Source organism: Formosimonas limnophila (assembly GCF_014652675.1).
GTDB lineage: Bacteria > Pseudomonadota > Gammaproteobacteria > Burkholderiales > Burkholderiaceae > Hydromonas > Hydromonas limnophila.
In genome coordinates this window covers 171,385-220,546 of record NZ_BMZG01000005.1, presented here as the reverse complement: position 1 = coordinate 220,546, position 49,162 = coordinate 171,385, and the positions used below count along the sequence as shown (strand labels likewise).

44 protein-coding genes, 1 tRNA gene and 1 pseudogene (1 of these 46 cut by a window edge) are annotated in these 49,162 nt (G+C 48.7%); 9 read left to right on the top strand and 37 right to left on the bottom strand.

Going from position 1 to position 49,162, the window contains the following annotated elements:
* On the bottom strand, positions 1-559 hold a 559-nt coding region (locus tag IE082_RS06255; RefSeq protein WP_308429012.1), incomplete at its 3' end, for a POTRA domain-containing protein.
* Between the two features lie 254 nt (positions 560-813).
* Here IE082_RS06255 and IE082_RS06250 point away from each other — a divergent pair.
* Positions 814-1,143, top strand: coding sequence for a helix-turn-helix domain-containing protein (locus IE082_RS06250; RefSeq protein ID WP_189493051.1), 330 nt, complete (start codon positions 814-816; stop codon positions 1,141-1,143).
* A gap of 11 nt (positions 1,144-1,154) precedes the next feature.
* Here the strand turns inward: IE082_RS06250 and IE082_RS06245 are convergent, their stop codons facing one another.
* The 10 genes from IE082_RS06245 to petA all read right to left on the bottom strand — a co-directional run bounded on the left by IE082_RS06245 (position 1,155) and on the right by petA (position 12,341).
* The gene (locus IE082_RS06245) at positions 1,155-2,123 is read right to left on the bottom strand and encodes a hypothetical protein (RefSeq protein ID WP_189493050.1); all 969 of its coding nucleotides are present in this window, start codon (positions 2,121-2,123) and stop codon (positions 1,155-1,157) included.
* Positions 2,124-2,656: 533 nt separating this feature from the next.
* Positions 2,657-2,878 carry a helix-turn-helix transcriptional regulator gene (locus tag IE082_RS06240; protein ID WP_189493049.1) on the bottom strand — a complete coding sequence of 74 codons (222 nt, stop codon included), beginning with the start codon at positions 2,876-2,878 and terminating at the stop codon, positions 2,657-2,659.
* Positions 2,879-3,902: 1,024 nt separating this feature from the next.
* Positions 3,903-5,954, bottom strand: coding sequence for a DUF927 domain-containing protein (locus IE082_RS06235; RefSeq protein ID WP_189493048.1), 2,052 nt, complete (start codon positions 5,952-5,954; stop codon positions 3,903-3,905).
* A gap of 335 nt (positions 5,955-6,289) precedes the next feature.
* Complete coding sequence (locus IE082_RS06230; protein WP_189493046.1) at positions 6,290-6,553, bottom strand: helix-turn-helix transcriptional regulator; 264 nt, start codon at positions 6,551-6,553, stop codon at positions 6,290-6,292.
* Positions 6,554-8,154: 1,601 nt separating this feature from the next.
* Positions 8,155-8,230 (bottom strand) — tRNA-Thr (locus IE082_RS06225).
* 87 nt (positions 8,231-8,317) lie between these two features.
* A complete protein-coding gene (locus IE082_RS06220; RefSeq protein ID WP_189493044.1) occupies positions 8,318-8,740 on the bottom strand; it encodes a ClpXP protease specificity-enhancing factor in 423 nt (140 codons plus the stop codon).
* 58 nt (positions 8,741-8,798) lie between these two features.
* Complete coding sequence (locus IE082_RS06215; protein WP_189493042.1) at positions 8,799-9,401, bottom strand: glutathione S-transferase N-terminal domain-containing protein; 603 nt, start codon at positions 9,399-9,401, stop codon at positions 8,799-8,801.
* A gap of 122 nt (positions 9,402-9,523) precedes the next feature.
* Complete coding sequence (locus IE082_RS06210; RefSeq protein WP_189493040.1) at positions 9,524-10,294, bottom strand: cytochrome c1; 771 nt, start codon at positions 10,292-10,294, stop codon at positions 9,524-9,526.
* A 20-nt stretch (positions 10,295-10,314) separates the two neighbouring features.
* Complete coding sequence (locus IE082_RS06205) at positions 10,315-11,724, bottom strand: cytochrome b (RefSeq protein ID WP_189493038.1); 1,410 nt, start codon at positions 11,722-11,724, stop codon at positions 10,315-10,317.
* A 2-nt stretch (positions 11,725-11,726) separates the two neighbouring features.
* Positions 11,727-12,341, bottom strand: a complete 615-nt coding sequence (gene petA, locus IE082_RS06200) for a ubiquinol-cytochrome c reductase iron-sulfur subunit (RefSeq protein WP_189493037.1) — start codon at positions 12,339-12,341, stop codon at positions 11,727-11,729.
* Between the two features lie 293 nt (positions 12,342-12,634).
* Between petA and mscL the strand changes: the two genes are divergently transcribed.
* On the top strand, positions 12,635-12,997 hold the full coding sequence (gene mscL, locus IE082_RS06195; protein ID WP_189493035.1) for a large conductance mechanosensitive channel protein MscL: 363 nt from the start codon (positions 12,635-12,637) through the stop codon (positions 12,995-12,997).
* Between the two features lie 135 nt (positions 12,998-13,132).
* On the opposite strand, the gene rpoH is transcribed toward mscL, so the two are convergent.
* Both rpoH and IE082_RS06185 read right to left on the bottom strand, forming a co-directional pair.
* Complete coding sequence (gene rpoH / locus IE082_RS06190; protein WP_189493033.1) at positions 13,133-14,032, bottom strand: RNA polymerase sigma factor RpoH; 900 nt, start codon at positions 14,030-14,032, stop codon at positions 13,133-13,135.
* Between the two features lie 216 nt (positions 14,033-14,248).
* Complete coding sequence (locus IE082_RS06185) at positions 14,249-14,644, bottom strand: hypothetical protein (RefSeq protein ID WP_189493030.1); 396 nt, start codon at positions 14,642-14,644, stop codon at positions 14,249-14,251.
* Between the two features lie 138 nt (positions 14,645-14,782).
* On the opposite strand from IE082_RS06185, the gene IE082_RS06180 reads away from it, so the two are divergent.
* Positions 14,783-15,487, top strand: a complete 705-nt coding sequence (locus IE082_RS06180) for a YiaD family glycine zipper/OmpA-like lipoprotein (protein WP_189493028.1) — start codon at positions 14,783-14,785, stop codon at positions 15,485-15,487.
* An 81-nt stretch (positions 15,488-15,568) separates the two neighbouring features.
* On the opposite strand, the gene IE082_RS06175 is transcribed toward IE082_RS06180, so the two are convergent.
* From IE082_RS06175 to IE082_RS06155, 5 genes are all read right to left on the bottom strand, one after another.
* Positions 15,569-16,357: a gamma-glutamyl-gamma-aminobutyrate hydrolase family protein gene (locus IE082_RS06175; protein WP_189493026.1), complete on the bottom strand. Its 789-nt coding sequence runs from the start codon at positions 16,355-16,357 to the stop codon at positions 15,569-15,571.
* 151 nt (positions 16,358-16,508) lie between these two features.
* A complete protein-coding gene (gene fghA / locus IE082_RS06170; RefSeq protein WP_189493024.1) occupies positions 16,509-17,354 on the bottom strand; it encodes an S-formylglutathione hydrolase in 846 nt (281 codons plus the stop codon).
* 11 nt (positions 17,355-17,365) lie between these two features.
* Positions 17,366-18,475: an S-(hydroxymethyl)glutathione dehydrogenase/class III alcohol dehydrogenase gene (locus IE082_RS06165; RefSeq protein ID WP_189493022.1), complete on the bottom strand. Its 1,110-nt coding sequence runs from the start codon at positions 18,473-18,475 to the stop codon at positions 17,366-17,368.
* Between the two features lie 15 nt (positions 18,476-18,490).
* The gene (locus IE082_RS06160; RefSeq protein ID WP_373295072.1) at positions 18,491-18,742 is read right to left on the bottom strand and encodes a metal-sensing transcriptional repressor; all 252 of its coding nucleotides are present in this window, start codon (positions 18,740-18,742) and stop codon (positions 18,491-18,493) included.
* Between the two features lie 176 nt (positions 18,743-18,918).
* The gene (locus tag IE082_RS06155; protein ID WP_189493017.1) at positions 18,919-19,107 is read right to left on the bottom strand and encodes a hypothetical protein; all 189 of its coding nucleotides are present in this window, start codon (positions 19,105-19,107) and stop codon (positions 18,919-18,921) included.
* 864 nt (positions 19,108-19,971) lie between these two features.
* On the opposite strand from IE082_RS06155, the gene IE082_RS06150 reads away from it, so the two are divergent.
* The 5 genes from IE082_RS06150 to msbA all read left to right on the top strand — a co-directional run bounded on the left by IE082_RS06150 (position 19,972) and on the right by msbA (position 25,467).
* Positions 19,972-20,505 (top strand): redoxin domain-containing protein, encoded by a 534-nt coding sequence (locus IE082_RS06150; RefSeq protein ID WP_189493015.1) that lies wholly within the window; start codon positions 19,972-19,974, stop codon positions 20,503-20,505.
* Positions 20,506-20,584: 79 nt separating this feature from the next.
* Entirely contained in the window at positions 20,585-21,304 is a 720-nt protein-coding gene (gene cmk / locus IE082_RS06145; RefSeq protein WP_189493013.1) for a (d)CMP kinase, read from the top strand.
* Between the two features lie 121 nt (positions 21,305-21,425).
* On the top strand, positions 21,426-23,120 hold the full coding sequence (gene rpsA / locus IE082_RS06140; RefSeq protein WP_189493011.1) for a 30S ribosomal protein S1: 1,695 nt from the start codon (positions 21,426-21,428) through the stop codon (positions 23,118-23,120).
* Between the two features lie 141 nt (positions 23,121-23,261).
* A complete protein-coding gene (locus tag IE082_RS06135; RefSeq protein WP_189493009.1) occupies positions 23,262-23,567 on the top strand; it encodes an integration host factor subunit beta in 306 nt (101 codons plus the stop codon).
* Between the two features lie 133 nt (positions 23,568-23,700).
* Positions 23,701-25,467 (top strand): lipid A export permease/ATP-binding protein MsbA, encoded by a 1,767-nt coding sequence (gene msbA / locus IE082_RS06130; protein WP_189493007.1) that lies wholly within the window; start codon positions 23,701-23,703, stop codon positions 25,465-25,467.
* A gap of 162 nt (positions 25,468-25,629) precedes the next feature.
* Here the strand turns inward: msbA and secA are convergent, their stop codons facing one another.
* A complete protein-coding gene (secA, locus tag IE082_RS06125) occupies positions 25,630-28,392 on the bottom strand; it encodes a preprotein translocase subunit SecA (protein ID WP_189493005.1) in 2,763 nt (920 codons plus the stop codon).
* Positions 28,393-28,508: 116 nt separating this feature from the next.
* Here secA and IE082_RS06120 point away from each other — a divergent pair, with 116 nt between their 5' ends.
* Positions 28,509-29,018 carry a hypothetical protein gene (locus IE082_RS06120; RefSeq protein WP_189493003.1) on the top strand — a complete coding sequence of 170 codons (510 nt, stop codon included), beginning with the start codon at positions 28,509-28,511 and terminating at the stop codon, positions 29,016-29,018.
* Between the two features lie 108 nt (positions 29,019-29,126).
* On the opposite strand, the gene lpxC is transcribed toward IE082_RS06120, so the two are convergent.
* From lpxC to IE082_RS11255, 18 genes and pseudogenes are all read right to left on the bottom strand, one after another.
* Entirely contained in the window at positions 29,127-30,062 is a 936-nt protein-coding gene (gene lpxC, locus IE082_RS06115) for a UDP-3-O-acyl-N-acetylglucosamine deacetylase (protein WP_189493001.1), read from the bottom strand.
* Positions 30,063-30,302: 240 nt separating this feature from the next.
* Positions 30,303-31,589, bottom strand: a complete 1,287-nt coding sequence (gene ftsZ, locus IE082_RS06110; protein ID WP_373295070.1) for a cell division protein FtsZ — start codon at positions 31,587-31,589, stop codon at positions 30,303-30,305.
* Positions 31,590-31,657: 68 nt separating this feature from the next.
* The gene (gene ftsA / locus IE082_RS06105; protein WP_189492999.1) at positions 31,658-32,965 is read right to left on the bottom strand and encodes a cell division protein FtsA; all 1,308 of its coding nucleotides are present in this window, start codon (positions 32,963-32,965) and stop codon (positions 31,658-31,660) included.
* A gap of 6 nt (positions 32,966-32,971) precedes the next feature.
* Entirely contained in the window at positions 32,972-33,901 is a 930-nt protein-coding gene (locus IE082_RS06100; RefSeq protein WP_189492997.1) for a cell division protein FtsQ/DivIB, read from the bottom strand.
* A 3-nt stretch (positions 33,902-33,904) separates the two neighbouring features.
* On the bottom strand, positions 33,905-34,879 hold the full coding sequence (locus tag IE082_RS06095) for a D-alanine--D-alanine ligase (protein ID WP_308429011.1): 975 nt from the start codon (positions 34,877-34,879) through the stop codon (positions 33,905-33,907).
* 4 nt (positions 34,880-34,883) lie between these two features.
* Positions 34,884-36,299, bottom strand: coding sequence for a UDP-N-acetylmuramate--L-alanine ligase (gene murC / locus IE082_RS06090; protein ID WP_189493061.1), 1,416 nt, complete (start codon positions 36,297-36,299; stop codon positions 34,884-34,886).
* Positions 36,300-36,346: 47 nt separating this feature from the next.
* Positions 36,347-37,420 carry an undecaprenyldiphospho-muramoylpentapeptide beta-N-acetylglucosaminyltransferase gene (murG, locus tag IE082_RS06085; protein WP_189492995.1) on the bottom strand — a complete coding sequence of 358 codons (1,074 nt, stop codon included), beginning with the start codon at positions 37,418-37,420 and terminating at the stop codon, positions 36,347-36,349.
* Positions 37,420-38,625 (bottom strand): putative lipid II flippase FtsW, encoded by a 1,206-nt coding sequence (gene ftsW / locus IE082_RS06080; protein ID WP_229809744.1) that lies wholly within the window; start codon positions 38,623-38,625, stop codon positions 37,420-37,422. Before ftsW ends, murG begins: the two co-directional genes overlap by 1 nt.
* A gap of 71 nt (positions 38,626-38,696) precedes the next feature.
* Positions 38,697-40,169, bottom strand: a complete 1,473-nt coding sequence (gene murD / locus IE082_RS06075) for a UDP-N-acetylmuramoyl-L-alanine--D-glutamate ligase (RefSeq protein WP_268244683.1) — start codon at positions 40,167-40,169, stop codon at positions 38,697-38,699.
* Positions 40,170-40,200: 31 nt separating this feature from the next.
* Complete coding sequence (gene mraY, locus IE082_RS06070) at positions 40,201-41,370, bottom strand: phospho-N-acetylmuramoyl-pentapeptide-transferase (RefSeq protein ID WP_189492990.1); 1,170 nt, start codon at positions 41,368-41,370, stop codon at positions 40,201-40,203.
* Between the two features lie 15 nt (positions 41,371-41,385).
* On the bottom strand, positions 41,386-42,786 hold the full coding sequence (locus IE082_RS06065) for a UDP-N-acetylmuramoyl-tripeptide--D-alanyl-D-alanine ligase (RefSeq protein WP_189492988.1): 1,401 nt from the start codon (positions 42,784-42,786) through the stop codon (positions 41,386-41,388).
* A 5-nt stretch (positions 42,787-42,791) separates the two neighbouring features.
* The gene (locus tag IE082_RS06060) at positions 42,792-44,372 is read right to left on the bottom strand and encodes a UDP-N-acetylmuramoyl-L-alanyl-D-glutamate--2,6-diaminopimelate ligase (RefSeq protein WP_189492986.1); all 1,581 of its coding nucleotides are present in this window, start codon (positions 44,370-44,372) and stop codon (positions 42,792-42,794) included.
* Entirely contained in the window at positions 44,372-46,117 is a 1,746-nt protein-coding gene (locus IE082_RS06055; RefSeq protein ID WP_189492984.1) for a peptidoglycan D,D-transpeptidase FtsI family protein, read from the bottom strand. The genes IE082_RS06060 and IE082_RS06055 overlap by 1 nt, the downstream gene beginning before the upstream one ends.
* A complete protein-coding gene (gene ftsL / locus IE082_RS06050) occupies positions 46,114-46,422 on the bottom strand; it encodes a cell division protein FtsL (protein WP_189492982.1) in 309 nt (102 codons plus the stop codon). The genes IE082_RS06055 and ftsL overlap by 4 nt, the downstream gene beginning before the upstream one ends.
* A 76-nt stretch (positions 46,423-46,498) precedes the next feature.
* Positions 46,499-47,437, bottom strand: a complete 939-nt coding sequence (rsmH, locus tag IE082_RS06045; protein ID WP_189492979.1) for a 16S rRNA (cytosine(1402)-N(4))-methyltransferase RsmH — start codon at positions 47,435-47,437, stop codon at positions 46,499-46,501.
* Complete coding sequence (gene mraZ, locus IE082_RS06040; protein WP_189492978.1) at positions 47,437-47,865, bottom strand: division/cell wall cluster transcriptional repressor MraZ; 429 nt, start codon at positions 47,863-47,865, stop codon at positions 47,437-47,439. The genes rsmH and mraZ overlap by 1 nt, the downstream gene beginning before the upstream one ends.
* A 409-nt stretch (positions 47,866-48,274) precedes the next feature.
* On the bottom strand, positions 48,275-49,153 hold the full coding sequence (locus IE082_RS06035; protein WP_189492976.1) for a UDP-2,3-diacylglucosamine diphosphatase: 879 nt from the start codon (positions 49,151-49,153) through the stop codon (positions 48,275-48,277).
* Positions 49,140-49,162: pseudogene (locus IE082_RS11255) on the bottom strand (MJ1255/VC2487 family glycosyltransferase); it runs 1,006 nt beyond the window's last position. The gene IE082_RS06035 and the pseudogene IE082_RS11255 overlap by 14 nt, the downstream one beginning before the upstream one ends.

Here is a 49,162-nt window from a genome sequence, read left to right as displayed (position 1 = left end):
CGCTGCCAATTGGCTTGCCGCCTGCAGTCTCGTAGCTCACTTTGCCAACCGTACCAGGATACCATTCAATCATGAGTGTGCCACTGGCAATGTTCTGCTCTGGGAAATCCACTTTACTGGTGATGTGTCCTTGCTCAATAAGGGCATTGGACAGACGTTTTTGTAACGCCACAATCTCGGCCTGACCCAAACAATTTGCAGCTCCTTTGTCAGAGATACCTTGAGGCAAAGATGAGCGGCCATCAGGCTCGCTAGGGTTGGTACGAATCACATTGTTGGCCAATCGTTTGAGATACCACGGTGGTTGCACCGTTCCCTGTGCATTGCGCCATTCAACTTGATGGATACGAAAGCAAACACCCAACGGAGCTGGTGCGGTCGGCTTTGGGTCAACAGGGACTGGTTGAACAGGCGTGCTCGTTCGCGCCCTTTCCTCTTGCTCCTGTAACTGCTGCGCACGTTGTTGCTCTTGTTGTTCGCGTTGGCGTTGCTCGATTTGCTGTGCCCTATCCGTTTGGGCATGTATCACCGTCGGCATGGCTAATAAGCCAGCTTTCATAAGATGGAAGCTGATACGCTTGAGCGAATGCTGGGACTTATTAAGGAGCATTTTTGTAGTTTTTTTGAAATATGTATAGAACCAAGCGGTGAGCCTGTCATGTTATAGATACCACATAGAAAATCAAGCCTTTTATGCGTGCAAACGGCTTTAATACAACAAATTACGTCAAGTTTATATATTTACTGAACTTAATTCGCTATGTTACAGAAATATGGATGAATCAATAATCAGGGTTTTAGGCACTCTTCGGTATGAGCAAGGCAAAAGCCACCGTCAATCTTGGTTCGCGAATTCGGTTTATTCGCAAGGCGCGACAGTTGACACAAGAAATGCTGGCCGAACGGCTGGGCATTGAACCGACGTCAATGAGCCGCATTGAAACCAACAAGCACAAACCCTCACTGGATACTTTAGAAGACTTGGCCGTTGCATTGGATGTACCCGTCTATGCATTCCTCACAGACGAAGTGGCCATGACGGATGAGCAAATCACGCCTGAAGCCATCCGATACAAACTGTACACGTACATCGCCACAGCGGATGATGCCACACTGCTGCGCTGGTATCGAGACACTCTTTAACCCCACCCATCTTAAGAATTCAGCGATGCTTTAACGGGCTTTGCGAGGCTACCCACCCTAGGGCAAGCGGCAATGCCCAGTTGTAATCGTTTGTGCCTGACCGTTTCCGCACTCTTTTTACCCAACAACCGCGCAATATGACCATCCGAGTATTTGCCCAACATCGCAATATACTGGTCTGTCCACGGAACAATGTTGTCGTCAACATAAGTAGGAATGCCCAAAGCCAATCGTTTGTTGCGCACCAAGTTGTGACCAACACCCCACTGCCTTGATAACGAGCCATCTGACTGCTTGCCCAATTGTGCCGTCATCTGAGGGGTGAACGATGGCGAGGGTTGCCATTTGGGTATCCCTAGCTCCTCGCGCTTATGGCGCACAATATCATCACGGTCTCCACCCAACAAACGGGCAATGTGCGCGTCCGAATATTTGCCCAGCATGGCAATGTGCTCTTCTCTCAGCTCAGGTCGATTTCTATATCTGGGAACCCCCAGTTTCTGCCGCTTGATGGTCACCAACATGGTTTTAATCCCCCAAAGCGCACCCAGCGTGACATCACTTTTTGTGCCCAATAAAGCCACCATGTGAGGCTTCCAGACAACAGGTGGACTAATGTTGCGGTGGGGTGGAATACCCAGTTTGTCTCGTTTGGTTTTAACTGAATGAATACTGATACCAAATCGCTCTTTAAGCTCACGATCAGGCACTTTCCCCAACAACAGAATCATCTCGTCAGTCCAAACGTGAGGCGGAATCACAGGCTTGAACGGGGCAATACCCCACCGATACCGTTGTTGACGCACAATCGAGTAACCAATTCCCATGCGTTTTGCTAAGGCAACATCTGGCATTGTGCCCAATAGTACCAACTCTGCATCCGTCCATTCATGCGGTGGCGGACGTTTGGGCTTTTTAACGATGCGCTTACTTTTTCGGACAATCGGAAATATAAGCGGTGACTGCTTGCGTGTTGCCATGAATTACCCTCTGGTTCATGCTTTGAATGGCCGTGATTCTATCATGGGTCTTCGGACACAACCCCTAAAAGCCACCACCAACTTGATTTGCTGATGAACGTGTTTTCAGACAAACTGGATGCCGCAAAGCCACACCCAGTAAGTCTCACACGCGTGTAGCGTGCACAGAAATCCACCATCGAGCAGTCAGACTGACAAAATCTGAGACTGACTCTTGGCTGGAAGCTCTGCCATTTTTGCTCAAGGATTGGTTATTCAGACTGCCAGTCTGGATTTCTCGCGCACACGCGTGTCGTGGGAAAAAAGTCTCGTATTGCGTTTGCACCACAACACTAGCCTAAGTTTCAACCTATGTTAATAGGGCACCGAGTGCCCCATTAGCCAAATCGCCCGATAGAGTCATTCGACTTTAAACAACCGAAATTTCCAAAACCGAATCATTCGCAACTTTTAACAATGCCACAGTGAGTTGCCATCAGCAACACAGGTTTGGACGGCAGGATGTCGGCCTCACAACCAAGCTAACGACTGACTCACTCACCCAAATCGGCTATTACTACATGATGTGGATTGAGCAACGCTAACACTTCACTGGCACGCCATGCCAACCGTCCATTGATGCGCAAGGGTGTGATGGGCGCATTGCCCAAACATGCCCACTTGCGCAATGTTTGGGGTTTGCGGTTGAGAGCGACAGCGGCCTCGTTGGTCGTCAAGATAGCAGGCAAAGTGTGTTGGGTAGATACAAGATTCATGTTGTGTTTCCTCGGTTAATCGCTATTGATTGATTTAGCCTGAGTATCATAACGCCAAAAAATCGGGTTTTATTTGGCCGTTTCCAATTTCATCAATACGCTACAGAATGCCCAATAGACAAGGGTTTGAGCGCGTCAGCTTGTTTTTTTTGGTTGTATGTCATTGACAATCGAGGGTGTTTGATAGGTTTTGAATGTGCTTTTTTAATAAGTGCTTGATTGATAAGGGATGTCACGCTTTATAAACCGCATTGTAAGCATAGTTAAACTCTGTATATTTGAGGTGCTTTATAGAGCGACTGTTGATACTGGAGCGTGAACGACAACAAACAGCCAATACAACTTAGATCTGCGTCGCTGCCTTGCTCATGATTTAGAGGATATTGACGATTGACAGTTTGACCAAGCCTAAATAAACACGTCACACAATGACGTGATTGGAGCCTGATTTCTTAGTACGTATAGGTGTCAGATAATTCGAGACAAAATCCCACCCCTTGCACAATCAACTGACAACATGGGAGCCTGATGTGGTGTTGACCTGCCGTTTGGTTATTAGAGCATACTGACAATCAACCAAAAACCAATACTCGCCACAAAAGTGTATGAAGCTGTTTTTTAAACCCTTGATTTGACGAGACCTCGCGCACGCGCATGACGGTGTAAAAAAAGTCTTCACCCAACAACCCATTTTATAAGGTCACTGGTGATATTGGAGAATCGGCGGTCACATCAACGGGCATTATTACTTGTCAGCTCACCGACCCACCACAAATGAATGAATCATCACGCGTACACGTACATTTTGATGACCTCACCACACTTTGGCAAGAATCCGTGACAGCGTTTGTTGTGCGGGCTTGATTCAAGTGTGAATTTATTTGCATTTAAAACATGCTTAAAAATAGTGGGGCGGGTGGGGCAAGTGGGACGACTACCACCAAAGCCTTGCTGTGCCTGATTTTCATCTGCCCCACCGCTTTTATAAACTGTCGCACTGGCATCGATTTGCCCCACCCAATCGTTATGCTGCGTTATCCAGTATGGTTGATGGGATGGTATAAAAGCGTGTCCGCATCGAACCAAAACTCTGTTTGACCGAATAACGCTTTTTACTGTCCTCAATCGTTGAGTAAATGAGTCCCTCCTCATCCAACGCCCGACACACCGCATTGACTTCAAACCCCGCACACACTTCTTGTCTGAATACATCAGGGATAATCAGATAATCCATCACTTTGCCACTGTGTCTGATCCACCCCGCTTGATTCAGAATCTTTTCATCCTTGGCAGAATCAGCCAATGAGAAACGGCTGGCACTGTGTCGAAGAATGAACGAGCGCACCGCTTCAAGCATGGACTCTTTCTCTTGGTTGTCGCCATGGCTGCTGCGGTTATCCAGCCAGTTTTTGAAACACACTTGTGCCGCTTGCGTGGCCTCTCCTTGCTGCCAACCTGTAATGCCCCACTGTGATGCGTATTCACCTGCTGCGGCAATCAAACCAAAACGTTGCGCAACACGCTGTACTTGCCCTTGGGCATCGGCAGGGATGTTTCTATCGACAAACCCATTAATGCGGTGTTGCAGCTCATCTTTCAGGCTGTGGTAGTGAACAATGCAATACCTGATAAACTCAATGCCCGCCGTGCCGTATTGTCGGGTGGTGGCTGCTTTGAAAGCATCCGACAGCGCAGCACCATCAGCGTACCCGTTCAATTGCTCAAAAATGCCCAAGCCCGCCCCCGCATTGGCTTCGATTTTCGCAAAACGGACTTCTTGCCCCTCATGCGGCCTCATACCCACCGTTGCCATGTGCGCTTCCAGTGTCAATTCGCCATTCGACAGATAAAGCAATTGCCAAGATTTGACGGGTTTGCTTGCGCCGTTGCGATTGGCACGGTTCTTGCCCTCACCGTTTGCCAGCATGTACACCGCTTCACCAACTGTTTTGGCTGGGGTTTGGCGCAATTCGTCAAGAATGAGTAGGCTGTGATTGTGCAGTGATGCGATGCCCTCTAAACCGTTGTCGGTTGCCCGCCAACTGTGCCAATATTTGTTTTCTGCCCCCTCGTGCGATTGACCATACACCGAGGCGGCGGCTTTAGTGGTGGTGCTTTTGCCTGTGGATGATGAACCGACAATATGCACCCCACCACCCTCAACGCCTGCTAATGGCAACAACACCCCTGCAAACGCCATGGACACGGCCAGCACACAACGGCTGTTACCAACACACAATGCGGCAACCTGTTTGCGCCACTCAGACAACGTGCCTTTGCTGCTGTAGGGATTGGCTGCGCCGTCTGCACTTTGGTAAATCGCCCTGTCGTCACTGTCACCCAAGGTTTGCTGTGGCAATACGTACACGTCACGACACCACCCCGTTTTACTGACACAACGTGCACGGGCGGCAGGCTTGCAGCCCACCACATAATCTGCAAGTTTTTGTAGGGCTTTGCGGGCAGGTGAGATTTCAAGCCCCTGCATGGATAGTGACTTGGCTAATTCCACACCAATGCCATACGACAACTCAATCGGCATCGCCCAATGATGGGGGTGTTTGTCGCCATCTTGCCAACGCAACAAACGCCCCCACGATTCTGATTTGTCGTCTCGCGTCCATGCCAATACATCCAAACGACTGCATACACGTAGTGCTTCATCATCAGCATTGAACCAAACCCCTATGTCGTTGACCACAAAGCCATGTGCCACCCCATCAACCTGCTGATAGGGTTCGGGTATATAAGGGCGTTTTTCTGTTTTGCGCCATGCTTTTAGTTTGGCATTGACGGCCTTAACACTGATGCCCCATTGTGCAGCGGCACTGGCTTTAGCGGCGGCGTACTGGGCACTGTCGGATTTAAGTGCATCAATGGCGGCGAGTGTTTCGGTTTCACTGGCATTGACAGACTCTGTCTCTTGCTGGGTGGCCAATTCAACCTGCTGCGTTGGCTCAATGTGTGTGTATGGCTCTGAATGCGCCAACTCGTCACCCACCATAGCGTTCGTGTCGTTATTCTCATAGGCACATAGGGGGGGTACATCCCTGTCGGGTTGATGGTGATGGCTCATGCGCACACCTCCGTGGGAATGATGATGGGGTAGGGTGTGTGTTGTTCTATTATAATTTGGCTGTGATTCACAACACGCAGTAATAGGAAGCAGCCAATCTTTGACGGGAGGGCTGCTTTTTTTATGGGCATTATTTTTGCGGCGTTAAATCGCAATACCCCTGTGCGCCTTTTTTGGCATGGACTTCGGCGCATTCTTTCTGTCGCATCGCCCTTTTTATAGACGGGAATCATCCCGTATCGCTCTTTGTTCATGAATTTTCTCGTTTCAAACAGGTAAAGTAGCCCACAGGCTGCATTGGCAGACCTGTGGTAAGGCTTTGATGGATGGGGCGATCAAACGGTGACTTGTGTGCGCTCGATGGACAGACGCTGTACCAGTGCTTTGATTTCATCATCAGACTGTCCAGCGACGCGGGCGGCTTGAATGGCTAAGACCTCAGAGGTGAGCCAGCCACTCATTTTTTCACCAAGTTTGATGGGTTTTGGGTATAAGCCCTTAGAGACGTGGTAATACAGGGTAGACGAACCGACGCCAGTCAATTGTTTAACGGCTTTGATACGAATGATGGGGTTGTTGATGCTGATTAAGCTGCTCATTGTGTTTCTTTCATGTTTGAAAGAGTGAGCCGCTTGTTAAAGATGCCACCCGCTTTGTGGAAAACTGACAACGCTTTAGCTATCAGCTAAATAATTTTGCTTGCCACTGGACGGGGGTTGCTTTACACTTGACGTGTGTTGATTATCATTGATTTAATGGTATTCAACTCTATATGCGATGTTTCTGTGTCAAAGCAGGACATACAATAACAGGCGGCTTCCCTTTCCGTTTGTTAAAGCCCAGCGCGGTTATTTTGACGAATAACTTTGCTGTGCGACCCAAGCCATTTAATCCGCGCCCTCAGAAAGTTTGGATTAAGTGGCTTTTCTATTGGTGTTGACTGCTCAATAAGTGCATTTTGCAAGCCATTTAACTGTAAAGCACCAATGAATGCCATTGTACCGAAAAAGCCATGCTGCTCCACATGCCATCAAAAATAAATTTATGACCATGGTCATGATCGTTCTACAAAGTGGGCTAAAAATGGCACTTTCAGGGGTATTTCAGGTATTTTTATTAGACGATTTGTGGCCCGTTAGGGTCATATCCCGTTCAACAGCGTTTAACCATGTTGATGAGTGTTGATTATTTCAGGGAAAGAGTAGTGGACTGAAAAACAAGCAAACTCAGCTTCAATTTGTTGTAAAAATACGACAAAATTGGCGTGTATTTATCACGCCGCACCCAATAGGCTAAATTGAAATACACCCGACACATCCCGATACGTGATTAGAAAGGGTGAGCGGTCAACAGATCGCCCAATTATCATACAACAACACATCAATGACCGTCGTGGATAGTGGGGCAGATGGGGCAATGTTTGATGTGGGTGGGGCAGGCTTGACCCTTATGCCTACTGGCTTTGTAAGGCATCGCCCCACTTGACCCACTCGCCCCACCGTTTTTAGCAAGGTTTTAAACAAGTTTTTATTGTACTGTTTGTGCTTGCGATTTCTGTCATGGGTGCATGAGAGCATCCATTAAAACTTTGATTTAGAGAGACTTTCACACGCGTTTGTCGGCGTTGCTTAAGTCGCCACCAAACCAGTATATTAGGTATTTTGGATTGTGTCTGATTGCCCCGCTATGCCCCCACGACTTTAAGTAGGTTTTTATGGTGCTGCTTGCTCACCAACAGGAGAATAACTGCTCTGTAAGCGTGGGAAAATTCTGCGAATGTCATTTGTTCAAGCTAAAGCTTGGGCAACACTGACAATCGAGCCAGTGACAGCACACTTTTTTGCTGCTGTTTTAATGCTATTAGAAACCTTGATTTGTTTACCTATATAGGTGTCGGCTAATTCATCACAAAATAACACCAGTGCCACAATCGACTGACGATATTAGAACGTCATACTGACACCACCTTAGCCGTACTTGGTCGGTGCTGCTAACTGGTGCGTTGTAGGTGCAAGTTTGGTGTGGAAAAACTCAAAACTCATTCAATCGGCTTGAATGCTACCATCTTGTTAGCTCGCTACGTTTTTATTAGCTTTATTCTATTCTTATGGCATCCCACCAAAAACATTACATAAACATTACACGAAAATTATTTTAAATTAAAAAAAGCGACTTACATCTCTGTAAGCCGCTTCTGTCTTGGTGCCCGTTGCAGGACTTGAACCCACCACCCCCTGATTACAAGTCAGGTGCTCTACCAGATGAGCTAAACGGGCAAGACGCGTATTATAAACAAACTTTATAAGACAATGCAAGTAATCTGATGCAAAAAATTTACTTTTTTGAGATTTTTTATCAATCGGTTATTTAATCAGCTTTAATGGGCTACCTTTGGGTTTGCCATCATCGAATTTTGAATCAGGACTATTTGTCGGCACTTCCGTATTCACAGAGGATGCACCATCGTCTGAGTCAGTGACATCAAACCCCATGCCTTGTCCCGTTTCAGCAGCAAAAATCGCAGCAATTCGAGCAACAGGAATATCCAATTGCTGGGCAACCGTGCCAAAACGAGCCTGAAAACTGACCCATTCGTTGCTCATCTCAAGCCCATGAGTGGCATCCATGCTGATATCGAGGATAATTTTGCCATCGTCATCAAATCCTGATGGCACTCGCGTATTGTGATCAATATCCACGAGAATCTGCGGTGTGAGGCCTTGATCGTTACACCACTCCCACAAAGCACGAATGAAATAGGGTTTTTGACTGAGTTCTGGTGGCATGTTGTACTCTTATTTAAACGAGTCAGACGCGATAAATCGCGTCTGTGTTGATTTTGGTTTAACGGCGCATGACTTTTTCAGACGGCGTCAGTGCTTCAATGTATTTTGGACGCGAAAAAATACGTTCGGCGTATTTGAGCAACGGTGCAGCCGATTTTGGCAAATTGATGTCATAGTGCTCAAGACGCCAAAGCAGTGGCGCGAGGGCAATATCAGGCATGGTGAAATCGTCACCGAGCATGAATTTGTTGTGTGCAAAGATTGGCGCTAATTGAGTGAGTTGGTCAGAAATTTGCTTGGCTGCCGCTTCGTGCTCAGCGTGGCGTGAGGCGTTTTCTAATGTTTGTACATGCACAAATAACTCGCGCTCAAACGTGAGCAACATGAGTCGCACACGAGCGCGCATGACTGGATCGGCAGGCATGAGCTGCGGATGGGGAAAACGCTCATCAATGTATTCGTTGATGATGTTTGATTCGTACAAAATCAGGTCACGGTCAACCAAAATTGGCAATTGACCATAAGGATTCATCATCATGATGTCGTCTGGTTTTTGAAACAAATCCACATCGCGCACTTCAAAATCCATGCCTTTTTCAAACAGGACGAAACGGCAACGTTGTGAAAATGGGCAGGTTGTGCCCGAGTAGAGAACCATCATGGTGTGTGTTTCCTTATGCGGTAAAAAGCGCCTGACCCGCATGGTCAAACGTCGATGCGACAGTGTGCGTGATTCAAACAAAAAAGGCAAGCCATGCTTGCCTTTTCGTTATTAATTACTGATTAATGTATATCTTTCCAGTAATTTTTACTGAGCTGTCGTGCCAAGAAGAACAAGATCAACAAAAAGGCCAGTACGCCAAAGCCAATGTATTTGCGTGACAGTTGATCAGGCTCGGATGCCCAAGTCAAGAAATTGGTTACATCATGCGCCATGCGTTGGTAGTCTTCTGGTTTTTCCAAGAGACCAGCTCTTTGCATGTCATAACCTTCAATTACTTTAACTTTCTCACCGTGCTCTTCTTTCTCAACAAACTTAGGCACTTTTATACCTTCCTCTGTCCAAAGTGCATGAGGCATGCCCACATTGGGGAACAAAGCATTGTTCCATCCCGTAGGACGCTCATCGTCACGATAAAAGCTGATGAGATACGTGTAAATCCAGTCTGGATTACGTGCACTGGCCACCAACGACAAGTCAGGTGGCGGCACGCCAAACCACTTGGCAGCATCTTCACGGCGGCTGGCTACTTGCATCAAATCGCCGGCTTTGCCGTTATTGGTGATCATTTGACGCTTGATGTCATCCTCAGAAATGCCAATTTTCACCAATTGGTTATAACGAACAGAGGATAAGCCATGGCAGCTCAAGCAATAATCACGAAAGACTTTAGCCCCTCTTTGCAAAGACTCTTTGTCACTCATGTCAACATTAGCCGCTTGTAATGGCACTGGGTCATGACTTCCACCCGTACCAACGACAAAGCGATCATAAGCCACAGCCGAGACCAAAACCGCCATCAGCGCATAAAACGCATAAATCCATTTTTTCATTTGAGTGTCCTTGTGCGTGATTAGTGTGGCTTGAAGTTAACGCGTTCGGGTGGCTCTTTGAATTCGCCAATCGACGACCACCACGGCATTAAGAACAAATAGCCAAAATAGAATAAAGTACACACTTGAGCCACATAACCCGCAATAGTGCTCGGTGGACTCACGCCCAAATAAGCCAAGATGACGAAATTCACGACAAAGCACATCAGCAAACCAAAGTGCCATTTCGGGCGATAGCGCATCGAGCGCACAGGTGAGCGATCCAGCCAAGGCAAGAAGAACAGAGTCACAATCGCCGCCCCCATGACCACCACACCCCAAAATGCCGCTTTGGTAATGAACATAAAGCCAGCCAATCCGACTGCACCAACCACCAAGATGATCTTGGTTTTCTCAGGCATGCGGCCGCGGAAATACGCCATACCAGCAGCAAGCAAAATCAGCGCAATGAATAAAAATTTCATTTGATCCGTCACGGCACGCAGCATGGTGTAAAACGGCGTGAAGTACCAGACAGGCGCGATATGTGCGGGTGTCGCAGAGGGGTTCGCTTGGAGATAGTTGTTGTACTCCAAGAAGTATCCCCCCATGTTTGGCGCAAAAAAGATAACCGCAAAGAAAATAATCATGAAGCCAACAATACCCACCAAATCATGCACCGTGTAGTATGGATGGAACGGAATGCCATCAAGCGGCACGCCTTTGTCATTTTTAAACTTTTTGATGTCCACGCCGTCTGGGTTATTTGAGCCGACCTCATGCAAAGCGATGATGTGCGCTACCACCAAACCGAGCAACACCAACGGTACCGCGATGACGTGCAGCGCAAAGAAACGGTTGAGCGTCGCGTCACCTACATTGTAATCACCACGAATAAACACAGACAAATCAGGCCCAATCAGTGGGATCGTTGAGAACAGATTCACAATCACCTGTGCACCCCAGAAAGACATTTGCCCCCAAGGCAGCAAATAGCCCATGAACGCTTCAGCCATCAAAGCCAAGAAAATCAAACAACCGAAAATCCATACCAGCTCGCGGGGTTTGCGGTACGAGCCATAGAGCAAACCACGGAACATGTGCAAGTAAACCACGACAAAGAACATCGATGCACCTGTTGAATGCATGAAGCGGATGTATTTGCCACCTGGCACTTCGCGCATGATGTACTCCACACTGGCAAAAGCTATAGGCACGCCTGCCGCGTTCAATGAGGCATCTGGTTTGTAATTCATCACAAGGAAAATACCTGTGACAATCTGAATCACCAAAACCACCATCGAAAGGACACCGAAGATGTACCAGAAATTAAAGTTTTTCGGTGCGTAGTACTCGCTCATGTGCTCTTTGTACATCTTTGAGAGCGGAAAACGCGAATCAATCCAGCCAAGCAAACCTGCGCTGTTTTCGGTATTGTGGTGTTCTGCCATGATTAAGCCTCGCCTTTCTCATCTTTACCGATGACGATTTTGGTATCAGAGAGGAACATGTAAGGTGGGACGTCAAGATTCTGCGGCGCGGGCTTGTTTTTAAAGACGCGACCCGCCAAGTCATAAGTCGAACCATGGCATGGACACAAGAAACCACCCGCCCAATCATCAGGCAATGACGGTTGTGCACCAGCTTTTAAACGAGGCTCAGGAATGCAACCCAGATGTGTACAAGTACTGATCATAACCATGACATTCGGATGGTCTGGACGCGCTCGCGTGGTTTTGTCGCAATACTCTGGCAGAGGCATAGAAAATGGTTGCAACGAATCTGGGTCAGCCATTTGGTCTTTCACCTTCTCCAACGATGCGGTCATCTCATCGGTACGATGCAAAATCCACACGGGCTTACCGCGCCAAAACTCGACTTTTAACTCACCAGGTGCGGGCACATCTACCTCAACAGGCACACCACCTGCTTTCGCCTTCTCAGACGGTGCGAAACTTGACACCAGTGGTGCAGCAAAGGCCGCCGCACCCAAAGCACCAACGCCACCCGTCGCAATCAGCAGATTGCGGCGTTCTTTGTCCATTGGCTTATTTTCTTGATCGCTCATGACGACCCCTATTTTCAAATGATTAACAAACAAATGTGAACCCAAATGCCCTTAAATGTGTGGACACCATGGATAAAAACCCGCATATTGTATCGCAAAGCCCCGCTTGTTTAAAGGGTAATTTGGCTAACGAAACTCGAATGTCGCCACTTTAGCAACAGTACAGGACCACATCACAACAAACTCAAGGTGTGTGTTGCAATGTCGGACTTTAATTAGACGTCATTGGCATGTTATGATGTCTCGCTTCAATTATGTCATCCATCATTTGTACCCACCTCAAGGGGAACAGCATGTGGAAAGAGTTCAAAGAGTTTGCCCTCAAAGGCCCTGTCCTCTCACTCGCTGTTGGCGTCATCATTGGCGCGGTGTTTGGTGGCAAGGTAGACTTCGCAAACCAATTCGTGGCACTCGGTGACGTGCCAGCAGGCACTACCATGACTTACGAAGCACTCACAAAAGCGGGGGTGCCAATATTTGCTTATGGCAACTTCATCACCACCGTGATTAATTTTGTATTTTTGGCATTTGCTGTGTTCATGATTATCAAGGCGGTCAATAAAGTTCAGAAGCAAACAGAAGAAACGGCACCCGCCACCCCTGAGGAAATTGAGCTACTGCGTGAGATTCGCGACAGCCTAAAGCTTCAGAATTAACGCGATAATTGATTAGCGCCACAGCACCCCCACACCCACCTATTGAGGAAAGGACGCTGGCGCAATCGACATGCCAACAAAAAAGCGACTGAGGATTCAGTCGCTTTTTCTCTTCTATATAATTTCAGCCGTGCGTTAAGCCGCATACTGTTCAGTCAAATACAGCCGCATTTTTTTCATCGCGGCGGTTTCGATTTGACGAATACGCTCAGCGGAGACACCAAACTGCGCTGCCAATTCATGAAGTGTTTGGCCTTTGCCTTCATCGTCGGCCAACCAGCGTGCAGCCACAATCGCGCGCGAACGCTCGTCAAGCACTGCCAATGCCGCATCCAAGCCTTCAGACTCAAGTATGTCTTTTTGCGCACGCGCCAATACCTGCGTTGGCTCATTCGACTCCTCGGCCAAATACGCAATCGGGGCCATCGCCACCGCATCGTCGTCCGAATCCATCCCGCCATCGATGGCAATGTCACGCCCTGTCAAGCGCTGATCCATCTCGATGACTTCCTCAGGTTTGACTTTGAGGACGCGGGCCATGTCGTGCACTTCGTCTTGGCTCATGTGCTCACCTGTTTTCATACTGCGCAGGTTAAAGAACAACTTGCGTTGCGCCTTGGTCGTGGCGATTTTGACCATGCGCCAGTTTTTAATCACATATTCGTGAATCTCGGCTTTAATCCAATGCATAGCGAACGATACCAAACGCACACCATGCGCAGGGTCAAATCGCTTGACCGCTTTCATGAGCCCAATCGAGCCTTCTTGAATCAAATCAGCCTGCGGCAAGCCATAACCTGTGTATTTACGGGCAATGGATACCACCACGCGCAAATGCGAGACCACGAGCGCATGTGCGGCTTGCAGATTATTCGGATCGGCGCGATAAGCCATCGCATAGCCATACTCTTGCTCTGGTGTGAGCATGGGTACAGCGTTGACCGCACGCGTGTAACCATCCAAATCGCCAAAGCTGGGCACAGCCAGCAATTGGTTATAAGAAGCAGAATACGGAGTAACAGCGTAATTAGTCATAATGATCAATTTCCTACCCTTTTGGGGAAAATAAACCGTGAATGGTGCAAAAACATCAGGAGGTTATTTTAGCACTCTTTTGGTTAGAGTGCTAAACACCGAAATCGCACATGGTGGTGTTTCGGATCAATCATGTCACTGCTGATGTTTTGTAGCATACACCACCAATATGGAAAGAAAAAGGACGGGGTTTTGATGTATTTGCAAAACACGTTTTCACACATCACCCAACCAATACAGCAACCAAAACGTCATGCAAAATCGAAGCAAAACATAACCACCTGCCAAATAAGCGAGCCACTCAACACGTGACAACCAATGCGACACCCCACCCGTCTTCGGCTCATCCTTTGCATGGAAATAGTGATACAGCTCGTGCGCACGCCACCAAACCACACAAACACTCGCCAATGCAACCAACACGGCAGGTACAACACCAACATACGGTCCAACTTTCCACAACCAGACGGGTGCCAATGGAATCAGCCACAGACTATGCTGAAACCACGGTGATTTTTGATGCGCTGCAAACTGTGGTTGGTGGACAGAATAGCCCACATAAAGCCGCGCCGTGGCAAACACGAAAAACAACAGGGCGAAGAAATCAATCATGGTATGGTTAGCTTTGGCAAAGGCTCATTCTATCGTGTCGCAGTAGTTTGTCAACGCATCCGCGCATCAGTTGTTAAGCACTCCTGTCGATGCTCGCATCGCACTTTTTGATACCTCACATTCCTCAAAGGAGACGCTATGAACATTATCAACCAAACCAGCAAACGTGCAACGGCCTTGCTCGCTGCCATTGCCCTCGTCGGTTGCGCCAGTACTGCCGCACCTGTCAGCAGCACAAACTCAGGCACGACCAACACAGGCGGCTTTGACCGCAACACCACGATTGGCGCAGGCACAGGTGCTGTTTTAGGTGGCATACTTGGTGCCGCGGTATCTGATCGCGGTGACAAAAATGAAGGTGCGCTCATCGGTGCCGCCATCGGTGGCGTACTTGGTGGCGTAGTTGGCAATCGCTATGGCACACAAATCGAGCAACGTGCCCGTGACATATTCAAAGGCAGCAATACCAACGTCACACAGATGCCTGATGGTTCCACCCGCATCAACATCGCGGGCGATATGTCGTTCAACTCTGGCAGTGCTGAGCTCAAAAATTCAGGTATGGACACTTTAAATAAAGTCGCCCAAGTCGCTCGCGAAAACGCGAACAGCCGAGTCGTCATCGTTGGCCACACCGACAACACGGGTAACAGCGATGCAAACCAACGCCTGTCATTGGCTCGCGCCAACACAGTTAAAGACTACCTCATGACGTCAGGTGTGGCTAGCTCGCGCATGACCAGCTACGGCCGAGGTGCAAGTCAACCCATCGCCAGTAACGATACAGAGTCAGGCCGCACACAGAACCGACGTGTTGAAGTGTTTTTATTCCCCAACCAATAATTGAAAATGCCTCAATAAAAAAGCCAAGCTTCTCGCTTGGCTTTTTTAATAACCGCTTAGTAGCGCCAACACATTCAAAAATCAACCACGCTGTGCCGCATACTGCCGAGCCGCATCACCAAAAGCTTTAAAAATTTTGGTGTAGACAGGGTTGTGTGCCGTCATCCACTCAGGATGCCACTGCACGCCGAGATTGAACTGGGCAAATGCTGGGTTACTCGCCGCTTCGACCAAGCCATCGGGTGCGTGCGCCAAGGCCGATAAACCTTGACCCAAGGTTTTGACCCCTTGTCCGTGCAATGAATTGACCATAAACTCAGTTTGTCCGATGACATCAGCCAACCAAGTGTTTGGTACGAGCGTTACTTTGTGATTCGGGCCATAGCATTCTTCTAATGACGCATCTGGGTCTTTTTCACGATGATCCATCATGCCCTCAGTGTCGTGCAATGCTTGATACAGGTCACCGCCATGAGCGATGTTGTACTCTTGCAAACCACGACAAACGCCAAAAAATGGCAGGCCTTTATTTAGCGCTTTAGGAATCAAGGCAATATTAAAATTATCACGATCCTTGTCTTGTGACTGATCTGGCGTGAGCCACTCTTGACCGTATAGTGTTGGATCAATATTCGTCGATGCACCCGATAAGAAGACGCCATCAACCAAATCAAGATAGGTATCAATCGCATCCGAGCCAAAGCAAGTTGGCACCATCAAAATATCACAATTTGAAACGGATACCAAAGGCACCAGATATTTTGTCCCCATCACTTGATAGTCTAAGCCATCGCGTTCGCGCGAACCTGTGGGAACGAGAATCAGTGGTTTGCGCATGGTCTTGCCAGAATGGTCTGTGTTATTACTCATAAAAATCACCCCTTTTTTTAGTGATAACACTTTAGGGGGGTTTTTGCCATAAGAGTAGAACCACTTTGTGGCGAGTGGGGCATACAGCTTGCTGCATTGCCATCAATCAGAGACATGACCTCACCCCAAAGCTGAGGCAATAGATTAACAATCAAGATGCTTGCATGATTTTCGCATGGTGTGCCACGTGATCCGCCACAAAGGTTTGAATGAACCAGTACGAATGGTCAAACCCAGCATGGCGTCGCAAATTAAGTCGTTGTCCAGACTGTGTCGCCGCTACCTCAAGTGCAGCGGGGTGAAGCTGGTTGTCGATGAATTGATCCGATAGTCCTTGGTCAATCAATATTTCGCTTGGGTGCGCGTGTTGCGCCATGAGTATGCTCGCGTCATATACTTGCCACGTGTCTCGGTCACTGCCCAAATAATGGCCAAAAGCTTTTTCGCCCCATGGCACAGCACATGGATTCGCGATCGGCGCAAACGCCGACACTGAGTGCCAACGCTCAGGATGGCGCAGTGCAGTCACGAGTGCGCCATGCCCACCCATGGAGTGACCAAAGATGCCGCGCTTATCATGACAGACAGGAAAATGCGTCTCAATAAGCTCAGGTAACTCTTGATTGATGTAACTGCCCATTCGGTAGTGGTTTGCCCACGGTGCTTGTGTTGCATCGAGATAAAATCCTGCGCCCACGCCAAAATCCCATGAGTCAGAATCTCCCGCAATATTCAAATCGCGCGGACTGGTATCGCACGCGACGAGGATTAACTCATGCTCAGCGGCATAGCGTTGTGCGCCCGCCTTAATCATGAAGGTTTCTTCGCTGCACGTGAGCCCTGCCAAAAAATACAACGCAGGCAGCGGCTTGTGTCGCGCAGCATCAGGGGCAAACACCGAAAAGCGCATGTTGGTTCTCGTCTCAGTCGAGGGGTGGGTATAAAATCCCATCGTGCCACCAAAGCAGGCATGGGTTGAGCGTGTGGTGAGGGTCATAAATGTCAACTTTAAAAGTGAATCACTGTGCGAATCGATTCGCCTTTATGCATTAATTCAAATGCTTCGTTGATGCGCTCTAACGGCATGGTGTGGGTGATGAATGGGTCAAGCTCAATTACGCCACTCATCGCGTCTTCAACCATTGTCGGCAACTCAGTACGACCACGAACACCACCAAATGCGCTGCCACGCCAGACACGACCAGTGACCAATTGAAATGGACGGGTGGAGATTTCTTGCCCTGCACCCGCAACGCCAATGATGATCGATTCACCCCAGCCTTTGTGGCAACACTCAAGTGCCGAGCGCATGACATTGACGTTGCCAATGCACTCAAAGCTAAAATCCACACCACCGTCAGTGAGCTCGACAATCACCTCTTGAATCGGTTTGTCATAGTCGTTGGGATTGATGCAATCAGTTGCCCCCATGGATTTGGCCAATTCAAATTTGGACGGGTTAATGTCGATGGCGATGATTCGAGCAGCCTTGGCTTGACGAGCCCCTTGAATCGCCGCCAAGCCAATGCCGCCCAATCCAAACACAGCCACCGTATCGCCCGCCTTAACTTTTGCTGTATTTTGCACCGCACCGATACCTGTCGTCACGCCGCAGCCAAGCAAACAGACTTTTTCTAAAGGGGCATCTGGGTTGATTTTCGCCAAAGAAATTTCAGCCACCACGGTGTACTCGCTGAACGTACTCGTGCCCATGTAGTGGTAAATCGGCTGACCTTGATACGAGAATCGTGTTGTTCCGTCGGGCATTAAGCCTTTGCCTTGGGTCCCGCGGATTTTTTGGCACAAATTGGTTTTACCTGACAGACAGAATTTACACTCGCCACACTCAGGCGTATAAAGCGGAATGACATGGTCGTCCGCTTTTAATGACGTCACACCCGCGCCAACCTCCACCACAATGCCGCCACCCTCGTGACCCAATACGGCAGGGAAAATACCCTCTGGGTCGTCACCGCTTAATGTAAACGCATCTGTATGGCAGACACCCGTGTGCGTGATACGCACCAGAACCTCGCCTGCTTGAGGCGGCGACACATCAATTTCGACGATTTGTAACGGTTGCCCTGCGGCAAACGCCACGGCTGCTCTTGATTTCATGGTGAACTCCAGTATTTATTTAAGGTACGTGCGAATCAATGTAACGGTATCGTTGATACTCGATTCGGTTGATTGGGTTACATCATCGTGTTGCATGGGCTGCGCCAAAGTCTCGCGCAAGTGGCTTTCCAAAACCTCCGCTATCATGCCATTGACCGCGCCGCGTAAAGCAGATAATTGTTGTCGGGCATAACTGCATGAGACACCACCTTCAATCGTGGCTTCTAAAACCTGTACTTGCCTACGAAAACGACACAAACGGGCAATGATTTTTTTTCAACGTCAGTATAAGGCATTCAACATCCCATTCAAAGTGGTTTCAAAGACCACAGCACAGACCACTGGAATATGCACTGCAATGCCCCTGAAACATCTCTCAACCCAGAGACACTGATTTGTTAGACTGAATGATTTCAAGCAAGGCTCTTAACTTGGTGAGTGCTTTATTTTTGGGTAATACAGGAAAGTATCGCCATGAGGAAAGCAAACTCTAAATGAGTCGCAACCAACGCGCCACTGTAGTGCACATCAACAATCACTTTGGGCGCAGCTTGAACCAGCCGATGCAACCGATCTCGAATAAACCAGCATCGAGAAGATGTTTTAACCTTGCCTGCAGACTTAGAAGCCATTGTAGCCGCGCCCCACCGAAGCAAAAATGCTGCGGATTGAAGGCCTCTCAATCGCTTTGATGGGGACAACCACTATGACGAGCACCCCGAGCGCATACCGGCCTTCCTTCACAAACAGCTTGCCTGATTAAATCCGTCAGCACGTGGTCGCCATGCCATGCCTCACAATGCCAAGAGCATGGCATGGCGAGCAAAAGCAACCACGCACTGACCCAATAAACCCGTCACCAGACGATTCTGGCAAGCGCAATACAAATCACATTAACCAGCAAAGCTTTGCGCTAAAATGTTGTCATCGTTGGTTTTTTGGGGGTATGACATGAAACATTTTTATCGCGGCTTAATAATAGCCGGCTGCTTATTCAGCGCAGGTGTATAAGCAAAAGCATTGAGCATCGGAGACGTCCTGCCGCCATCAACGATATGCCAAGATGATAAACTCACCCAACAAGAGGATTGGCAAAATGCGCTTAAGCTGTTGGTCTTTCTACCCGAACAAAGTGATTATGAGGGCATGATGAAATACGCCTTTGACCAATATTTCTTGAGTCAAAACGCTTTTAGCACATACGATCACAACCGCAACATCAAAGTTATTTATATGACAGGGTCACCGCCGTCTAACTTGTTATCTTGGCCTTATTCAAGTGGCTGCGAGGTGACGTCCAAGACAACGGACATACAAAAACTCAGCCAGCTCGTGGGCACACCACTACCCAAAAAAATCACAGTGACGCCACCGTGTTACTGCTCGATAAACGGGACATCGTTAGATAGCGCTCTGATAATTATCGTGCACAAGGCGAACAACTCAAACCATTAGAAAAAACCATCAAACAGCTACTCGGCGAGTCAGATTCCATTATGACGGGCACTCATGAGCAAAACCGTCCGAATGTCGGCGACCCCGCGCCTGACTTCACCCTCGAAAACGGCCGACGCCTGTCTGACCTGAAAGGCAAAACCGTGTTGATCACTTTTTATCCAGCAGCATTCAGCGGCATCATTCCAACCGCAGACCCCATCAGCAACGAAGCGGCAAAAACCGCATTGGAAACCAAGCAGCGTAGCATGATGATGTGTAGCATGCAGCTCACCAGCTTAGATGAAACACCATCAACCTCCACTCATACAATTGCCCCGACCATCGTCAAATTGGCCATCAGCAGCGCGGCACCGAAGCTTTTAAACGAATGGAAGAATCTGCTCAAAACCCACGACATCGACTACAGCATTTCACAGCGATATGGCAGCTATGATGCGGCACAAGGTTATAACAAACGAGCCGTATTCATCATAGACAAAAAAGGGAAAGTTGCTTTTGTGGATGACGATTACACAATGGATGATACTGAAAAAATAAAACAGGTGCTCCGAACCATCGACAAACAACCTTAATCAGGAGCAAAGAAAAAGGCAAAGTGCTTTTCGTCCGCATCATCTTATATAATGACGACTTCATTTCAAAGGAAGCGCCATGCCCAACGCCTATTATTCAACCGTTCCTGTCATTGCGATTGATGGGCCAACCGCCTCAGGTAAAGGGGCAGTTGCACAAGCTGTCGCAGCACATTTGGGCTTTCATTACCTAGACAGTGGCGCGCTGTATCGATTGGTGGCTTTGTTGGCATTGGACAATAACTGGCAGCAAAGCGACGAGCTGACAGCGGATAAAATCTCTGAATTGGTACACTGGGCCAACACATTAAACGCGGTGTTTGACGTCGAGCACGGCGGCGAATATATTTTGCTCAACAACATTGAGGTCTCTGCCCGTATCCGCGAAGAAGCCACAGGCAATATGGCCTCAAAAATCGCCGTTTGCCAACCGCTGCGTGCAGCGCTGCTACAGCGTCAGCGTGATTTCGCACAGTCACCCGGATTGGTTGCAGATGGCCGCGACATGGGCAGCGTGGTGTTTCCCAATGCCCCACTAAAAATCTTTCTCAACGCCGATGCAAGAGTTCGAGCAGAGAGACGCTATAAACAATTGATTGGTAAGGGATTTTCTGCTAACATGTCAGACCTTTTACACGATTTGCAGGCGCGCGATGCTCGTGATATGTCCAGAGCGCACGCACCTTTAAAACCTGTCGAGGGTGCATTCGTCCTCGATTCATCGAGCTTAACGCTCGATGAGACGGTAAAAGCCGTATTGGATTTATACGCGGCTGTGGCTGATTCGACGGCAGTTTGATATAAACCATTTTGTATTTAACGCCAGCGAATCTTTGTTTAACTCCATGCTTTGTGGGTTTTTGAGATGGCATTTCGCCGTCCGCCCAAACTGCATGCGTAACTTTAAGTGAACTTTATCAATGTCAACCATTGCAACCAACGAAAGCTTTGCAGCTTTATTTGAAGAATCATTAGCGCGCCAAGAAATGCGCGCAGGCGAAGTAATCACCGCCGAAATCGTCCGCATCGACCACAACTTCGTCGTCGTGAACGCGGGCTTGAAATCAGAAGCATTCATCCCAGTCGAAGAATTCCGCAACGACCATGGCGAACTCGAAGCCGAAATCGGTGACTTCGTCTCTGTGGCCATTGATGCGTTGGAAAATGGCTTTGGTGACACCGTTTTGTCGCGCGACCGCGCAAAACGTCTCTCAGCTTGGTTAGGTCTCGAAAAAGCTCTCGAATCAGGCGAGCTCGTCACAGGTACAGTGACTGGTAAAGTCAAAGGTGGTTTGACCGTTATGGCGAACAGCATTCGTGCGTTCTTGCCAGGTTCATTGCTCGATGTGCGCCCAGTGAAAGACATGACGCCATTTGAAGGCAAAACCATGGAATTCAAGGTCATCAAACTTGACCGCAAGCGCAACAACGTCGTTTTGAGCCGCCGCGCGGTTCTCGAAGTCACCATGGGCGCAGAACGTGCTAAATTGGCTGAGACTTTGAAAGAAGGCGAAGTGGTTAAAGGTATCGTTAAAAACATCACTGACTACGGCGCGTTCGTTGATTTGGGCGGCATCGATGGTCTGTTGCACATTACTGACTTGGCATGGCGTCGTGTGCGTCACCCATCAGAAGTATTGACGGTTGGCCAAGAAGTCGAAGCAAAGATCCTCAAATTCGATCAAGAAAAACACCGCGTTTCTCTGGGCATCAAACAATTGGGCGACGACCCATGGACTGGCTTGGCCAATCGCTACCCAGCGCACACACGTTTGTTCGGTAAAGTCACCAACATCACTGACTATGGTTCATTCGTTGAAATCGAACAAGGCATTGAAGGCTTGGTACACGTATCTGAAATGGACTGGACTAACAAAAACGTTGATCCTAAGAAACTCGTTACTTTGGGTCAAGAAGTCGAAGTTATGGTTCTGGAAATCGATGAATCAAAACGCCGCATTTCTTTGGGCATGAAGCAATGCAAAGCCAACCCATGGGATGATTTTGAAGCAAACTTCAAAAAAGGTGACAAAATCAAAGGCACCATCCGCTCTATCACTGACTTCGGCGTGTTCGTTGGCTTAGATGGCGGTATTGATGGTTTGGTTCACATGTCTGATTTGTCATGGAACGAAGCGCCAGACGCAGCCATCCGCAACTTCAAAAAAGGTCAAGAAGTCGAAGCCCTCATTTTGTCTATCGATGTGGACAAAGAGCGCATTTCTTTGGGCATCAAACAGCTCGAAGGCGACCCATTCATGAACTTTACATCAGTCAATGACAAAGGCAGTATCGTCACTGGTACTGTGAAGTCTGTTGAAGCCAAAGGTGTTGTGGTTGATTTGGGCGAAGAAATCGAAGCGTACTTACGTGCGTCAGAAATCTCTGTTGACCGCGTTGAAGACGCTGGCTCGCACTTCAAAGAAGGTGATTCAGTCGAAGCCGTGATTCTCAGTGTGGATCGTAAGAGCCGCTCAATTCAGTTGTCTATCAAAGCCAAAGATCAAGCAGCCACCAGTGCTGTGATGAGCAAAATGGCCGAAGACAATGGTTCTGCAGCGACTGGCACGACCAACTTGGGCGCATTGCTCAAAGCCAAATTAGAGCAAAACTAATTTGACACACCTCAGATGAGGTTGATTCACCCCTCATTTGTTTGCAACACTCTGTGCGAACCTTTTGTACAGAGTGTTTCGCCCAAAGCCTTGATTCATTCTCTAAGGTTTTGCGCCAAACACTCTCTTATGCACTACTCTATGACAAAATCCGAACTCATCAGTAACTTGGCTGCTCGCTTTCCGCAGCTCCTCGTGCGCGACGCCGAAATGGCCACCACAGCGATTCTTGAGGCCATCACACACACACTGGCCAGCCAACAGCGCGTGGAGATTCGTGGCTTTGGCAGCTTCTCTATCACTGAACGCCCTGGCCGCATTGGCCGCAACCCAAAAACGGGCGAACAGGTCATCGTCCCCGCCAAAAAGGCATCGCATTTTAAAGCGGGTAAAGACATGCGCGAGCGTGTTGACCAAATGCGTCACGCTTCTCCAAGCGAGGCTTGAGCACACACTCAACGGTACAATGGCGTTTGCTCAGCAAACGCCATTTTTTCATCCATCAGCTATATTGACCAGACACAAAAACAAATTCACCATCTATAATAAACACCTTATCAGCGACACAGACACCCCTTTCATGCAAAAACTCATTATCGAAAAGCTATTCAAAGCAGGTGATAACGCCAACTTTCATCGGCTGCTTCAATACTTCTTCTCTCACCGCCAACGTTTGCTGTATGCGTTGATAGGCATTTTGGGCGTCGCAGTCAGTACTGTATTTTTCAACAAACTCATTCAGGTACTCACCGACACAGGTTTTAATGGCCAAAATCCCGATTTGGTTTGGCAAGCACCTTTGGTGTTGATAACCATTTTTGCGGTCAATGGTGTGTGCTTGTACCTAACCTCTTACAATGTGGCTTGGGTATCAGCGCGCGTGGTCTCAGACATTCGTGGCTTAATGTTCGATCGCATGCTGCTTTTACCATCTCGATACAATCAGCAATACCCCAGCGCTCATGTGTTAAGCAAGTTCACGGTTGACGCGAACACAGCCGTTAATTTAACCAGCGAAGTTTTCATTACGCTGGTTCGCGACACATTGGTTTCGATTGCCTTGGTGTGCATGCTGCTGTATTTTAACTGGCAGCTCACCCTCATCATCACCATCATTTTCCCGATTCTCGCGATTTTATCGCGAAAATATAAAGCAAAAATGCGCGCCATCAATCAAGAGTCTCACCGCATCAACCTTGATTTGTCTCACAGCATCCAAGAGACCTACGAAGCACATAAAGTGGTGAAGTTGTTTTCAGGACAAGCATTAGAACAAAATCGTTTCAAAAAAATAACCAGCGATTTACTCCACTACGCCAAAAAGTCAGCTCGCGCCTCGTCTGCCAATGCTCCTATTACGCAGTTCATCGCTGCCTTTGCGCTCTCCATCGTGATGTTTTTCGCCATGTACCAAAGTGCCGACGGCCTAACCACAGCGGGTGGCTTCATCAGCTTCATGCTGGTTATGATACAACTCATCCCACCACTAAAAAACCTATCCAACGTCAGCAACCCCAAACAACGCATGCTGATTGCTGCAGACCACGTATTTGGCTTCATTGATGAACAGGCCGAAAAGGACACTGGAATGCAACGAATTGAGCATGCTAAAGGCGCTATTCAGTTTCATCAAGTTTCACTACAGTACGACGCCCAAAGTGCCCCTGCCCTCAACGACTTCACACTCAATATCCATGCCGGCGAGAAAATTGCGTTGGTTGGCCGCTCAGGCAGCGGTAAAACTTCATTGATTAACCTCATTCCACGTTTCCTGGAGCCTACCTCAGGCCTAATCAGCTTAGATGGCTTTTCACTCGCCGACATTCAGTTGAGCAGCTTACGCAAACAACTCGCCTTGGTGTCACAAGATGTGACATTGTTCAATCAAAGCCTGTACAGCAATGTCGTTTACGGCACAGACAACGTTACCGATGAGCAAGTCGAACAAGCCTTGCGCGCTGCCAATCTATGGGAGTTTGTCCAGAGTCAACCCGAACACTGGCACATCAACATCGGCAACAATGGTAACAAGCTGTCAGGTGGTCAACGCCAGCGTGTCGCCATCGCGCGAGCCATCCTCAAAAATGCTCCTGTTTTGATTCTCGACGAAGCCACCAGCGCGCTGGACAATGAGTCCGAACGTTTGGTGCAGCAAGCCTTAGAACGACTCATGCAGAACCGTACCACCATTATGATTGCCCATCGCTTGTCCACGATTGAAAAAGCCGATCGCATCATTGTCATGGATCATGGCCGCATCGTCGAGAGCGGTACGCACCATGAGTTACTCGCGTTACGCGGCACTTATGCCCAGCTACACCACCATCCAGAGACTTTACTGGAATAAACTAACTACGGAAGCGGTCACAACCTTTACTTTATCGTTTGATTCTTACATTTTATAATTAGAACATTTCTACACAAATAAGACCACCCGATTTTTACCAAAGCACCAACAGCAAAAAAGCGACTGAATCATCAGTCGCTTTTTTTTGCTACATCACGTCTCTTAGGCCAAGCGCCCGTGACATTGCTTGTACTTCTTACCACTACCGCATGGACATGGATCGTTGCGTCCCACACGTGGTAACTCACCACCATCTTCGCTGAAGGTACTGGCGAGCAGCTGTTGCTCGAACTCATTGTCCGGCATGTCACCGCTTGCTTCATCGTGCTGATAATTCAAGTGTGAGCGAACCGATTCCTCATGATTGAGAATGCTTTGCTCGGCTTCCTCAACCTGCTCCTGCGCTTGAATCTGAACATTCATGAGCAAGCTGGTCACTGATTGCTTAATGCGATCGAGCATCAGGCTGAACAACTCAAATGCCTCACGTTTGTACTCTTGCTTTGGGTTCTTCTGAGCATAACCACGCAAATGAATGCCTTGGCGCAGGTGATCCAATGCGGCTAAATGTTCGCGCCATTGGTTGTCGATATTCTGCAGCATGAGGACACGTTCGAAATTATGGAATGCTTCTTCACCCACCATGTCAATCTTCGCTTGATATACCTGCGCAGCTTGGGATTGAATGTGCGCAATCAAGTCCTCATCAGTGGCGGTGCTGTTCTCCTTAAGCCACTGAACAACATCGACATCCAACGAATAGTCATCACGCAAAACACGCGTCAACTCAGTCATCTGCCATTGCTCTTCCATCGCGCCTTCAGGAATGTAGTTACGAATCTGTTCACGCAGCACGTCATCACGCATAGCGGTGACTGTCTCAGACACATGGCCGTCATCAATCAACTCATTGCGCTGTGCATAAATCACACGACGCTGATCATTCGCCACATCATCATACTCGAGCAATTGCTTGCGGGTATCAAAGTTACGGGCTTCGACTTTTCGCTGCGCTGACTCAATCGAGCGGGACACCATGCCTGATTCGATGGCCTCGCCTTGAGGAATCTTCAACCTGTCCATAATCGATTTGAGACGCTCACCCGCAAAAATACGCAGCAGCGCGTCGTCCATCGACAGATAAAAACGTGATGAACCTGGATCGCCCTGACGGCCAGCGCGACCACGCAATTGGTTATCAATGCGGCGCGACTCATGGCGTTCCGTACCAATAATGTGCAAACCACCAGCTGCGAGCACTTCATCGTGCAGCTGCTGCCACTCGTCTTTCAACTGTTTGATTTGAGCTTGCTTTTCCTCGTCACTCAAAGACTCATCGGCCAAGATGAATTCAGACTGTTTCTCAACATTACCACCGAGCACAATGTCTGTACCACGCCCCGCCATGTTGGTGGCGATGGTGATTGTGCCTGGACGACCCGCTTGAGCGACGATTTGCGCCTCCCGTTCGTGCTGTTTGGCATTGAGGACGCTGTGCGGGATATTTTGCTGATTCAGTAAACCTGACAACAACTCAGAGGTTTCAATCGATGCCGTACCGACCAAAGCAGGTTGACCACGTTTGACGCAGTCTTTGATGTCGTCAATCACCGCGTTGTACTTTTCACCTTCCGAGCGATAAATCAAGTCCTGCATGTCTTTGCGTTGAACTTTACGATGCGTTGGGATGACGACAGTTTCTAGGCCGTAGATTTGTTGGAATTCATAGGCTTCTGTATCCGCCGTACCTGTCATACCGCCGAGTTTTTCGTACATGCGGAAGTAGTTTTGGAACGTGATAGATGCCAAAGTCACTGATTCAGACTGAATCTCCACACCTTCTTTGGCCTCTACTGCTTGGTGCAAGCCTTCTGACCAACGGCGGCCCGACATTAGACGACCAGTGAATTCATCCACAATCACGATTTCACCGTCTTGCACCACATATTCTTTGTCTTTGGTGAACAACGTGTGTGCGCGCAGCGCAGCAAACAAATAGTGCACCAATGTGATATTCTGAGGGTCGTACAAACTCGCACCCGCTGGCAACATGCCCATTTGCTCTAAAATCTGTTCGACTTTTTCATGACCTGCTTCTGACAGATGAATTTGCTTGGCTTTTTCGTCGACGTAGTAATCACCTTCAGGCTCAGGTTCACCGTTTTTAGGCTCAGTCGTCTGCGGGGTAAGCATGGCTGGAACCAAATTAAGTTTTTGATACAACTCCGTGTTGTCGTCCGACGGGCCTGAGATAATCAACGGAGTGCGCGCCTCGTCAATCAAAATTGAGTCTACCTCATCAACAATCGCGTAGTGCAAGGGGCGTTGAACGCGCTCATCTTTTTGATAAACCAAATTGTCGCGCAGGTAGTCAAAGCCAAATTCGTTGTTCGTGCCGTAAGTGATATCAGCTTGATACGCAATGATTTTTTCATCGTGCTTCATGCCTGACAGATTAACGCCGACCGACAAGCCAAGGAAGTTGTATAGCTTGCCCATCCACTGGGCATCACGACGAGCCAAATAGTCATTCACCGTGACAACGTGAACGCCTTTGCCTGTGATGGCATTGAGATAGACCGCCAATGTACCCATGAGGGTTTTACCTTCACCCGTGCGCATTTCTGCGATTTTTCCCTGATGCAGCACCATACCACCGATGAGTTGCACATCGAAGTGACGCATGCCCAAGGCGCGTTTCGCAGCCTCGCGTACCACAGCAAATGCCTCCACCAGCATAGAATCAATTGACTCACCATTTTGGTAACGCTGTTGGAACTCGATGGTTTTTTGGCAAAGCTCATCATCCGTGTATGCTGCTACTGTTTCTTCAGACTGACTCACCTTTTTGACCACTTTGCGATACTCTTTGAGTAAACGGTCGTTACGTGAACCGAAAATCGCTTTTAAAATCCCACTCGCCATGATTGTTTTTATCCTAAAATGAGCACACAACGGCTCTGTACAATAATTATTGTCAAACACCGCATTTTACCACGTCACCCCGAAAACACACACGAAAAGCTGAAAAACCACGCTTCATGGCCACAAAACTACGCTCAAGCCCCTACAAAAACGCCAGCTTGCCCCTCAAAGGCCAGTGGCGCGTACACGACGCTTGGCACAGCACACCCCACTTGGCACATGCACTGCCACGATTAGAGCAAAATGCCCGGCTCACCCACGCGCTCATGCAACTGATGCCTGATACGCTAAAAACGGGCTGGAAAGCTTATTTAAGTGAGGAAATACTCACGCTCAAAGTGCCGCACAACGCGCTGGCCACACGGATTAAGCAGATGCTGCCCTTGTTGCAAGATGGCTTACGAATGACTGGGTGGTGTGTAAATCATATAGTGGTTAAGGTTAGCCATTTCAACCAGCCAGTTTGGTTAAGAAGCGAAAAAAACGCCGAAAAAACCACCAAACCTATTCAACCGCGCATTCTGACGCCTTTGTCAGCCTCCTGTATTTCTGACACGATAGGCCATTTACCAGAAGACTCGCCACTGCGTGATGCCTTGCTGAGACTACTCAAAACCCACCGATAACTGTCTAATAAGCCGCAATAGCAAAAAAGCAAACCAGAGGGTTTGCTTTTTGGTTCAGCGTTCATTCCACCAAAGACAGAACGCTTTAACGCTTTATTAGTGAACTACTCACATCCATGCCTGATTGTGTGTTTGCCCCAGTGCATAATTTGGCGCGCTGGCAGCATCATCAAAGGTGACGATTTCATAGCACTCTTTATCAGCGATCACCGCACGAAGGAGTTGGTTGTTCAGTGCATGACCTGACTTGAAAGCACTGTATGAGCCGAGAATCGGATAACCAACCACATACAAGTCACCAATGGCGTCAAGGATTTTATGTTTAACAAACTCATCACCATAACGCAATCCTTCAGGGTTAAGGATTTTGTATTCATCCAGAACAATCGCATTAGACAGACTACCTCCTTGGGCCAAACCGACGCCACGCAAGGCCTCGACATCTTGAATGAAACCAAAAGTTCGAGCGCGTGAAATGTGTTTCACGAAAGCATCTTCAACAAAATCAATTTCAAACTGATTGCCTGTTCCATCAATCGCAGGATGATCAAAATCAATATCAAATCGCGCCTTAAAACCAAAGTATGGGTCAAGTCGTGCAGTTTTATCACCATCAGATACCGACACGGACTGTTTGATCCGTAGGAATTGACGCAAAGCTGATTGCTCCACCAAGCCAACCGACATAATCAAATACACAAAGCTGGTGGCACTGCCATCCATGATAGGAATCTCTGGGGCATTCACCTCAACAAAGGCATTGTCCACACCAAGCCCCGCTAAAGCCGACATTAAATGCTCAATTGTCAGCACACGCACCTCGGGATTGTCAGCGTGCGAAATAGTTGTGGCCATACGCGTGTCAGTGACCGCTTGTGCCGTTGCTTTAATTCCCAATGTGGCATCCACGTCGACACGACGAAACACAATACCAGTATCCACAGGTGCAGGTTTTAGGTGCAACACAACTTTTCGACCAGAGTGCATGCCAATGCCTGTGGTTTTGACATCGCTGGCGAGGGTTTTTTGAAAAAGGGCCGTCATGGGGAACAATCGTAGAAAATAGAGAAGTGCGTGAACTTAAAGAATCTTACTATACCAAAAAAACATCAAAAGCACCGAATCAAGCTCACTGCTCAATTGATTCAAACATCACAGAAAACCCCCGTCGCATAAACGACGGGGGCAAAAGGGGGGCACGCGCTGTGTACGCGTGTTTTCTTTCAAACAAAGCACTCATCAACCGAAGGTTGATACCGCAACCTTCGGTTGAGCTAACCAACTTTAGTCTGCTTGGCGGCGCAAAAATGCTGGGACGTCGAGGTCAGAAAAGTCCTCACCGTTGACCACTTTTGGCATGGCTTGTTCACGTTGGCGGCGCATGAATGTCGGCTCTGACAACTCATCATAGTTACCGAATGTTTGCACAGTGCCACGTCGTGTTTCCACATCCATTTCTGGGTGCTGATTCATCACAGGCATGGATTCAACATAGCGTTCAACAGGCTCAACTGCTTGTGCCGAAGCAGCAGATGATGAGTTGTACGAAGGGGTAGATGCAGCACCCGCATTCACACGCACACCTGAGCCTTGGCCATTGCCCGTACTGTCAGCATAACGCGTACCACCCAAGCCTGTTGCCACCACCGTGACACGCAATTTGTCATTGAGTGACTCATCGTAAACAAAACCGTAGATGATGGTCGCGTCTTCTGACGCGCTTTGACGAATGATGTTGACCACTTCTTTGGTTTCACGCGATTTCAAGGTTTCGCGAGTTGCCGAAATGTTGATTAAGATACCACGCGCACCTGACAAATTCACACCGTCGAGTAATGGGCTGGCGATGGCTTCTTCAGCCGCAATGCGTGCACGCTCAGGGCCTGACGCAATGGCTGTACCCATCATGGCACGGCCTTGTTCACCCATGACCGTTTTTACATCGTTAAAGTCGACGTTGATGTGGCCGTCTACGTTGATGATTTCGGCAATCCCTGCAACCGCATTGTTCAATACATCATCAGCAGCTTGGAATGCTTCATCCATACCGATATCGTCGCCCAACACCTCTTCGAGCTTGTCGTTTAACACAACAATCAGCGAATCAACATGTTGCTCTAATGCACGCAAACCTTCGTCAGCGATACGCATGCGCCGTGGGCCTTCAAACTCAAAAGGCTTGGACACGACGGCCACGGTCAAAATGCCCATTTGTTTGGCCACTTCAGCAATCACTGGCGCAGCACCTGTACCCGTACCCCCACCCATACCTGCAGTGATGAATACCATGTGTGCATCGCGCAACAAATCAGCAATGCGTTCGCGATTTTCTTCAGCAGCCGCACGACCCACTTCAGGCTTCGCACCCGCACCAAGCCCACTTTCACCAAGCTGCAATTTATGCAAAACCGTAGATTTTTTAAGAACTTGCGCATCGGTATTTGCGCAAATGAATTCGACACCTGAGACACCTCTTGTGATCATGTGTTGTACAGCATTGCCGCCTGCACCACCCACACCCACCACTTTAATGACTGTGCCCTCTGGTTTTTCGTTGAGCATTTCGAACATAATATTTCCCCTTTTTTAAACACACAGTTAACTACTTAAAAATATAAAACCCATTGTTGTGAAGCTTTTTAAAACGTCTTCACAAACCATTCTTTCATCTTGAACCAAATCGATTGCTCTGAACCATCGTTGACATTAATACGTGTCGTAGGCGCATTTGATGTACTGTATGAAGCACTGCTCACGCTGTTTCGCTGGCGCGTAGCACCCATAACCTCGCCTTTTTGTTTACGAGCTTCCATGAGCAAACCCACCACAGTGGCATAACGTGGATTACACACAATGTCAGACAAATTACCGTCATACATTGGCTGAGCAATTCGCACAGGCTTCATAAAAACCTCTTCAGCCAATTCAGTCATACCTGGGAGTAAACTCGTACCACCCGTCAGCACAACACCAGAAGCAATGAGGTGATCAAACCCTGCTTCGGTTAAATTTCGTTGCACCAGCGAGAACAGCTCTTCCACACGCGGCTCAATCACTGCTGCGAGTGACTGACGTTTTACGCGACGCGCAACACGATCGCCCACGCCAGGAATCTCTATCACCGAGTCAGGTGGGACCATCATTTGTTTGGTGACACCATAACGCAGTTTTAGCTCCTCAGCCTCGACAGTCGGTGTTCGCAATGCCATCGCAATATCATTAGTCACTTGGTCACCAGCAATTGGAATCACAGCCGTGTGACGAATAGCACCATCAATGAATACTGCAATATCTGTTGTACCTCCGCCAATATCGACCAATGCAACACCAATATCTCGCTCATCTTGCGTCAATACTGCCATGCTTGATGCAAGAGGCTGTAACACCAACTCGTTGACCTCCAAGCCACATCGCCGAATGCACTTAACAATATTTTGCGCCGCAGAAACAGAGCCTGTAATGATGTGAACTTTGACCTCCAAACGCATCCCCGTCATGCCAATCGGATTGCGGATGTCGTCTTGGTCATTCACCTTAAACTGCTGCGGTAGAACATGCAAAATCTGCTGATCTGCTGGAATACTCACAGCACGAGCGGTTTCTAACACACGGTCAATGTCCACCTGTGTAATCTCGGTGTCTTTAACCGCCACCATGCCACTCGAATTAAAACTATGGATGTGACTGCCTGCAATCCCCGTGCACACACTGCGTACAGAGAATCCAGCACGCAGTTCAGCCTCTTCAATCGCATATTGAATCGTCTGAATGGTCTCTTCGATATTGACCACCATGCCTTTTTTCATACCACGCGACGGATGGTGGCCAATGCCAATCACATTAAACGCATTACCAGGCAAAACCTCCGCAATCATCGCGACAACTTTGGACGTGCCAATGTCGAGTGCAACGATTAGATCTTTGCCTTCTTCACTCTTTGTGTTCATCTTTTTTCACCTGTTTTCTTTACTTCGGGTTGTGTCGCTTTTGTCGCCACCACGGGGTTTTTTCACGACTTCTTTGGTCGTTTTTTTGGTCACTGACTTTGACGTTTTGACCACACTTTTTGCATCTGTTTTTGTTTCGCTTTCGGACAGCAATTGCTTATTAATTTCTGCACCATTACTCACACGGTGAAGTGACTCAGAGCGCATGGCAAAGCCATTTGGGTAGCGTAAATCAATATAACCATGGCTCTCATTCTCACTGATGTTGTCCAGAACAAACTTAGCAGACTGCTGTAAACGGCGCACTCGCTCCTCTAAAACCGTTGGCGTATCTTCTCGACCAAACTCAATTTCTAAGCCATTGCTCAGTACCACGCGCCAACTATAGCGCTCAGACAAAGATAGCTTACTCATCGTCAAGCCCATCGGCTTGAGCCATTCCGTAAATTTCGGAATGAAATCAGCCACCAGCTTAGACGCTTCGGCGGGTCCTTCTGTGATGAGTAACTTACTTTTTTGCGCACCACTGACATTGGCCTCAAACACCTGTCCATCACTGCTTAAAAAACCACCCGCTTGCCATACAGCAACAGGCTTGTAAGCTTCGATACTCACTTCAATCTCATGCGGCCAGACACGACGAATCGATGTACTTTTGACCCATGAAATGTCTTTCAAGCTTGATTCAACCGAATTCAAATCCATCGAAAAAAACCCACCCGCCAAACCATCAGTCAAATGCTTATTCATCAAACCATGCAAACGCGCCTCATCAAGCTGCTCAACATCGCCAACAAAACGAAACTGATTAATCGCAAAATATGGTTGTTGGAGCACCCACGCCAGCCCGGCAAAAACAAGCAACGCCGCCGCAACGCGCCATAAGGCCCGAGCCACCTTTTGCATTAATCCGATGTCATGCCAAATACTGAACAAGGCTCAATCCTTCACCGGGCGCTGAACATGTAGCCGTGCATCACACAAAATTCTCACCACTAACTCTTCATACGAAATTCCAAACGTACGTGCTGCCATCGGCACAAGCGAGTGGTCTGTCATGCCAGGTGACGTGTTCATCTCTAACAAATACGGCTTGTTGTCCGAGGTACGCAGCAGAACATCACCTCGCCCCCAACCTGAGCAGCCCAGCGCACGATACGCGTCTGAAATCATACGCTGAATCTCGATCGTCAACTCTGGTGATACTTGAGCAGGGCAGTCGTACACGGTGTCGTTTCCGTTGTATTTATTGTGAAAATTGTAATCGCCTGATGGCGCTTTGATTTCCACAATCGGTAAGCTCAACGTATCAACACCACTGCCCAACACCGCACAAGTTAACTCGCGCCCCTCAATGCACTGCTCAATTAAAGCATGCGTATCGTACCTCCACGCTAATTCACAAGCCGCTTTCAGCTCATTCGCACTGTTTACTTTGCCTGCGCCAAGCGATGAGCCTTCATGTGGTGGTTTAACAAACATCGGTAAACCAAGCTCTGCAACAATTTCATCAGTGACCGCATCCACATCCGCACCGCGAGGTAACACGCGATACAGAGGTGTGGCCAAACCACTTTGCAACCAAACTTGTTTGGTACGCACTTTATTCATTGCCAACGCACTGGCGAGCACACCACTGCCTGTGTACGGAATGCCGAGTAACTCCAATGCGCCTTGTAATGTGCCGTCCTCACCAAACCGACCATGCAAGGCGATGAACGCGCGATCGAATCCTTCAGTTTTTAAATCAAAAACACTTTTGTCCTGCGTATCAAATAAATGAGCATCAATACCTTGCGCCATCAATGCCGCATGCACCATCGTGCCTGACTTGATTGATACTTCGCGCTCAGCTGACACACCGCCGTACAGCACCGCAACTTTGCCCAAATCTTTTTTCTCTACTGTCATCATGTCCTCACACTGTTTGACTGTTTTCAACAACTTGTGCTGCGACTGCGCCAATTGAACCAGCACCCATGGTAATGACCACATCACCATTTTTCACAAAATCCAAAATCGCTTGCGGCATGTTCACCACATCTTCAATAAACACCGGCTCAACCTTGCCCGTCACGCGCAATGCGCGCGCCAGCGAGCGACCATCGGCCGCGACAATCGGCGTCTCACCAGCGGCATAAACCTCGGAGAGCAAAACCGCATCGGAGTCAGACAATACTTTCACAAAATCTTCGAAACAATCGCGCGTGCGCGTATAACGGTGTGGTTGAAACGCGAGCACAATCCGACGCGTCGGGAATGCACCCCGCGCAGCGGCGAGCGTCGCCGCCATCTCGACAGGATGATGACCGTAGTCATCAATCAGGGTGAATGTGCCGCCGTCTCTGGCATCAGAGACAACCACTTCGCCGTAACGCTGGAAGCGGCGACCAACACCGTTGAATTCTTGCAATGCTTGGCAAATCGCCGTATCATCCACGTCAACTTCTGTTGCCACCGCAATCGCCGCGAGCGCATTGCGCACGTTGTGCAAGCCTGGCAAATTCAGTGTCACATTCAAAATTGGCAACTCCTCTCCGAAACCTTTGCGCTCGACTTTGAAATTCATACGGCCATTGTCATCCACCACGTCAAAGGCACGTACTTGGGCATCATCTGATGTGCCGTAAGTAATCACGGTTTTCGACATCTTCGGCACGATTTCGCGAACGTTCACATCGTCGATGCAGACCACTGCCGCGCCATAAAACGGAATGTGTGCGGTAAACTGAACAAATGCATCTTTTAACTTATTAAAGTCATGGTCATACGTATCCATGTGGTCAGCATCGATGTTGGTTATCACCGCAATCATAGGCAAAAGATTTAGAAACGAGCCATCCGACTCATCCGCCTCCACCACGATGAAGTCGCCCTGACCCAGACGCGCATTCACACCTGCACTGTTGAGTTTGCCGCCGATGACAAATGTCGGATCAAAACCACCCTGCGCCAACACACTCGCCACCAGCGAAGTCGTCGTGGTTTTGCCATGCGTCCCCGCAATACCAATGCCACGGCGCAAGCGCATTAGTTCAGCCAACATCACCGCACGCGGCACAATGGGGATGTTTCGTCCTCGCGCACCAACGAGTTCAGGGTTGTCCTGCGCAATCGCGGTTGAGACCACCAGCACGTCGGCGTTTTGCACATTCGCTTCATGATGCCCGAGCGCAACTGTCGCGCCAAGCTGACGCAGACGCTTTACCGTCGCACTCTCCGTAGCATCTGAGCCAGTCACTGTGTAACCGAGATTGAGCAACACTTCAGCAATGCCGCTCATACCCGCGCCACCAATACCGACGAAATGAATATTTTGTACTTTATGTTTCATCATCAACCTTAATGAGACGAGGGAATATCCTCGACTCTTTTTAATTTTTACTTCGCTGCATCCAAACAGATTTTTGCTACATCAGCTGTTGCATTGGGCTTGGCCACTGTTTGTGCTGCTTGTGCCTGCTGGAGCAATGACTCTCGCGTCAACCCTGCGAGCGTATTGGCCAGCCATTCAGGCGTTAAATCTTTTTGCGCGATGCATGTCGCCGCACCCACATCGGTGAGCAGCTTTGCATTCGCGGTTTGGTGGTCATCCACCGCATGCGGATAGGGCACCAAAATACTCGCCACCCCAGCGGCGGCCAACTCAGAAATCGTCATCGCACCTGCCCTGCAAATCAACAAATCAGAACCTGAATAAAGAGCCGCCATATCATGAACAAACGGCACGCAGTCTGCTGACACACCTGCTTGCGCGTAATTCGACTTAAGCGCATCAATCATTTTTTCGCCTGCTTGATGAACAACCGCTGGCCGCTGTGCTGCGGGCAGTTGGGCCAATGCTTGCGGCACAACAGTGTTTAACGCTTGCGCACCCAAACTACCACCGACCACCGCGATGCGCAGCGGTGCATCAACCGCACGCTCCTTAAACCGTTGCTCAGGTTTGGCTAAATCAGTCATTTCGGTTCTCACAGGATTGCCGAGCCACAACGCATTCGGTAAAACATTCGGAAAACCTGACAGCACACGTGCAGCGATTTTTGCCAACAACTTATTCGACAAACCGGCAATCGAATTTTGCTCATGCAGCACAATCGGCACACCAGCGAGTTTTGCCGCCAGACCGCCTGGCACAGTAATGTAACCGCCCATACCCAGTACCACATCGGGCTTGACCGACGATATCACCGCACATGCTTGACGCACCGCTTTAAGCAATCGAATCGGAAACAACAACTTCGTCGCCGCACCCTTACCACGCACACCGCCAAAATCCACACTGTGAAACGCAACATTGTGTTGTGGCACCAGACGCGCCTCCATGCTGCTCGCAACACCGCCGAGCCACGCGACTCGGTGGCCTTGCTTCTCAAGTTCTTGAGCCACAGCCAAGCCTGGGATGATGTGTCCACCCGTGCCGCCCGCCATGATTAAAATGGTCTTTTGCATCATCACACCTTCTCACCACGCATCAAGCGTCGGTTCTCAAAATCCACGCGCAGCACAAACGCAATCGCCAAACAACCCATCAAAATTGCACTGCCGCCGTAACTCACAAAGGGCAAAGTCAACCCCTTGGTTGGCAGCACACCCATATTCACACCCATATTTATGAACGCCTGCACCCCAAACCAAATCGCCAAGCCCTGCACTGCCAATGCTTGAAACGTTCTCTCAAATGCCATCGCCTCACGCGCAATCGCAAACATCCGTCGAATTAATATGGTGAACGCGATAATCACTGTCCAAACACCCAATAATCCAAACTCTTCACCAATCACAGCAAAAATAAAGTCTGTGTGTGCCTCTGGCAAATAATCCATTTTTTGTATTGAGTCCCCCAATCCCACGCCAAACAGTTCACCGCGACCAAATGCAATTAATGACTGTGTAAGCTGATAAGCACCTCCTTGAGCGTTATCTATTTGCCAAGGGTCAAGGTACGCAAATAGACGAGCTGCACGATACGGCGTAAAAATAATCATCGCAACAAATCCTGAAACCAATGCAGCAACTAACGCAGCAAACACTTTATAATTGACGCCGCCTAAAAATATGACCCCCATCACAATAGAGACGACAATCATAAATGCCCCTAAATCTGGCTCTAAAATAAGCAAGAGACCAACCATGCCAACCACAAAAGCCATTGGCGCCACACCTTTGCTAAAATCTTTTATGTTGTCTTGTTTTCTCACACAATAGCTTGCAGCATAAAGAGCGCAAGCAAGCTTCATTATTTCTGATGGCTGCAAGTTCATTATTCCAAGAGGCAGCCATCGACGCGAACCATTTACTGAACGGCCTATATGCGGAACAAGAACCAAAATTAATAAAAACAAAGCGATTGCAAATAAGAGTGGGGCGAGTTTCTCCCACGTTTTTGTAGGCAAACGAAAGGCAAAGATTGCAAGCACAAAAGCCACGCAGATCGCCATTGCATGGCGTAAGAAAAAATGATAAGGACTATACTCAGCATATTTTCTACTACTGGTTGGCAAAGCCACGCTCGCTGAGTAAACCATAATCAAGCCCCAAAAAATCAACAGAACAGGTACCCACAACACCACAAGATCAATATCCTGACGCACGAGTTTGGGCACTCCGAGCGTATTCACGTTCGAATCATCTACGCCACCATTGGCCAGTTTTTTCACCCATCCGAGCATCACAATTTCCAATCTATCGGCTCATGACAAAAACATCATTCACTTTTATCAATACTTAATCACATCGTTTGGCCTTGGCTTAACGCCCAGTCCTGCACCGCAGCCACAAACACATCAGCGCGGTGCGCATAATTTTTAAACATATCCAAACTCGCACAAGCAGGCGAGAGCAGCACAGCATCACCCGCTTGTGCAGCAGCTGCGGCTGCGGCTGTGGCCGCTTCCAGTGACTCATGCAGCACAGTCATAACGCCTGTGGCAGCCAACGCGTCACGCATGGCAACGGCGTCTTTGCCGATTAAATCCATGCGTTTAACATGCGTCTTAATGGCGTCAAGCAATGGAGAAAAATCCTGACCCTTGCCGTCACCACCCGCGACGAGGATGATCGGCTGACCCAAACCTTGCAAAGCGGCCAATGTTGCGCCGACATTCGTGCCTTTACTATCATCAAAAAAATCCACGCCGTTGACATTCGCGACGAACTGCACACGATGAGGCTCGCCCGCATACGTCCGCAAACCATGCAATAATTTAGCCAGCGGAATCTCAATGGAACGACATAACGCGAGCGCCGCGAGTGCGTTCATCGCGTTGTGACGACCTTTGATTTTCAATGCCTGCATCGGCATCAGACGCTGCACTTCAACCTCAACCGCCGCGGTTTCTACATTTTTGCCACGTTTCTTCTTTGGTTCTTCATCAATCGCTGCTTGCGATACGGCCAACCAATCCATCGCACCTTCGCGCCACAAGCCATATTGGTTCAAACCATTCGGCGTATTGACGCCGAAATTCACCTGAGTCAATGACTCTCGCGCCATACTCATCACTGTTGCATCATCGCGATTGAGCACTTGCACTGTCTTCGTGCCAAATATATTGGCTTTTGCGGCCACGTATTCAGTTATGTCCGCATGCCAGTCCAAGTGGTCTTGACTGATATTCAACACAGTCGCCGCATCGGGATTAAAAACCTTCGTCAACTGCAACTGAAAACTCGACAACTCCAACACCCAGACGGTGGGCAGCGCATCGCTCGTTTGTGCGTCACACAACGCATCGAGCATCGCGGGGCTGATGTTGCCCGCTGCAATGGCCGCAATACCCGCAGACTCACACAAATGACGAGTGAGTGCGGTCACTGTGGTTTTGCCATTCGTTCCTGTCACAGCCAAGACTTTTGGTTGATAATTCTGATTTTCGTGCAACTGTCGCAATGCACGCGCGAATAAATCCAACTCACCCACCACCGCAATATTGCGCTCAGCCGCCGCACTTAAAATATCCTTGAGCGGTGGCACATGAGGGCTTAAACCAGGACTAACCGCAATTTCTGAAACGCCCTCTAAATAATCTACTGTAAACGCACCACAGAATGCCGTCACATCTGGATAACGCTCGCGCAACAACGGTAACTGAGCAGGATTCGGGCGAGAGTCGTAGACAGCCACCGACCCGCCCACGCTCACTGCGTGGCGCACCATCGCCAAACCTGACTCACCCAAACCAATGACCAATTGTTTTTGCACTGCGAATTCCTAACTGTTAGTGTTGCGCCAATCAGCGCAGTTTAATACTCGCCAAGCCAATTAAAATCAACATCATGGTGATGATCCAAAAACGCACCACGACCTGCGTCTCGCGCCAACCCTTTTGTTCAAAGTGATGGTGCAAAGGCGCCATGAGCAAAATCCGACGGCCTTGACCGTAGCGTTTTTTGGTGTATTTAAAGTACGTCACTTGCAGCATGACCGACAAAGCCTCAACCACAAAGACACCGCCCATGATGAACAATAAAATCTCTTGGCGAACAATAATCGCAATCGTTCCAAGCGCACCACCGAGTGCCAAAGCGCCGACGTCACCCATAAACACTTGCGCGGGATACGCGTTAAACCACAAGAACGCCAAACCTGCACCCGCCATCGCCGCACAAAACACAAACACCTCACCCGCCCCCGGAATCGATGGCAACAATAAGTAATTCGCGTAATTCACATTGCCAGAAATATAAGCAAATAAACCCAATGCCGAACCAACCATCACCGTAGGCATAATCGCCAAGCCGTCCAAACCATCGGTCAGATTCACCGCATTGCTTGTCCCGACCAGCACCAAGTAAGAAAGCACCATGAAGCCAAACACCCCCAATGGATAACTGATGGTTTTGAAAAACGGCACAATCAAATTCGCTTCGTTTGGTAAGTCCATCGTCATACCACTTTTAAGCCACTCCCAAAACAGCGCGAAAGTCTGCCCCTCTGACGGCGCAGACACAGAAAATGCCAAACCAATCGCCGCTACTACACCAATGATGGTTTGCCACATGTATTTTTCACGGGCAGGCATGCCGTTTGGATCACGATTAACCACTTTGCGATAATCATCCGCCCAACCAATCCAGCCATATCCCATCGTGACGAGCATTACAATCCAAATGAAACGATTACGCAAATCACCCCACAACAACACCGCAATAGCAATCGAAATCAAAATCAACGCACCGCCCATAGTCGGCGTACCTTGCTTGACCAAATGGGTTTGCGGACCATCCGTGCGAACCGCTTGACCGAATTTCATCTCGGCCAATTTGCGAATCACTTTGGGTCCTGCAAATAGACCAATCAACATGGCCGTCGCACAGGCAAGTACCGCACGAAACGTGATGTAATTGAATACATTAAAAAAGCGGATGTCCTGAGAAAGCCAGCGCGCGAGTTCGAGTAACATGTTTGTCTTCCTTTTTTAAACAGCCGTTTTTTGTTTGGTCACATCGAGTAGCGGCTGCACCACGCGCTCCATGCCCATGAATCTTGAACCTTTGACCAATACCGTGGCCGCGCCGCGAGTCAGCTCATCGGCCAATACAGAGGGAATCGCCAACACATCGTGGAAGTGCCAGGCGCCATGTCCATAAGCTGCCACAGCAAATTTCATCAGGTCGCCCGCAGCAAGAAAAACATGGATGCCGCAGCTGCGTGCATAAGCGCCGATTTCTTCGTGAAACGCTTGACCCTGCTCACCTACTTCGCCCATATCACCCAACACCAATATCTTGCGGCCAATACTGCCAGCAAGTACATCAATCGCTGCACGAACCGAATCAGGATTGGCATTGTACGTATCGTCAATCAACGTCACGCCACCACCCAGAGAGTAAGTTTGTAAACGTCCTTTGGCTGGGACAAAGTCCGCCAAGCCTTTGGCAATTTTGTCTAAACCTATGTTCATTGCACATGCGGCCGCACACGCAGCCAACGCGTTGTGCACGTTGTGTATGCCAGGGATGTTGATTTGTGTGGTGCATTGCCCCATCGGAGTAATCAGCTGAACCGTACTGGCATGGATGCCCATCTCAAACCTCGCCGTGAATGGGGCAGTCGATGCCTCATCCAGCGAAAAATCAAACACTTGCAGCCCTCGTGACTGAGCCAACTCACGCCAGATGTAGGCATGCTCATCATCAGCTGGAAATACTGCTGCTCCGCCATCAGGCAAAGCAAGTAGCGCATCCGCATGCTCGTGTGCCACGGCTGTCACGGTTTGCATGAATTCTTGGTGCTCGCGCTGTGCATTGTTAATCACCACCACGTTCGGTGCGGTGATGGGCGCGAGTTGCGCAGTTTCTCCTGCGTGATTCATGCCCAGCTCAATTACAGCGGCTTTGTGTTGCGCAGTTAATTGCAACAATGTCAAAGGCAAACCAATGTCATTGTTTAGATTACCACGCGTGGCCAGCGACGCATTTGGGTATGCCGCTTGGGTTATCGCAGCGAGCATTTCCTTAACGGTGGTTTTGCCATTGCTACCCGTAATCACAGCGAGCGGCAAATCGAATTGAGTGCGCCAGTGCTTGGCCAGATCCTGTAATGCAAGGCGTGTGTCCTTCACCAAAACATATGGCAACTGAAATCCAGTAGGCACACGCTCCGCAATCACTGCGGCCACTTGACCTTTTTGCAACTGGTTTAAAAACTCATGTGCGTCAAATCGCTCGCCTTTGAGTGCAATGAATAAATCGCCTGCACCCAAGGTGCGCGTGTCGGTACTTACTTGCTCAAAAACCGCATCGCCTTGCGATGCATCGCCGAGCTGACCATCAACCCATGTGGCCACTTGCGCAAGATGAGACATAAATGCATTCATGGTGTTCACTCTTTCTCACTCAAAGATGCGCGAGCAGCGAGTGCCGCGGCGACTTGTTCTAAATCCGAATAAGGGTGCTTCACACCCATGATGTCTTGATAAGCCTCGTGGCCTTTACCCGCAATCAAAATAACGTCTTGATTGCATGCTTCGCTAACTGCTTGATTGATGGCCAATCGCCTATCAACTTCTTGGTGAACACTCAAATTCGCACGCTTGACTTCATCAACACCGACACGAATCTGGGCGAGAATGTCATCAGGATTTTCTGTGCGAGGGTTGTCAGAGGTGACCCAAACACAATCCGAACGCTCAGCCGCAATTCGCCCCATCTGCGGTCGCTTACCCGCATCTCTGTCACCACCACAACCAAACACGCAGGTCAACCGACCTGCCCGTTGTTTGGCAATTGCTTGTAATGCCACTAAAGTTTTATCCAGAGCGTCGGGCGTGTGTGCAAAATCAACCACCACCAACGGTGTATCCTCACCGCCAAACCGCTGCATCCTTCCAGGTGCCGCTTCAATATCCGCACACAGAGGCACCACCACTTCTAAGCCATACCCCATCGCTGTCATCACACCCAGCACACCGAGCAAATTCATCACGTTGAATTGACCGACCAAACGGCTTTGCACATGATGCTGCTCGCCGCGAGCACCAACCACAAAGGTGGTGCATGCTCCTGACTGATTAATATCCGTGGCGCGCAAATACATAGAGACACCAATCGGCTCAGGCTCAACACCATAGCCAATCACACGAATGTCATTTGCGTTTGCGATTTGCGCCATACGCATCCCAGCCTCATCATCCGTATTGATGACAGCGACTTTCAAACCTTGCCAAGTAAACAGCTTCGCTTTGGCCGCTTCATATTCATCCATACCGCCGTGGTAATCAAGGTGATCGCGAGATAAATTAGTGAACAGGGCTACATTAAAATCCACACCATTGACTCGACCTTGCTCTAAAGCATGAGATGAGACTTCCATGGCTACAGCCTGAGCATTTTCTTCGCGAAGCTGGTGCAACAGCCCATGTACTTCTATCGCTTGGGGCGTGGTGAAACCCGTTTCTCTCATAGCGCCAACAAAGCCAACACCAAGAGTCCCCATAATCGCGCAACGCTGTCCACTGGCGTTGAGTAACTGAGCCAGCCATTGTGCGCTAGACGTTTTGCCATTGGTCCCTGTGATGGCAATCACAGCCATCGCATCAGAAGGTGCTTGATAATAATTGTGGGCAATATGCCCTGCGTATTGGTTCAATCGCTCTAGAACACGATGAGGCGCATCAGTGTTTATCTCTCGGCCAGCTTGCCACAAAACTGCGCCAACATTTTTACTCAAAGCCGAAGCCAGATGATCACGACCGTCATGTTGTCCATCAAACGCATAGGCAACAAACACATCTCCTTCACTCAATGCCCGAGAATCACTCGACAAGCGATGCCCGCCTTCTGCAGTCAAGCCTTGCCGATGTAACCATGTCACCACATCGTCACAACTTTGCTGCTCGCTCGGCTGCAAGCCATTGGTTCGCTCTAATTCTCGAAAACGGGCTAGGTTTTGCTCACGACTCATCAGAAGACTTCCTCAGTCACACTATCCGTATTGATGGATGTTTTATAGGGCGCATCAGGCGCTATCGATAGCGTGCGCAACGTTTCAGAAACAATTTGACTAAAAACAGGGGCTGCAATTTGCCCACCAAAGTGGTTACCCTTTGGCGGCTCATCGACAATCACAGCGACCACAATCCGTGGGCGAGAAACAGGTGCTAAGCCTGCAAAAGACGCGACGTATTTGCTTTTGTTATAACCATTACCTTCTACTTTGTAGGCCGTACCTGTCTTACCAGCGACACGATAGCCGATCACTTGCGCTTTTAAAGCCGTTCCACCAGGCTCGGTGACTTTTTCCATCATCTTGCGCATGGCAATGGCTGTTTCTGGCGAAAATATCCGCGTACCCTCAACCGCTTCATTACTGCTTCGTTTGATCAAAGTCAAAGGAACCATCTCTCCATCACGTGCAAACGCAGTGTAGGCATGCGTCAACTGGAGCAAAGATAGTGCAATGCCATGACCATAAGACATCGTTGCTTGCTCAATGGGCTTCCAACTTTTACATGGCCTTACCAGACCTGGGACTATGCCTGGGAATTGAATGTCTTTATAAGCTTTGGTAAAACCCAAGTTATCAAACATGCTCCACATGTCGCACTTGTCTATTTTCAGCGCAATTTTGCTGGTGCCGATATTCGATGATTTTTGAATAACCTGTTCTACCGTCAAAGCGCCATTGGCATGGGAGTCGCTGATGGTCGCCGTGCCAATGGTCATTTTGCCGCCTTGTGCGTCAATGATCGAAGAGGGCGTCACCAGCTTTCTCTCCATGGCTTGTGCCACAGCAAAAGGCTTTAAGGTAGAGCCAGGCTCAAACAAATCCGTGAACGCTCGATTACGCAATTGATCACCTGTGAGTGCCGAACGTTTATTAGGGTCATAAGCGGGGTAGTTGCTCAAAGCCAGAACTTCGCCCGTCTGTGTATCAACCACCATAGCCGATGCACTTTTTGCATTTTGGTTATCCACTACATCACGCAAAGCATTGAATACGATGTACTGCACCCGTGCATCTAATGAAAGCACGACATCCTCACCAGGCTCAGCTTGCTTAACAATACCTTCGTCTTCAATCACATTGCCGATGCGATCTCGTAAAACTTTGCGAGAGCCTTTAACACCTTCAATGGTTTTTTCTTTGACTAATTCCATACCATCTTGACCAACGCCTTCGATGTTGGTAAAGCCCGTTAAATGCGCAAAAAGCTCACCTTGCGGATAATCACGCTTCACTTCTTTTTGTGAGTACAAGCCTTTGATGTTTAATGCCTTGATTTGATCAGCAACTTCTTGCGACACCTGACGACGCAAATAAACAAATCGCTTATCATCCTTACTCACTTTTTTACGAATATCTGCAGGACTGATGTCGAGCAATCTGGCCAGACTGGCCTCTTGCGCTGCACTCATTTGCTGAGCTTCTTCGGGAATCACCCAAATCGCGCGCGCGGGAATGTTGGATGCCAAAATCACCATATTGCGGTCATAAATTTTTCCACGTGGTGCAGATATCTCAAGCAATCGTGAATAACGCGCCTCGCCCTTGCCCTGCAAAAAATCATTATTGATGAGTTGAAGCCAGACAGCCCAAAGCGCCAAAACCACCATTGCCAACATAATGGCAGCCAATAAAAAACTAGAACGCCAAGCCTCAAGCTTCGGCACTGGCGTTGTTGTATTAGGATGACGCATTCGATTCATGGCGCCGCTCCTGTAGTCGATGGACCAGATGGCGCAGCTGTTGCAGGCGTCATATAATAAGTGACACTTGGATCGACGCGCTGCATGTCTTGCTTGGAGACCAGATTGGCGATGCGATCATTTTTTGAAGCGGCAACTTGCTGCACCTGCCATGTACTCCACTCCACTTGTAGTTGTTGCTCTTGTTGGCGAACTTTCTCAAGCTCTGAATTGAGGCTACGACTTTGATAGCGCACGTTGACCACAGCCATTGCACACGCAATGACAGCAGCCAATAACAACAAAGTGGTACGCCAAGCCAACATGAAAACCTCTGTCCATAAAACATCTTTTTATAAAAGATAAAAAATGCTTTGATAAAAATCAGTGCACAAAAACTGTTTAAATTCTTTTTTCCGCCACACGCAACATTGCAGAACGCGCACGTGGGTTCGTTTCTACCTCATTTTGACTGGGCTTTTGTTTACCCAAATCCTTGAGCGCGAGAACGGGTAGTTGATCTTCACGCAATGGCAATTTAGCCAAACGTGGATCTTGTTTGGCATATTTAGCAATGAATTGCTTCACCAATCGATCCTCTAACGAGTGAAAACTAATCACTGACAGACGACCAAACTGCTTGAGCACCGATAAAGCTGCCTCCAGCACCTCAGCCACGTCGCTTAATTCACGATTGACCGCAATTCGTATCGCCTGAAAAGTACGTGTCGCTGGGTTTTGACCCTTCTCATAGCCACGAACCGCACCAGCCACAACATTAGCCAAGTCAGCCGTACGCTCAAACGGCTCAATGGCACGACGTTGCACTATCGCTCGTGCCACACCATTGGCATAACGCTCTTCACCATACTCACGGATCACGCGCGCCAGTTCCTTTTCATCAACTGTCCTCAACCACTCTGCAGCACTCACACCACGCGTGTCATCCATACGCATATCGAGTGGCCCGTCAAATCGGAAGCTGAACCCACGCTGTGCATCATCGATCTGCGGCGAACTCACGCCCAAATCCAGCAAAACACCATCCACACTGCCTGCCGTCAAATGCTCCGACACACTGGTGAAGCTATCGTGCACCACATGTACTCTGGCATCTTGAGCCGCCAAGGCCTTCGCCACCGCTACAGCACGCGGATCTTTGTCAAACACCCACAGCTGACCGCGATCATACAACCGAGACAAAATTAGCCTAGCATGCCCACCACGACCGAACGTTCCATCGACATAAACACCTTCAGGGCGAATATTCAAACCATCAACAGCCTCGTGCAACATCACTGTCACATGTGTATGCACCTCGGTAACGTCAGATGCGCTCATCAAAAACTAAAGCCGTCAAGTGCAGCAGGCATGCCCTGCGCCAATGCAGCCGCTTCCTGCTCTGCGTGCGCAGCGGCATCCCAAATCTCAAAATGAGAACCAATCCCCAACAGCACAACATCTTTGGTCAAGCCAGTGGCTGCCCGCAACTCAGGCGATACCAAAATTCGGCCCGCACTATCAACATCCACGTCGGTTGCATTGCCCATAAAAATTCGCTGCCAAGCACGCGCAGACATCGGCCAAGCCATGATATCGCGGCGCATTTCATGCCACACGGTCCGAGGCAACAACAGCAAACAGCCGTGGGGGTGCCGAGTCAGCGTGAGCTGACCTTCGCACTGCACGGCGAGTGCGTCACGATACTTGGTCGGAATGAGCATCCGACCTTTCGCATCCAACGCCAATGCTGAAATACCTTGGTACATGTTGATGGCTTTTATGAAATAAACGACTTTTGAATCAAAATAAAGGAGTTTAAATGCCAGTTGGTGTAAAATGCGCTCAAAACTCGGCTTGAGTTAAAGAGCAACACCAAAACGCCCACAAACACCCACTTTTTGACACTTTTCGCCACTTTACGGCAGCTATATAGACAAGTCAAGCGCAAGAGCTGTTTTTTTCAATAAAGACAATGACTTACATGATTTTCAAAAGACAAACATAAAAATTTTATTGTTATTTATCATGCGGTTATCGTTTGTTGTAAAAGTAGAAACTGAAGACCTCAATCCAATCAAGTCGTCTTGATCTTTCATGCAAAAAGCCACAAAAAAGCAAGCCATCAAGGCTTGCCACTCATCACACAAAAATACGACTCACCAACACTGCAAACCATCAAACCACAGATGCCTCACGCACGGTTTGCGTCACACTCATCTCGCCCTTTAAAGCCTTTTTAATTCGTTGATTGTACACATCTAACCAACGAATAATTTCCATCGAGCCGTCAAAGTGTTCCACGAGTGCCGTGCAGCTCTCGACCCAATCACCATCGTTGTAGTAGATGATGCCATCAATGTCTCTGATTTCAGCATGGTGAATATGGCCACACACCACACCATCAACGCCTTTGTCTTTGGCATCATTGGCCACGACTTGCTCAAAACAAGAAATATAGCTGACCGCATTTTTGACCTTGAGCTTCAGATATGCCGACAAAGACCAGTGTGACAAACCAAACCAACCACGTATTCGATTAATGGGGCGATTTAAACGCAGCAATAACTCATATGCTTTGTCTCCAAGAAAAGCCAGCCATTTTGAATACAACACCACATTATCGTATTGGTCACCATGGAGCACCAGTAGCCTTCGGCCATCGGCGGTTAAGTGAATCATTTCCTGTCGAACCTCAATATCACCAAAAGCCAAACCATCATAAGCGCGTAAAAACTCATCGTGATTGCCCGGAACATAATACACTTGCGCGCCTTTTCGGGCTTTGCGGAGGAGTTTTTGCACCACATCATTGTGTAAGCGCGGCCAGTACCACGACCGTTTCAGACGCCAACCATCAACAATGTCATCGATCAGATAGTACATCTGCGCATCACAATCCTTCAAAAAATCCAACAACACCGCCGCCTGACAACCTTTTGTCCCCAAATGGATGTCCGAGATGAATACTGTGCGCACCTTGAGAGCCGCCTCATCGTCTTGTGGCTCTGGTGAATGGTTGAAGAGCCATTCTTTTGGCAAATCATACGTGTTCATAATCCTCCC

Bases quoted from the DNA above. Each gene is read 5' to 3' on its own strand.
- cmk (WP_189493013.1), top strand. From the start codon at position 20,585: ATGCCCAACGCCTATTATTCAACCGTTCCTGTCATTGCGATTGATGGG.
- ftsA (WP_189492999.1), bottom strand. From the start codon at position 32,965: ATGAACACAAAGAGTGAAGAAGGCAAAGATCTAATCGTTGCACTCGAC.
- murG (WP_189492995.1), bottom strand. From the start codon at position 37,420: ATGATGCAAAAGACCATTTTAATCATGGCGGGCGGCACGGGTGGACAC.
- secA (WP_189493005.1), bottom strand. From the start codon at position 28,392: ATGGCGAGTGGGATTTTAAAAGCGATTTTCGGTTCACGTAACGACCGT.
- IE082_RS06245 (WP_189493050.1), bottom strand. From the start codon at position 2,123: ATGGCAACACGCAAGCAGTCACCGCTTATATTTCCGATTGTCCGAAAA.
- IE082_RS06165 (WP_189493022.1), bottom strand. From the start codon at position 18,475: ATGAAATCAAGAGCAGCCGTGGCGTTTGCCGCAGGGCAACCGTTACAA.
- mraY (WP_189492990.1), bottom strand. From the start codon at position 41,370: ATGTTACTCGAACTCGCGCGCTGGCTTTCTCAGGACATCCGCTTTTTT.
- IE082_RS06215 (WP_189493042.1), bottom strand. From the start codon at position 9,401: ATGATGGTTCTCTACTCGGGCACAACCTGCCCATTTTCACAACGTTGC.
- murC (WP_189493061.1), bottom strand. From the start codon at position 36,299: ATGAAACATAAAGTACAAAATATTCATTTCGTCGGTATTGGTGGCGCG.
- IE082_RS06135 (WP_189493009.1), top strand. From the start codon at position 23,262: ATGACAAAATCCGAACTCATCAGTAACTTGGCTGCTCGCTTTCCGCAG.
- IE082_RS06055 (WP_189492984.1), bottom strand. From the start codon at position 46,117: ATGAATCGAATGCGTCATCCTAATACAACAACGCCAGTGCCGAAGCTT.
- IE082_RS06220 (WP_189493044.1), bottom strand. From the start codon at position 8,740: ATGCCACCAGAACTCAGTCAAAAACCCTATTTCATTCGTGCTTTGTGG.
- IE082_RS06150 (WP_189493015.1), top strand. From the start codon at position 19,972: ATGACGGGCACTCATGAGCAAAACCGTCCGAATGTCGGCGACCCCGCG.
- IE082_RS06180 (WP_189493028.1), top strand. From the start codon at position 14,783: ATGAACATTATCAACCAAACCAGCAAACGTGCAACGGCCTTGCTCGCT.
- IE082_RS06205 (WP_189493038.1), bottom strand. From the start codon at position 11,724: ATGGCAGAACACCACAATACCGAAAACAGCGCAGGTTTGCTTGGCTGG.
- IE082_RS06120 (WP_189493003.1), top strand. From the start codon at position 28,509: ATGGCCACAAAACTACGCTCAAGCCCCTACAAAAACGCCAGCTTGCCC.
- rsmH (WP_189492979.1), bottom strand. From the start codon at position 47,437: ATGAGCGCATCTGACGTTACCGAGGTGCATACACATGTGACAGTGATG.
- msbA (WP_189493007.1), top strand. From the start codon at position 23,701: ATGCAAAAACTCATTATCGAAAAGCTATTCAAAGCAGGTGATAACGCC.
- IE082_RS06095 (WP_308429011.1), bottom strand. From the start codon at position 34,879: ATGATGACAGTAGAGAAAAAAGATTTGGGCAAAGTTGCGGTGCTGTAC.
- IE082_RS06060 (WP_189492986.1), bottom strand. From the start codon at position 44,372: ATGAGTCGTGAGCAAAACCTAGCCCGTTTTCGAGAATTAGAGCGAACC.
- IE082_RS06250 (WP_189493051.1), top strand. From the start codon at position 814: ATGAGCAAGGCAAAAGCCACCGTCAATCTTGGTTCGCGAATTCGGTTT.
- petA (WP_189493037.1), bottom strand. From the start codon at position 12,341: ATGAGCGATCAAGAAAATAAGCCAATGGACAAAGAACGCCGCAATCTG.
- ftsZ (WP_373295070.1), bottom strand. From the start codon at position 31,589: ATGTTCGAAATGCTCAACGAAAAACCAGAGGGCACAGTCATTAAAGTG.
- IE082_RS06065 (WP_189492988.1), bottom strand. From the start codon at position 42,786: ATGAATGCATTTATGTCTCATCTTGCGCAAGTGGCCACATGGGTTGAT.
- IE082_RS06185 (WP_189493030.1), bottom strand. From the start codon at position 14,644: ATGATTGATTTCTTCGCCCTGTTGTTTTTCGTGTTTGCCACGGCGCGG.
- IE082_RS06230 (WP_189493046.1), bottom strand. From the start codon at position 6,553: ATGAGCAGCTTAATCAGCATCAACAACCCCATCATTCGTATCAAAGCC.
- mscL (WP_189493035.1), top strand. From the start codon at position 12,635: ATGTGGAAAGAGTTCAAAGAGTTTGCCCTCAAAGGCCCTGTCCTCTCA.
- mraZ (WP_189492978.1), bottom strand. From the start codon at position 47,865: ATGTACCAAGGTATTTCAGCATTGGCGTTGGATGCGAAAGGTCGGATG.
- IE082_RS06175 (WP_189493026.1), bottom strand. From the start codon at position 16,357: ATGAGTAATAACACAGACCATTCTGGCAAGACCATGCGCAAACCACTG.
- ftsL (WP_189492982.1), bottom strand. From the start codon at position 46,422: ATGTTGGCTTGGCGTACCACTTTGTTGTTATTGGCTGCTGTCATTGCG.
- IE082_RS06035 (WP_189492976.1), bottom strand. From the start codon at position 49,153: ATGAACACGTATGATTTGCCAAAAGAATGGCTCTTCAACCATTCACCA.
- IE082_RS06240 (WP_189493049.1), bottom strand. From the start codon at position 2,878: ATGAATCTTGTATCTACCCAACACACTTTGCCTGCTATCTTGACGACC.
- lpxC (WP_189493001.1), bottom strand. From the start codon at position 30,062: ATGACGGCCCTTTTTCAAAAAACCCTCGCCAGCGATGTCAAAACCACA.
- rpsA (WP_189493011.1), top strand. From the start codon at position 21,426: ATGTCAACCATTGCAACCAACGAAAGCTTTGCAGCTTTATTTGAAGAA.
- IE082_RS06210 (WP_189493040.1), bottom strand. From the start codon at position 10,294: ATGAAAAAATGGATTTATGCGTTTTATGCGCTGATGGCGGTTTTGGTC.
- IE082_RS06235 (WP_189493048.1), bottom strand. From the start codon at position 5,954: ATGAGCCATCACCATCAACCCGACAGGGATGTACCCCCCCTATGTGCC.
- rpoH (WP_189493033.1), bottom strand. From the start codon at position 14,032: ATGACTAATTACGCTGTTACTCCGTATTCTGCTTCTTATAACCAATTG.
- fghA (WP_189493024.1), bottom strand. From the start codon at position 17,354: ATGACCCTCACCACACGCTCAACCCATGCCTGCTTTGGTGGCACGATG.
- IE082_RS06155 (WP_189493017.1), bottom strand. From the start codon at position 19,107: ATGGCTTCTAAGTCTGCAGGCAAGGTTAAAACATCTTCTCGATGCTGG.